The sequence below is a fragment of the Streptomyces geranii genome, from assembly GCF_002954775.1.
GTDB lineage: Bacteria > Actinomycetota > Actinomycetes > Streptomycetales > Streptomycetaceae > Streptomyces > Streptomyces geranii.
In genome coordinates, this window is record NZ_PJME01000008.1 from 171481 (window position 1) to 227287 (window position 55807).

The 55807-nt window shown below is 69.4% G+C and carries 56 protein-coding genes, 1 tRNA gene and 4 pseudogenes (2 of these 61 running past the window's edge); 36 read left to right on the forward strand and 25 right to left on the reverse strand.

The genetic code is table 11. The features are described 5' to 3' along the window. A protein-coding gene (locus CW359_RS14525) for a glycosyltransferase (protein WP_105970343.1) crosses the window boundary here: on the reverse strand, window positions 1–259 show its beginning. 1016 nt of this gene lie to the left of the window's left edge; the window shows 259 of its 1275 coding nt (coding positions 1–259); its start codon is at window positions 257–259; the stop codon falls past the left edge of the window. 524 nt (window positions 260–783) lie between these two features. Between CW359_RS14525 and CW359_RS14530 the strand changes: the two genes are divergently transcribed. The 3 genes from CW359_RS14530 (at window position 784) to CW359_RS14540 (ending at window position 7654) form a co-directional block, all read left to right on the forward strand. Beyond that, window positions 784–5010, forward strand: a complete 4227-nt coding sequence (locus tag CW359_RS14530; RefSeq protein ID WP_105970344.1) for a pectinesterase family protein — start codon at window positions 784–786, stop codon at window positions 5008–5010. A 99-nt stretch (window positions 5011–5109) separates the two neighbouring features. After that, on the forward strand, window positions 5110–5790 hold the full coding sequence (locus CW359_RS14535; protein WP_105970345.1) for a class I SAM-dependent methyltransferase: 681 nt from the start codon (window positions 5110–5112) through the stop codon (window positions 5788–5790). A gap of 151 nt (window positions 5791–5941) precedes the next feature. Next, the gene (locus CW359_RS14540) at window positions 5942–7654 is read left to right on the forward strand and encodes a CocE/NonD family hydrolase (RefSeq protein WP_105970346.1); all 1713 of its coding nucleotides are present in this window, start codon (window positions 5942–5944) and stop codon (window positions 7652–7654) included. 7 nt (window positions 7655–7661) lie between these two features. Here CW359_RS14540 and CW359_RS14545 read toward each other — a convergent pair whose 3' ends face one another. Continuing rightward, window positions 7662–8093, reverse strand: a complete 432-nt coding sequence (locus CW359_RS14545) for a MarR family winged helix-turn-helix transcriptional regulator (protein ID WP_198655215.1) — start codon at window positions 8091–8093, stop codon at window positions 7662–7664. Window positions 8094–8278: 185 nt separating this feature from the next. On the opposite strand from CW359_RS14545, the pseudogene CW359_RS14550 reads away from it, so the two are divergent. The 9 genes and pseudogenes from CW359_RS14550 to CW359_RS14590 all read left to right on the forward strand — a co-directional run. Beyond that, window positions 8279–8572, forward strand: a pseudogene (locus CW359_RS14550) (HGxxPAAW family protein); the annotation flags it as partial. Window positions 8573–8645: 73 nt separating this feature from the next. After that, complete coding sequence (locus CW359_RS14555) at window positions 8646–9539, forward strand: DUF2797 domain-containing protein (RefSeq protein WP_105970348.1); 894 nt, start codon at window positions 8646–8648, stop codon at window positions 9537–9539. 57 nt (window positions 9540–9596) lie between these two features. Next, complete coding sequence (locus tag CW359_RS14560) at window positions 9597–10520, forward strand: amidohydrolase family protein (protein ID WP_105970349.1); 924 nt, start codon at window positions 9597–9599, stop codon at window positions 10518–10520. Window positions 10521–10862: 342 nt separating this feature from the next. Then, window positions 10863–11600, forward strand: a complete 738-nt coding sequence (locus CW359_RS14565) for a response regulator transcription factor (RefSeq protein ID WP_189152128.1) — start codon at window positions 10863–10865, stop codon at window positions 11598–11600. Between the two features lie 168 nt (window positions 11601–11768). Then, a complete protein-coding gene (locus CW359_RS14570; RefSeq protein ID WP_198655217.1) occupies window positions 11769–13538 on the forward strand; it encodes a HAMP domain-containing sensor histidine kinase in 1770 nt (589 codons plus the stop codon). A 14-nt stretch (window positions 13539–13552) separates the two neighbouring features. Beyond that, window positions 13553–15040, forward strand: coding sequence for a bifunctional glycosyltransferase family 2/GtrA family protein (locus tag CW359_RS14575; RefSeq protein WP_105970352.1), 1488 nt, complete (start codon window positions 13553–13555; stop codon window positions 15038–15040). After that, window positions 15037–17292, forward strand: a complete 2256-nt coding sequence (locus tag CW359_RS14580) for an ArnT family glycosyltransferase (protein ID WP_105970353.1) — start codon at window positions 15037–15039, stop codon at window positions 17290–17292. Before CW359_RS14575 ends, CW359_RS14580 begins: the two co-directional genes overlap by 4 nt. Before the next feature lie 116 nt (window positions 17293–17408). Further along, window positions 17409–18911, forward strand: coding sequence for an MFS transporter (locus CW359_RS14585; RefSeq protein WP_105970459.1), 1503 nt, complete (start codon window positions 17409–17411; stop codon window positions 18909–18911). A 154-nt stretch (window positions 18912–19065) separates the two neighbouring features. Next, window positions 19066–19830, forward strand: a complete 765-nt coding sequence (locus CW359_RS14590) for a TetR/AcrR family transcriptional regulator (RefSeq protein ID WP_105970354.1) — start codon at window positions 19066–19068, stop codon at window positions 19828–19830. A 31-nt stretch (window positions 19831–19861) separates the two neighbouring features. On the opposite strand, the gene CW359_RS14595 is transcribed toward CW359_RS14590, so the two are convergent. Next, window positions 19862–20335, reverse strand: coding sequence for a PPOX class F420-dependent oxidoreductase (locus CW359_RS14595; RefSeq protein WP_105970355.1), 474 nt, complete (start codon window positions 20333–20335; stop codon window positions 19862–19864). A 48-nt stretch (window positions 20336–20383) separates the two neighbouring features. After that, window positions 20384–20891, reverse strand: a pseudogene (locus CW359_RS14600) (hypothetical protein). Here CW359_RS14600 and CW359_RS46415 point away from each other — a divergent pair. Further along, window positions 20836–21075: pseudogene (locus tag CW359_RS46415) on the forward strand (Scr1 family TA system antitoxin-like transcriptional regulator); the annotation flags it as partial. The pseudogenes CW359_RS14600 and CW359_RS46415 overlap by 56 nt on opposite strands. Before the next feature lie 56 nt (window positions 21076–21131). On the opposite strand, the gene CW359_RS14610 reads toward CW359_RS46415, so the two are convergent. Both CW359_RS14610 and CW359_RS14615 read right to left on the reverse strand, forming a co-directional pair. Beyond that, window positions 21132–21320 (reverse strand): DUF397 domain-containing protein, encoded by a 189-nt coding sequence (locus CW359_RS14610; RefSeq protein WP_105970356.1) that lies wholly within the window; start codon window positions 21318–21320, stop codon window positions 21132–21134. A 10-nt stretch (window positions 21321–21330) separates the two neighbouring features. Then, window positions 21331–22182 carry a helix-turn-helix domain-containing protein gene (locus CW359_RS14615; RefSeq protein ID WP_105970357.1) on the reverse strand — a complete coding sequence of 284 codons (852 nt, stop codon included), beginning with the start codon at window positions 22180–22182 and terminating at the stop codon, window positions 21331–21333. A 152-nt stretch (window positions 22183–22334) separates the two neighbouring features. On the opposite strand from CW359_RS14615, the gene CW359_RS14620 reads away from it, so the two are divergent. After that, the gene (locus CW359_RS14620) at window positions 22335–22778 is read left to right on the forward strand and encodes an ATP-binding protein (protein WP_105970358.1); all 444 of its coding nucleotides are present in this window, start codon (window positions 22335–22337) and stop codon (window positions 22776–22778) included. Between the two features lie 73 nt (window positions 22779–22851). Beyond that, the gene (locus tag CW359_RS14625) at window positions 22852–23304 is read left to right on the forward strand and encodes a hypothetical protein (RefSeq protein WP_105970359.1); all 453 of its coding nucleotides are present in this window, start codon (window positions 22852–22854) and stop codon (window positions 23302–23304) included. Window positions 23305–23310: 6 nt separating this feature from the next. Here CW359_RS14625 and CW359_RS14630 read toward each other — a convergent pair whose 3' ends face one another. Genes CW359_RS14630 through CW359_RS14640 form a run of 3 tightly spaced genes read right to left on the reverse strand, consistent with a single transcriptional unit; the run spans window position 23311 to window position 27075 of the window. Next, on the reverse strand, window positions 23311–24138 hold the full coding sequence (locus CW359_RS14630; RefSeq protein WP_105970360.1) for a YceI family protein: 828 nt from the start codon (window positions 24136–24138) through the stop codon (window positions 23311–23313). A 6-nt stretch (window positions 24139–24144) separates the two neighbouring features. After that, window positions 24145–26616 (reverse strand): MFS transporter, encoded by a 2472-nt coding sequence (locus CW359_RS14635; RefSeq protein WP_105970361.1) that lies wholly within the window; start codon window positions 26614–26616, stop codon window positions 24145–24147. A 21-nt stretch (window positions 26617–26637) separates the two neighbouring features. Next, window positions 26638–27075, reverse strand: a complete 438-nt coding sequence (locus CW359_RS14640) for a MarR family winged helix-turn-helix transcriptional regulator (protein ID WP_105970362.1) — start codon at window positions 27073–27075, stop codon at window positions 26638–26640. A 192-nt stretch (window positions 27076–27267) separates the two neighbouring features. Here CW359_RS14640 and CW359_RS14645 point away from each other — a divergent pair, with 192 nt between their 5' ends. Beyond that, on the forward strand, window positions 27268–27465 hold the full coding sequence (locus CW359_RS14645; protein ID WP_105970363.1) for a hypothetical protein: 198 nt from the start codon (window positions 27268–27270) through the stop codon (window positions 27463–27465). A 400-nt stretch (window positions 27466–27865) separates the two neighbouring features. After that, window positions 27866–28393 (forward strand): GntR family transcriptional regulator, encoded by a 528-nt coding sequence (locus CW359_RS14655; RefSeq protein WP_105970460.1) that lies wholly within the window; start codon window positions 27866–27868, stop codon window positions 28391–28393. A gap of 393 nt (window positions 28394–28786) precedes the next feature. On the opposite strand, the gene CW359_RS14660 is transcribed toward CW359_RS14655, so the two are convergent. The 6 genes from CW359_RS14660 to CW359_RS14680 form a co-directional block, all read right to left on the reverse strand. Next, window positions 28787–29659, reverse strand: a complete 873-nt coding sequence (locus CW359_RS14660) for an MHYT domain-containing protein (protein WP_105970364.1) — start codon at window positions 29657–29659, stop codon at window positions 28787–28789. Window positions 29660–30325: 666 nt separating this feature from the next. After that, window positions 30326–31243 carry an RNA polymerase sigma factor SigF gene (locus CW359_RS14665; protein ID WP_105970365.1) on the reverse strand — a complete coding sequence of 306 codons (918 nt, stop codon included), beginning with the start codon at window positions 31241–31243 and terminating at the stop codon, window positions 30326–30328. A gap of 333 nt (window positions 31244–31576) precedes the next feature. Next, window positions 31577–32443 (reverse strand): RNA polymerase sigma factor SigF, encoded by an 867-nt coding sequence (locus tag CW359_RS14670; protein WP_198655224.1) that lies wholly within the window; start codon window positions 32441–32443, stop codon window positions 31577–31579. A 184-nt stretch (window positions 32444–32627) separates the two neighbouring features. Beyond that, window positions 32628–32921, reverse strand: coding sequence for a Dabb family protein (locus tag CW359_RS14675; protein ID WP_105970367.1), 294 nt, complete (start codon window positions 32919–32921; stop codon window positions 32628–32630). 25 nt (window positions 32922–32946) lie between these two features. Next, entirely contained in the window at window positions 32947–33123 is a 177-nt protein-coding gene (locus tag CW359_RS45820; protein WP_198655218.1) for a hypothetical protein, read from the reverse strand. Window positions 33124–33439: 316 nt separating this feature from the next. Then, window positions 33440–34258 carry a class I SAM-dependent methyltransferase gene (locus tag CW359_RS14680; RefSeq protein WP_105970368.1) on the reverse strand — a complete coding sequence of 273 codons (819 nt, stop codon included), beginning with the start codon at window positions 34256–34258 and terminating at the stop codon, window positions 33440–33442. A 59-nt stretch (window positions 34259–34317) separates the two neighbouring features. Between CW359_RS14680 and CW359_RS14685 the strand changes: the two genes are divergently transcribed. The 14 genes from CW359_RS14685 (at window position 34318) to CW359_RS14755 (ending at window position 45962) form a co-directional block, all read left to right on the forward strand. Next, complete coding sequence (locus tag CW359_RS14685) at window positions 34318–35034, forward strand: GntR family transcriptional regulator (RefSeq protein ID WP_105970369.1); 717 nt, start codon at window positions 34318–34320, stop codon at window positions 35032–35034. A gap of 742 nt (window positions 35035–35776) precedes the next feature. Then, window positions 35777–36040, forward strand: a complete 264-nt coding sequence (locus CW359_RS14690) for a DUF6284 family protein (RefSeq protein WP_105970370.1) — start codon at window positions 35777–35779, stop codon at window positions 36038–36040. A 23-nt stretch (window positions 36041–36063) separates the two neighbouring features. After that, the gene (locus CW359_RS14695) at window positions 36064–36327 is read left to right on the forward strand and encodes a DUF6303 family protein (RefSeq protein ID WP_232838393.1); all 264 of its coding nucleotides are present in this window, start codon (window positions 36064–36066) and stop codon (window positions 36325–36327) included. Further along, window positions 36324–37343, forward strand: a complete 1020-nt coding sequence (locus CW359_RS14700) for a DUF2637 domain-containing protein (RefSeq protein ID WP_105970372.1) — start codon at window positions 36324–36326, stop codon at window positions 37341–37343. The genes CW359_RS14695 and CW359_RS14700 overlap by 4 nt, the downstream gene beginning before the upstream one ends. Continuing rightward, complete coding sequence (locus CW359_RS14705) at window positions 37343–37723, forward strand: RRQRL motif-containing zinc-binding protein (RefSeq protein ID WP_105970373.1); 381 nt, start codon at window positions 37343–37345, stop codon at window positions 37721–37723. Before CW359_RS14700 ends, CW359_RS14705 begins: the two co-directional genes overlap by 1 nt. 23 nt (window positions 37724–37746) lie before the next feature. After that, window positions 37747–37992 (forward strand): hypothetical protein, encoded by a 246-nt coding sequence (locus CW359_RS14710; RefSeq protein ID WP_105970374.1) that lies wholly within the window; start codon window positions 37747–37749, stop codon window positions 37990–37992. A gap of 38 nt (window positions 37993–38030) precedes the next feature. Continuing rightward, the gene (locus CW359_RS14715) at window positions 38031–38531 is read left to right on the forward strand and encodes a hypothetical protein (RefSeq protein ID WP_105970375.1); all 501 of its coding nucleotides are present in this window, start codon (window positions 38031–38033) and stop codon (window positions 38529–38531) included. Window positions 38532–38549: 18 nt separating this feature from the next. Further along, window positions 38550–39146: a plasmid transfer protein TraA gene (traA, locus tag CW359_RS14720; protein ID WP_105970376.1), complete on the forward strand. Its 597-nt coding sequence runs from the start codon at window positions 38550–38552 to the stop codon at window positions 39144–39146. A 58-nt stretch (window positions 39147–39204) separates the two neighbouring features. Next, window positions 39205–41211 (forward strand): plasmid transfer protein TraB, encoded by a 2007-nt coding sequence (gene traB / locus CW359_RS14725; RefSeq protein WP_105970461.1) that lies wholly within the window; start codon window positions 39205–39207, stop codon window positions 41209–41211. 200 nt (window positions 41212–41411) lie between these two features. Further along, window positions 41412–41723, forward strand: a complete 312-nt coding sequence (locus CW359_RS14730) for a hypothetical protein (protein ID WP_105970377.1) — start codon at window positions 41412–41414, stop codon at window positions 41721–41723. A gap of 88 nt (window positions 41724–41811) precedes the next feature. Next, the gene (locus CW359_RS14735) at window positions 41812–42729 is read left to right on the forward strand and encodes a bifunctional DNA primase/polymerase (RefSeq protein ID WP_105970378.1); all 918 of its coding nucleotides are present in this window, start codon (window positions 41812–41814) and stop codon (window positions 42727–42729) included. A gap of 346 nt (window positions 42730–43075) precedes the next feature. After that, window positions 43076–44242, forward strand: coding sequence for a DUF3631 domain-containing protein (locus tag CW359_RS14745; protein ID WP_105970379.1), 1167 nt, complete (start codon window positions 43076–43078; stop codon window positions 44240–44242). A 196-nt stretch (window positions 44243–44438) separates the two neighbouring features. Further along, window positions 44439–44672 (forward strand): helix-turn-helix domain-containing protein, encoded by a 234-nt coding sequence (locus CW359_RS14750; RefSeq protein WP_105970380.1) that lies wholly within the window; start codon window positions 44439–44441, stop codon window positions 44670–44672. 9 nt (window positions 44673–44681) lie between these two features. Then, the gene (locus CW359_RS14755; RefSeq protein WP_105970381.1) at window positions 44682–45962 is read left to right on the forward strand and encodes a tyrosine-type recombinase/integrase; all 1281 of its coding nucleotides are present in this window, start codon (window positions 44682–44684) and stop codon (window positions 45960–45962) included. Window positions 45963–46008: 46 nt separating this feature from the next. Here CW359_RS14755 and CW359_RS14760 read toward each other — a convergent pair whose 3' ends face one another. The 5 genes from CW359_RS14760 to CW359_RS14780 form a co-directional block, all read right to left on the reverse strand. Further along, window positions 46009–46719, reverse strand: coding sequence for a DUF4145 domain-containing protein (locus tag CW359_RS14760; protein ID WP_232838394.1), 711 nt, complete (start codon window positions 46717–46719; stop codon window positions 46009–46011). 162 nt (window positions 46720–46881) lie between these two features. Beyond that, window positions 46882–46966, reverse strand: a tRNA-Ser gene (locus CW359_RS14765). Between the two features lie 63 nt (window positions 46967–47029). Next, window positions 47030–47500 carry a tRNA adenosine(34) deaminase TadA gene (gene tadA / locus CW359_RS14770; protein WP_105970383.1) on the reverse strand — a complete coding sequence of 157 codons (471 nt, stop codon included), beginning with the start codon at window positions 47498–47500 and terminating at the stop codon, window positions 47030–47032. A 62-nt stretch (window positions 47501–47562) separates the two neighbouring features. Continuing rightward, the gene (locus CW359_RS14775) at window positions 47563–48120 is read right to left on the reverse strand and encodes a tRNA adenosine deaminase-associated protein (RefSeq protein WP_105970384.1); all 558 of its coding nucleotides are present in this window, start codon (window positions 48118–48120) and stop codon (window positions 47563–47565) included. A gap of 262 nt (window positions 48121–48382) precedes the next feature. After that, entirely contained in the window at window positions 48383–48565 is a 183-nt protein-coding gene (locus CW359_RS14780) for a hypothetical protein (protein ID WP_105970385.1), read from the reverse strand. 115 nt (window positions 48566–48680) lie between these two features. On the opposite strand from CW359_RS14780, the gene upp reads away from it, so the two are divergent. Continuing rightward, window positions 48681–49316, forward strand: a complete 636-nt coding sequence (gene upp, locus CW359_RS14785) for a uracil phosphoribosyltransferase (RefSeq protein WP_105970386.1) — start codon at window positions 48681–48683, stop codon at window positions 49314–49316. A gap of 79 nt (window positions 49317–49395) precedes the next feature. Here upp and CW359_RS14790 read toward each other — a convergent pair whose 3' ends face one another. Both CW359_RS14790 and CW359_RS14795 read right to left on the reverse strand, forming a co-directional pair. Beyond that, on the reverse strand, window positions 49396–50043 hold the full coding sequence (locus tag CW359_RS14790; protein WP_157968535.1) for a LytR C-terminal domain-containing protein: 648 nt from the start codon (window positions 50041–50043) through the stop codon (window positions 49396–49398). A 122-nt stretch (window positions 50044–50165) separates the two neighbouring features. Then, window positions 50166–50462 (reverse strand): type II toxin-antitoxin system VapB family antitoxin, encoded by a 297-nt coding sequence (locus tag CW359_RS14795; protein ID WP_003999914.1) that lies wholly within the window; start codon window positions 50460–50462, stop codon window positions 50166–50168. A 104-nt stretch (window positions 50463–50566) separates the two neighbouring features. On the opposite strand from CW359_RS14795, the gene CW359_RS14800 reads away from it, so the two are divergent. Beyond that, window positions 50567–52210 (forward strand): helicase HerA-like domain-containing protein, encoded by a 1644-nt coding sequence (locus CW359_RS14800; protein WP_105970388.1) that lies wholly within the window; start codon window positions 50567–50569, stop codon window positions 52208–52210. 48 nt (window positions 52211–52258) lie between these two features. Here the strand turns inward: CW359_RS14800 and CW359_RS47100 are convergent, their stop codons facing one another. The 3 genes and pseudogenes from CW359_RS47100 to CW359_RS14810 all read right to left on the reverse strand — a co-directional run. After that, window positions 52259–52390, reverse strand: a complete 132-nt coding sequence (locus CW359_RS47100) for a hypothetical protein (protein ID WP_269805592.1) — start codon at window positions 52388–52390, stop codon at window positions 52259–52261. Between the two features lie 54 nt (window positions 52391–52444). Next, window positions 52445–52783: a hypothetical protein gene (locus tag CW359_RS14805; RefSeq protein ID WP_105970389.1), complete on the reverse strand. Its 339-nt coding sequence runs from the start codon at window positions 52781–52783 to the stop codon at window positions 52445–52447. An 84-nt stretch (window positions 52784–52867) separates the two neighbouring features. After that, a pseudogene (locus CW359_RS14810) lies at window positions 52868–53380 on the reverse strand (HhH-GPD-type base excision DNA repair protein); the annotation flags it as partial. 48 nt (window positions 53381–53428) lie between these two features. Here CW359_RS14810 and CW359_RS14815 point away from each other — a divergent pair. From CW359_RS14815 to CW359_RS14820, 3 genes are all read left to right on the forward strand, one after another. After that, window positions 53429–55018, forward strand: a complete 1590-nt coding sequence (locus CW359_RS14815; protein WP_105970390.1) for a recombinase family protein — start codon at window positions 53429–53431, stop codon at window positions 55016–55018. Window positions 55019–55229: 211 nt separating this feature from the next. After that, a complete protein-coding gene (locus tag CW359_RS45230) occupies window positions 55230–55556 on the forward strand; it encodes a hypothetical protein (RefSeq protein ID WP_157968536.1) in 327 nt (108 codons plus the stop codon). Window positions 55557–55751: 195 nt separating this feature from the next. Next, window positions 55752–55807 carry the beginning of a replication-relaxation family protein gene (locus CW359_RS14820; RefSeq protein ID WP_105970391.1) on the forward strand. It continues 622 nt past the right edge of the window, so 56 of the gene's 678 nt are visible here — the first part of the coding sequence; its start codon is at window positions 55752–55754; its stop codon lies off the right edge, out of view.

A 55807-nucleotide genomic window follows, 5' to 3' on the forward strand; every position in this document is an offset into this window, starting at 1 on the left:
GTTCCACGAGGATCTCGCCGCGCGCCAGCTCGCAGGCCCTGTGCTTGGCCGCTCCGACGCCGACGACGTCGTCCGCGATCACCACCCGGACCCTGTCGTCGGGGCGCTCCGGTCGCCACCGAGTGCCGTTGTTGAGCAGGACGATCCACTCCCAGTCCGTACAGGTCTGGGCCTGGAGGGTCGCCAGGCAGTCATCGAGAAAACGGGCCTGATGGCTCGGGGTGAAGACGGAGAACCTCGGGGTGGCGGTCGATGTCATCTGGTGCTCCCTGCTTGGCTCGATGTCGATCGGGGCTGCAATTCTGGGAATTCGGCCGGTATTTGAGAACGCGGTGGGGAGGGTGGGGGCTGGGCCGTCATTTCCGCCGACGTTACGAGTGCGTTCCGGCGACTTCGCCGCTCGGCAGGCGTTCGAGGCGTACAGACCACTCGAATGCGTCATCAAGGATTCGAATGATTCGACGTATTCGGCTGGTCGAAACCGAATTCGGTACCGGTGTCGAAACCGGTGTCGGTACCGGTGTCGGTACCGGCCTCAGAATGTGACATCCGCCGAACTGGCCGCTCAAGTACCAGTACTGGATGTGTATCGCTTCTATAACACCTGATGGTTGAGATGTGAACTTTGGTGCGTGAGGGTGTGAAGATCACCGAAGCGGTCGAACGCGTCAGCCCAGTACGTACACGCGTTCCCGCCCACTCACGTTCTCCCAGGTCGCGCGCCCGGCCTCCCCCATGGGACGCGCCGCGACCGGGTAACCCAGAAAGGGTCGAGGGCCCTCCATGCAGTTGCCAGACCGCGCCGTCGCCGTGTCCCGTAAGCGGGTTCAGGCCATCGCCGTCTCTCTCGCCACCGCGGTCACCGTCGGTGGACTCGTCGTGTTTCCGGCCGTCAGCGCGCAGGCGGCCGTCTCCTGTGCCGCCGGTTCGTGGACCGAGCAGTTCTTCGCCAACGCCAAGCTGTCCGGCGCGGCCAAGAAGACCGTTTGTGACAGCGGCATCAGTGAGAACTGGGGGAGCGGGCGTCCCGCCGTCTCCGGGCTCGCCAACGACAACTTCTCCGTCCGCTGGACCCAGGTACGGGACTTCGGTGGCGGCGGGCCGTTCACTCTGACCGCCGCCAGCCAGGACGGCGTACGGATCTACGTCGACGGCAAGAAGATCCTTGATGGGTGGAAGGACGTCACTCGGACCCAGACCAAGTCCGTCGCCCACACCTTCTCCAAGGGGCGTCACACCCTCCGCGTCGACTACTTCGCCGGCCGGGGCGCCGCCAACGTCTCCGTCAAGGTGACCCCGGCCGCCACGGACAAGGTCAAGCCCAATGCCCCGGTCGGCGTGAAGGCCACGTATGCCTACCCGGTCGCCAAGCTCACCTGGAGCAAGGGGCCCGAGGCCGATCTGGTCGGGTACCGGGTCTACCGGTCCACCAGTTCGAACGTTCCGCTCACCCCCGCCAACCTCATCAGCGGCAGCAAGGCCGTCACCGCCACCTCGTACAGCGACAAGCCCGCCGCCACCGGGGCGCGTTACTACTACCGGCTCGTCGCCGTCGACAAGTCCGGGAACGTCTCCGGGGGATCGGGCGTTGTCAATGTGACGTCGAAAGACGTCACCGCGCCCGCCGCCGCGCCCAACAACGTCACCGTCACCTCCAGCGGCGACGGCAACAAGACCGCCTGGACCAAGCCGACCACCGACACCGTCAAGTACCGCGTGTACCGGGCGACCTCGGCCACCGGCACCGGCTCGGCCAGGCTCACGGAGACCGCGGCCATCAGCTTTACGGACACCTCCGCCGCCGAGAAGACGACGTATTACTACGCCGTCTCCGCCCTCGACACGGTCGGCAACGAGAGTGCTCGCAGCGCCTGGGTCTCCGGCACCCGCCCCGACACCACCGCGCCCGCGACCCCCGGCACGGTCACCGCGACCGGCGTCATCGGCGCCGTCGAGCTGTCCTGGGCCGCCAACTCCGACGACACGACCGCGTACGAGGTCTGGTCGGCCACCAGTGCCGGGGGGACTTACGGCAAGCTCGCCACCGTAGCCTCGCCGTCGCATTCGTACTCCGACATCGCCGCCGTCGCCGGTGCGACCACCTACTACAAGGTGTACGCCGTCGACGCCGCCGGGAACGTCTCGGCCGCGTCCGTCGCCTCCGGCACCGCGCTTGCCGCGCCCGACACCACCGCCCCCGACGCGCCCACCGGCCTCGGCGTCACCGGCGGGGACCTGGAGGCGGACCTGAGCTGGAGCGCCTCCGCCTCCGGCGACACGGCCTCGTACCGGGTCTACCGCTCCACCAGCCCGGACGTGGCCCTGACCGGCGCCGACCTGATCGCCTCCGGCGTGACCGGGACCTCGTACACCGATACGACCGGACTCGCGGACGGGACGACGTACCACTACGCCGTCACGGCCGTCGACGGCTCGGGCAACGAGTCCGCGACCGGGGCTACGGGCAGCGCCAAGACGCTTTACTTCGCCGCCGATCTCGTCGTGGGGAAGGGCGGGTACGCCACCCTCCAGGCCGCGCTCAACGCCGCGCCCGCCGGGGCGACCACCGACGTCACCATTCTCGTCAAGCCGGGTACGTACACGGGTGCGGTCACCGTCCCCGTCGGCAAGACGCATCTCGTCGTCGTCGGCGGGACCGGCGACGCCTCCGACACCGTCCTCACCGAGTCGCACGGTGTGACCGACACCGACAGCACCTGGACGACGGAGACCTCGGCGACCTTCTTCGCCAACTCCGACGACCTCACGGTCAAGAACCTCACCATCGCCAACGGCTACACCGAGGTCGCGGCGAACAACAACAACCAGGCCGTCGCCCTGCGCACCACCGGCGACCGGCAGGTATACGACAACGTGCGGCTGCTGGGCAACCAGGACACCGTCTACATCCGCGAGTCGGGCAAGCGGGTGCTGATCCGCAACAGTTACCTGGAGGGCGACACCGACTGGCTCTTCGGCGCCGGTACGGCCGTCTTCCAGAACGACGAGATCCACTACACCGACAGCCGGGGCAAGAACGGCGGCTCGATCACCGCCGCCAGCACCAAGGCGAGTTCGGCGCACGGCTTCCTGATCACCGGCAGCGACATCACCCTCGCGTCGGGCGTGACCAGCTACTACCTCGGCCGCCCCTGGCCGCAGTACACGTCCGACACCGCGCCCCAGGTGATCGTTCGTGACACCGGCATCCCGAAGGCCCCGACCTCGGCCTGGAAGGACTGGAACGCCACCTACACCTGGAAGAACGCCCGTTACGCGGAGTACGACAACACCGGCGCCGGCGTCGACAACAGCGGCACGAACGCCAATCGCCCGCAGCTCACGGACATCCAGGCCAGGCAGAACACCGCCGCCCGTTTCCTCAAGGGGGCCGACAACTGGGACCCGACCGGCACGCTGGCCCAGGAGGACTTCGCCGCTCCGGCTGCGGCGACGGGGCTGAGCGCCACGGTGGACGGCGACGACATCGATCTGACCTGGACCGCTCCGGCCGACAGCGACGTGGCCGGGTACCAGGTGTTCCGCTCGGCGAACGGCGCCGCCGCCACGCTCATCAGCGGTGACGGCCTGCTCGCCGCAACCGCGTTCACCGACTCGACGGCCGTCCAGGGGACCGCGTACACGTACACGGTCGTCACCACGGACACCTCCGGCAACGTCTCCGACGCCTCCGGTTCGGCTACCGCGACCGTCCCCGTCCCCGTCCCGGTCGTGGACGCGGCTCCGGCCGCGCCCACCGGGCTCACCGCGACCGGCGCCGCCGGGAAGATCGACCTCGCCTGGACCGCGCCCGCCGACGCCGACCTGGCCGGTTACCGGGTCTACCGGTCCACCTCCGCCGGGGTCACCGCGACCGCCGGCAACCTGGTGGCGACGGGCGTCACCGCCGCCTCGTACAGCGACACCTCGGCCGCCTTCGGGACGACGTACCACTACGCGGTCCTCGCCGTGGACGCCGCCGGACAGGTCTCCGGGCTCTCCGGCGAGGTCAGCGGCTCCGAACTGCCCGTCGGCACCGACGTGGTGGTCGCGGTGGACGGCAGCGGCGACTACACCACCGTCTCGGCGGCCGTCGCCGCCACGACCTCCAGCGGTACGGCGGCCAACCCGTTCGTCATCGCGGTCCGGCCCGGTACCTACCGGGAGACGGTCACGCTGAAGAACAAGCCGTATGTGCAGATCGTAGGTACGAGCGGTGATGCCTCCGACGCGACGGTCGTCTACGACAACGCCTCCGGGACGGTGATCCCGGGCGGTACCGCCACCTACGGCACCACCGGCAGCGCCACCTTCACCAACCAGAGCAACAACACGCGCTTCGAGAACCTGACCATCTCGAACGACTTCGACGAGGCCGCGCACGCCGACCTCATGGCCGCCTTCACCGGCCAGGCGGTCGCGCTGATGGCGCAGGGCGACCGGCAGGTCTACGACAACGTCCGGCTGCTCGGCAACCAGGACACCCTGTACACCAAGCAGGTCAACGCGGGCAGCGTGCTGAGCCGGCAGTACTTCACCGACTCGTACATCGAGGGCGACGTCGACTTCATCTGCGGCCACGGCACGACGGTGATCGACGACTCCACCATCAAGGTGCTGACCTCCCGGACCAGCACGCCGATCCTGTCCGCGCCGCAGACCAACTCGGCGGCTGCGTACGGCTTCCTGATCGCCGACAGCAGCATCGTGACGGACGGCGTCAACAACAGCGCGAAGCTCAGCCTCGGGCGGCCCTGGAGCGCGAGCGGCCAGCAGGTCATCCGCAACACCTCGCTGCCCGCGCAGGTGTTGAGCGCGCCCTACCAGAACTGGAACAGCTCCCAGACCTGGCAGGCGGCCCGCTTCGCCGAGTACCTCAACACGGGCGCGGGCGCCGACAACACGGGCACCAACACCAACCGCCCGCAGCTGACGGCCGCGAACGAGGGTACGTACACGGTCGCCGCGTATCTGACCGGCTCGGACGGGTGGGCTCCGCAGGGCAGTTGATCCGCCCGCCCCGCACGAGTACGCAGGCGCAGGGCCCCATCGTTCGCGGTGGGGCCCTGCGCCGTTGTCCGGCTTGCCCGTTCGGGTCAGGATGACGGTGTGACGATCTTGCCGCCGGCCGTCCTGCGCGCACTGGACCGCTTCCACGCCGCCCGCCCCTGGGACCACAACGCCCACTACCACCCGTGGCTCGTACGGCAGTTGCCCAGGCGGTACGGCCCCGCCCTGGACGTCGGCTGCGGCAGCGGCGACCTGGCGCGGCTGCTGGCCGGGCGGAGTACGTCGGCGGTGCTCGGCATCGACTCGGACCCCGCGATCATCGACCGGGCCCGCCAACTCACCGCCCCGGCAGCCCAGGCCGCCTCGGTCACCTTCGTCGCCGTGGACGCGATGACCGGCGTTCCCGACGGCCCGTACGACGTCGTCACCTGCGTCGCCGCCGTCCACCATCTTCCGTACGCCGACGCCCTAGCCCTCTTCCGGCGGCTGCTGGCGCCCGGCGGGACGCTGGTCGTGGTCGGGCTGGCCCGGGCGGAGGGTCCCGTCGACCGGCTGCTGGGGGCGGTGGCCGTGCCGGCGAACGTCGTCATGGCCTGGCTGAAGAACCGGGGGCGACGGGCGGCCGTGCGACCCGTCGCCATGACCGCGCGGACGCGGGCGGCGGAGATGGGGTACGGCGAGGTGGTGCGGGAGGCCCGGCGGGTGCTGCCGGGGTGCCGGGTGCGGCGGCGGCTCTTCTGGCGTTACACGCTGGTGTGGCGGAAGCCGGAGGGGAGTTGACGTCTCGCCCGCCCCCTCCTGTGCCACCGTTGGGGACCGACCCGGCGACCGACCCGGCGGCCGATCCGGCAATAGACCTTCGTATCCGATTCCGCTTCCGATTCCGACGGCGTCGAGGCTCTGCGCCGCTTTCAGACTGGGGCTGCCTTCCATGAACCTGCGTAGTCATCTCCTCCAGCGGCTGCTGGGGCTCGGCCCTCCGGTGACCCGGGATCTCGTCGTGCGGCGGGATCTTCGGGTGCCGATGGGCGATGGCGTCGAGTTGCTGGCGGATCGGTGGGTGGCCCGGGGGCGGGAGGACGACGGGCTGCCGGTCGCGCTGATCCGGACGCCGTACGGGCGGCGTGGGATTCAAGGCGGCGGTTCCGTACGGCTGTTGGCCGAACGTGGGTTCCAGGTCGTCGTACAGAGCGCTCGCGGGACCTTCGGCTCCGGCGGCGACTTCGAACCCTTCCGGCACGAACGGGCCGACGGGCTCTCGACGTTGGAGTGGGTGGTGAAGCAGCCCTGGTGCGCGGGGTCCGTCGTGCTGGTCGGGGCCAGTTACATGGGGTTCGCCCAGTGGGCCGTCGCCGATTCGCTGCCGCCCGAGGTCAAGGCGATGATCCCGATGGTGACCGAGTCGGCGCTGACCCTGGAGTTCCTGCGGCCGGACGGCTTCTCGCTGGAGACCCCGTTCGAGTGGGGTGTCATGGTCGCCGGGCAGGAACGCCCCTTCGCGGTGCTGCGCCAGCTCGCCCAGGCCCCGCGCAACCGGCGTGCCCTCGCCGGACTGCCGCTGGGCGGCGCCGACCTGGCCGCCCTCGGCCACCGCTCCGACTACCTCCAGAGCATCCTCGCCCACGACACCGACGGCGACCATGACGATCAGCTCGACCACCGGCACCGGGTGACGGGCGTGAGCGTGCCGGTCAGTTCGATCGGGGGCTGGTACGACATCTTCCTGCCGGGCCAGTTGCGGGACTTCCGCGCGCTGCAGGAGGCGGGGCGGCCGGCGCGGCTGACCGTCGGGCCGTGGGCCCATCTCTCCCCGCACGGCACCCCGATCCGCGAGGCGGTCGAGTTCGGACTCGCCCACGCGCGCGGGCAGACGCCTCCGGAACGCGCGCCCGTACGGCTGTTCGTCATGGGCGCCGGTGGAGGAGGGGATGGGCAGGAGCAGCAGCAGGAGCGGCGGCAGGGGCAGGGGTCTGGGAAGGGGCGAGGAAAGGGTGAGTGGCGGGACTTCGACTCCTGGCCGCCCGTCGGGTATGCGCCCCGGCGGTTCCATCTCGGCTCCGGCGGTGTGCTCGGCGACGGTGCGCCGGGTGAGGCGGCGGCGCACGACAGCTACCGGTACGACCCGGCCGAACCCACCCCCGCCGTCGGCGGCGTCCGGATGGGCCGGGGCAGCGGGCGGGTCGCCAACGGGGAGTTGGAGGCGCGGGGCGATGTACTGACGTACACGACGGCCGAGTTGACGGAAGACGTTGAGGTCGTCGGGGAGGTCGGGGCGGAGATCTGGTTCAGGTCCAGCCTGGCGTACGCCGATGTGTTCGTGCGGGTGTGCGATGTCGACGCGCGCGGAAGGTCGTTCAATGTGTGCGACGGGCTGGTCAGTGTCACCGGTGCCGACGAACTCGCGCCCGTCCACGTCTCGTTGTGGCCCACCGCCTACCGTTTCCGGCGCGGGCACCGCATCCGGGTGCAGGTGTCCAGCGGGGCGTTCCCGCGCTTCGCGCGCAACACCGGGACCGGTGAGCCGCATGCCACGGCGACGGTTCTGCTCGCCGCCGACCAGGAGGTCCATCACGGGGGCGGGTGTCCTTCGGCGGTGGTGCTGCCGGTGCGGGAGCAGTCGTCACCACAACGACCGGTGCTGTAGCGGCCCCTTACGTGCCGTCCGTCTCGCGGATCTCGTCCATGTACTCCCGGGCCAGTCGGCCCTGGCGGGTGAACCAGTCGGCCAGTACGGCGACTTCGGTGGGGGAGTAGTCGGAGAGGAGGGCGGCCAGGCGGGCGTAGTAGGGCTCGTAGAGGGCGCGGACCCGGGCGACGGCGGCCGGTTGGGCGGCCACCCGGACCCGGCGGCGGTCCTTCGGGTCGGGGCGGCGGGTGATGTAGCCCGCGCGTTCGAGGCGGTTGAGGATGCCGGTGACGGCGCCGGTGGTGACGTGGGCGCGTTCGGCCAGGTCACCGGCGGTGAGGAGGTCCTTGCCCGCCTCCAGGACGAAGCCGAAGCAGGTGAGGTCGGTGACGTTCAGTTCCAGGCGCCGGGCCATCTCCTGCTGGCTGAGCAGGTGCGTCGCGATGGTGTGGTCCATCGCCGTGAGCAGCTGGGCGGGGGTCGCGGGCGGGCGGGGTGAGTCCTGCGATGGGTGGTGCGATCGGCCTTGCGGTGAGTCCTGCGGTGGGCCTTGCATCGAGATTGCCTTAGCTCGTGAGAGGTTTTGGGGCTAAACTGCTTACGACGTGAGAGATTCTCGATTCTACGTGGGGAGACGCGGACGTGAGCGCACACGACGAGGGACACACCGTCGCCGGCTGGACGGGCACCGCCATCGCGACCGTCGGGTCCTGCGTGCTCGGCCTGGGCATCTGCCTGACCTCGGCCCTCGCGGTGACGGGCGGGACGGCGGTGCTCGTGGTCGCCCTGCTGGTCACCTGGGTGCTGCACCTCGCCGGGTGGGGGAAGCCGCCGGGTGTGCGGCCGGTGGGCGAGTGGCGGCTGCGGGAGCGGGACCGTGCGGCGCGGGCCGGGCATCCGGGGTGCGTGGGGTGCCGGTTGGCGGGGCGGGGCCGGGTCTGAGCCTCTGACCTGGGCGTTTTCCGGCCCGGGAGGGCGTTGTCAGTGGCAGCCCGTACTCTCGCAAGGGATGGCACAGGCATGGAGATGCTCGGGGCTGCGATGGTCGGCGGACGGTCCCGTGCTGCGGTGGGACGGTGGGCGCAAGAGTGCGCTGACGTGGGGGAAGCGGGTGGCCTTCGGGGTCACGGAAGGGGGCGTACGGACATGTGTGGGAGCGCGGGGCAACGCCTGTCCGATGCGGGTGGCGGTGTCGGGGCGGAGCACGGGGGCGCGGTGCGAGGAGTGCGCGCGGCTGGACCGGGCGCATTCGGTCGCCGCCGACACGATCGCCGACGATCCACGCCCCTATCACGTATATCTGGCGTGGTTCGGGCCCGGCATGACCAAGGTCGGCATCACCGCGCTGGAGCGGGGCTCGGCGCGGCTGCTTGAGCAGGGCGCCGTCGCCTTCAGCTGGCTCGGAGCCGGGCCGTTGATGGCCGCCCGGCGTACGGAGGAGTTGCTGCGCGCCGCGCTCGGCGTCCCGGACCGGATTCCGTACGCCGACAAGCGGGCGGTGCGGGCCGAGCTGCCGGGTACGGCGGCCGAGCGCGCCGCCGAGGTCGAGGAACTGCACGCCCGTGCGGTGGGGTTGACCGCCTGGCCCGAGTCCCTGGAGCGGGCGCCCTGCCAAGTCGTCGACCACGTAGGCGTGTTCGGGCTGACGGAGGCCGCACCGGCCGTGGGTTCGGTGGGCGAGCTGGTGGCCGGGGGCGTCGTCGGGGGCGAGCTGGTGGCGGCGGCCGGGCCCGATCTGCATCTCGCCGCCGAGGACGGGCGGGGCGTGGTGGTGCTGGACACCAGGCTGATGACGGGGTGGGAGCTGGTGCCGGTCGGCAGCGGTGGACTCACGGTTCCTGTGCGGGAGTTCAAGGGGATGAGGTCGAAGGAGGCGGCGGGGGTGCAGGACGGGCTGTTCTGAGCCCTGGTGCCGCAGGGCGAGCGGGTGAGCTGGCGAGCGAGAGGACGGCTGACGACTGTGGACGACACGAGGGCAGGCTCAGAGGACGAGGCCGCCGAGGTCCGGCGGTTCTGGACGCGGCTCGGGCTGCCCGGACTCGTCGACGTGCACACGCACTTCATGCCCGAACGTGTCCTGCGCAAGGTCTGGGCCTACTTCGACGCCGTCGGAACGGTGGACAACGGCGTCGAGTGGCCCATTACCTACCGGCTGGAGGAGGACGAACGGCTCGCGGTGATCCGGGAGTTCGGGGTCCGCGCCTTCACCGCCATGCTCTACCCGCACAAGCCGGGCATGGCCCAGTGGCTCAACCGGTGGGCCACCGACTTCGCCGCCCGCACCCCCGACTGTCTGCACACCTCCACCCTGTTCCCGGAACCGGGCGTCGAGACGTACGTCCGGGAGGCCGTCGAGTCCGGCGCGCGCGTCTTCAAGGCGCACGTCCAGGTGGGGGCGTACGACCCGGCCGACGAACTCCTCGACCCCGCCTGGGGGTTCCTCGCCGAGACCGGCACCCCCGTGGTGATCCACTGCGGTTCGGGACCGGCGCCCGGCAAGCACACCGGGCCCGAGCCGATCGGGCGGGTGCTCGCCAGGCACCCCAGGCTGCGGCTGGTCGTCGCGCACATGGGCCTGCCCGAGTACGAGGACTTCCTCGGCCTCGCCGAGCGGTACGGGGAGGTGCGGCTGGACACGACGATGGCGTTCACCGACTTCGCGGAGCGGATGGCCGGGTTCCCCCGGTCCGCGCTCCCCCGGCTTGCCGACCTCGGCGACCGCGTCCTGCTCGGCTCGGACTTTCCGAACATTCCGTATCCGTACGTCCATCAGCTGCACGCCCTGCAGCGCCTGGACCTCGGCGACGACTGGCTCCGGGCGGTGTGCCACGACAACGGGGCGCGGCTCTTCGGGCTTGGGGGTACGGAGGTGAGGAGGGGCTGACACCGGCATGAGGATGAGGTGAGAACAGCCGGCCGGAAGGGATATATCGGGCACGGTGAAGTGGGGTGCGTAACTTTGAATCGGGTTCGCCCAGGAGACGCACAGGATGCCCGGCGGGCGTCCCGGGGGCTTCCCGGTGGCTGGCGCGGCTTTCCCGGTTACGGGTGAAGGTGCAGGTGGGGGGCGGTTTCGTCGCCCCCTGGGGAGGGTGGTCGCCCTGCCCTTCAGGCCTTCTCGGGGGCGGAATTCCCAGGGGTTCCCTGAGAGGCGCCTGTGAGTTTCTCAGGAAAATCACAGGTTCCAGAAAGCTTGCTCTCAGAGGACACCGACATGGTTTCCGCTATGACCACGACCTCGCCCCAGGGGCGCACCGAACTGCTGAGGCCGGACGGGAGCCCCGTCCGAGTGCTTGTGGTGGACGACGAGCTGTCGATCACCGAGCTGCTGTCCATGGCCCTCCGCTACGAAGGCTGGCAGATCCGCAGCGCGGGTGACGGAACGGGCGCGGTGCAGACCGCGCGAGAGTTCCGGCCCGACGCCGTCGTACTCGACATGATGCTGCCCGACATGGACGGCCTCACCGTCCTCGGCCGGCTCCGGCGCGAGCTGCCCGAGGTGCCCGTGCTGTTCCTGACGGCGAAGGACGCCGTCGAGGACCGGATCGCGGGCCTCACCGCGGGCGGCGACGACTACGTCACCAAGCCCTTCAGCCTCGAAGAGGTCGTGGCACGGCTGCGCGGCCTGATCCGGCGCTCCGGCGCGGCCGACCGCCGCTCCGACTCCGTACTGGTCGTCGGCGACCTCACCCTCGACGAGGACAGCCACGAGGTGTCGCGGGCCGGTGAGGGCATCCACCTCACCGCGACCGAGTTCGAGCTGCTGCGCTTCCTGATGCGCAACCCGCGCCGTGTGCTCAGCAAGGCCCAGATACTCGACCGCGTGTGGTCGTACGACTTCGGCGGCCAGGCGAACGTCGTCGAGCTGTACATCTCCTACCTGCGCCGGAAGATCGACGCGGGGCGCGAGCCGATGATCCACACCCGGCGCGGTGCCGGGTATCTGATCAAGCCCGCCGGCTGATCCGGACCTCGGCGTGGGGCGGGCATGTGTTCGCCCTCATAGTCGCGGGTCGTTCGATTCCCCGGCGTACGGGACGGCGCGCGGACAGAATGTAGGGCGCGTCGATGGTGGTGCCGCTCCGGAAGAGGTAGTCGAGCCCGGCAGGAGGGCAGCACGGTGAGCAGTCAGGTGAGCAGTCAGAGGAAGTCGCACAGGTTGCAGCGGAAGGCGAAGCGGCAGAACAAGCCGCGGACCCTGCGGACGCGGCTTGTGGTCTCGGCGGTCTCGCTGATCGCCGTCGTGTGTGCCGTGATGGGCACGGTGACGACCATCGCGCTCGAACAGCACCTCGACAAGCAGCTGAACAACCAGGTCAGCGAGGCCGCGAGGCGCGTGGGTGGTGGCGGACCCCCGAACGGGCCCGGTCAGGGCGGTGGCAACGGCACCCCGCCCGGCGGGTCGCCAGGGGCCGACAACAGCTCGTCCTCCTCGGATTCCTCGTCCTCCTCGGATTCCTCGTCCTCCACCGGATCTTCCACCGGATCCTCCGACGGATCCTCCACCGGCAACAGCACCACCTCCGCCTCCGGCGCGGGTACGCAGACCCCCACGGAACGGCTCACGGACTTCATGAAGAAGGGCGGGACGCAGGAGGACACCGTCGCCGCCAGCGTCGACGAGAACGGCGGCGTCACCCAGGCGTACATCGCCAAGATGCAGTCGACCACGAGTGACACCGGCCTGACGGAAATGGACTCCGTCGCGCTCGACGAGACGCAGCGGGCCGAACTGGCCGCCGTCGCCCGGGACGACAGCCTGCACACCGTCACCCTCACCGGGCTCGGCGAGTACCGCGTCACGTACGTCACCAGCAAGATCGGCACCGGCAGCTACTACGTCGCCCTCCCCACCGACTCCGTCACCACCACCATCAACACCCTGATCCTCGTGGAGGTCAGCGTCACCGCCGCCGGCCTCGTCGCCGCCGGGATCGCGGGCTCCGTACTCGTCGGTGTGGCCCTGCGCCCCCTGCGCAAGGTCGCCTCCACCGCCACCCGGGTCTCCGAACTCCCCCTGCACACCGGCGAGGTGACCCTCAACGAGCGGGTCGCCGAGTCCGAGACCGACCCGCACACCGAGGTCGGCCAGGTCGGTGCCGCGCTCAACCGGATGCTCGACCATGTGCACGGCGCCCTGCACTCGCGCCAGCAGAGCGAGATGCGGGTACGCCAGTTCGTCGCGGACGCCAGTCATGAGCTGCGTACGCCGCTGGCGTCGATCCGCGGGTACGCCGAGCTGACCAGACGCGGACGTGAGGAGACCGGGCCCGACACCCGGCACGCTCTCGGGCGGATCGAGTCCGAGGCCGGCCGGATGACCCTCCTCGTCGAGGACCTGCTTCTCCTCGCCCGCCTGGACGCGGGGCGCCCGCTCCAGTTCGACCAGACCGACCTCGTACCCCTCGTCGTGGACACGATCAGCGACGCGCGCGCCGCGGGCCGGGAGCACAACTGGCGGCTCGACCTGCCCGACGAGCCCGCGCTCGTGTCGGCGGACGCGGCCCGGCTCCAGCAGGTCCTCGTCAACCTGCTGGCCAACGCGCGTACGCACACCCCGCCCGGGACGACCGTCACCGCGCGTGTGCAGCGGCGCGGGCCGTGGCTGTGTGTGGACGTGCAGGACGACGGACAGGGCATCCCCGCCGATCTGCTGCCGCATGTGTTCGAACGGTTCGCGCGCGGCGACACCGCGCGCTCCCGCACCACCGGTTCCACCGGTCTCGGGCTCGCCATCGTGCAGGCCGTCGCGACCGCGCACGGCGGTGCCGTGACCGTGGACAGTGTGCCCGGACGCACCATCTTTACGGTCCATTTGCCTGCCCTTGCCCCCGAAACAAACTGGCAATCGGACTCACAGGCACAGCACAGTGCCAGCACATGGGTGGAACAGGGCGCCTGACCAAAGTCGGTGTCATGCGAACCGACTCTTCTCCCGGCACCCTGCCGGCGCGGGAGCACCTCCCGGCCGCGGCAGCCGGTACGCCTGTCCTGGACGTAGTGATCCCCGTCTACAACGAGGAGAAGGACCTCCAGCCATGTGTGCTCAGACTGCACGAGCACCTCAAGCGCACGTTCCCGTACGCGTTCCGCATCACGGTCGCGGACAACGCCTCCACGGACACCACCCCGATGGTGGCGGCGCGGCTGGCGGCGGAGATACCGGAGGTCAGGTCCTTCCGGCTGGAGCAGAAGGGGCGCGGCCGAGCACTGCGGACCGTGTGGTCCGCGTCCGACGCGCCGATTCTCGCCTACATGGACGTCGACCTGTCCACCGACCTCAACGCCCTGCTGCCGCTGGTGGCACCGCTGATCTCCGGTCACTCGGACCTCGCGATCGGCTCCCGGCTCGCCCGCTCCTCGCGCGTCGTGCGCGGTGCCAAGCGGGAGTTCATCAGCCGGACGTACAACCTGATCCTGCGCGGCTCGCTCCAGGCCCGCTTCTCCGACGCGCAGTGCGGATTCAAGGCGATCCGACGTGATGTCGCCCAGATCCTGCTGCCGCTCATCGAGGACACCGGCTGGTTCTTCGACACCGAGATGTTGGTGCTCGCCGAGCGTGCCGGACTGCGCATCCACGAGGTGCCGGTCGACTGGGTCGACGACCCGGACTCGACCGTCCACATCGTCAAGACGGCTACCGACGACCTGAAGGGGGTGTTGCGCGTGGGCAAGGCCCTTGCCTCCGGTTCGCTGCCGCTGGACCGGCTCACCCGGCCCTTCGGCGACGATCCGCGCGACCGTGACATCAAGGACGTACCGAAGGGGCTGGCCCGCCAGCTCGTCGGTTTCTGTGTGGTCGGCGGCATGTCGACCCTCTTCTACCTTCTCCTCTACAGCGCCTTCCGGGGCTTCGCCGGCTCGCAGATCGCCAACGCGCTCGCGCTGCTGGTCTCCGCCGTCGCGAACACCGCGGCCAACCGGCGCCTGACCTTCGGGGTGACCGGCCGGGGCGGTGCGGTGCGCCACCAGGCGCAGGGCCTGGTCGTCTTCGGCATCGGACTCGCCCTGACCAGCGGCTCGCTCGCCGCCCTCAACGCGGCGACCAGCGACCCCGGTCACTCCACGGAACTGGCGGTGCTCATCGCCGCCAACCTCGCGGCAACGGTGCTGCGGTTCCTGCTCTTCAGGGCCTGGGTCTTCCCGGACCAGCGCGACGAGCCGACGGCCTCGACGGTCGTGGCCTCGCACACGCCGAGTTCGCCGACCTATCAGGCCTACCAGGCCCACAACTCGGGCCAGTACACCTCGACTTCGTACAACAACTCGCAGTACGCCAACTCCCCTTACCCCAATGACCAGTTCCGCGCCGGTGAAGTCGCGGACCGTACCTGGGGGGACCCGACCATGCGGCTCCAGCCGGTGCGCCCGCACGACAGCCAGGATCCGAGGAACCCGCGATGACAACCACGCACTTCGACCAGACGACCTATCCCCCGCCGGACCCAACTCCGGTACAGCAGCAGGAAGTCGGCGACACGGCCGTACCGGCTCCCTCCTCCGGTGAGCCCAAGCAGCCCTTCGTGCACAGACTGTGGCGCGGGCGGCCCGAGGACCACCGGTGGATACGGCCCGCCTTCCTCGCCACGCTGCTGGTGATCGGCGCGCTGTACACCTGGAACCTGACGGCCTCCGGGTACGCCAACTCCTTCTACTCGGCGGCGGTTCAGGCCGGCAGCCAGTCCTGGAAGGCCTTCTTCTTCGGCTCGCTCGACTCGGCGAACGCCATCACCGTCGACAAGCCCCCGGCCTCCCTCTGGCCGATGTCGTTGTCGGTCCGCGTCTTCGGCCTCAACTCCTTCGCGATCCTGTTCCCGCAGGTCCTGATGGCCGTCGCCACGGCGGGTGTGCTGTACGCGTCCGTGCGGCGCCGCTTCAACGCGACCGCGGGCTTCCTCACGATGGCGGTTTTCGCGCTGACACCCGTCGCCGCGCTGATGTTCCGCTTCAACAACCCGGACGCGCTCCTCGCGCTCCTCATGGCCGCCGCGGTCTACGCGACCCAGCGCGCCATGGAGAAGGCCGAGACGAAGTGGCTGCTCTGGGCGGGTACGGCGATCGGTTTCGCCTTCCTCGTCAAGACGCTCCAGGCCTTCCTGATCCTGCCGGTGCTCGCCCTGGTCTACGTGATCTTCGCGCCGACCAGCGTGCGCAGGCGGATCGGCCAGGTGCTGGCCGCCGGGCTCGCGATGGTCGTAGCGGGCGGCTGGTGGGTCGCGATCGTCGAGCTGTGGCCGGCCTCCTCGCGCCCCTACATCGGCGGCTCGCAGAACAACTCCTTCCTTGAACTGACCTTCGGCTACAACGGACTCGGCCGTATCAACGGCGAGGAGACCGGCAGCGTCGGCGGTGGTGGCGGTGGCGGCAGCAGCGGCCAGTGGGGCGAGACCGGCTGGGACCGGATGTTCAGCTCCAGCATCGGCGGCCAGATCTCCTGGCTGATCCCGGCCGCGCTGATCCTGCTCGTCGCGGGCATCTGGGCCGGCCGCAAGGCCACCCGCACGGACGGCGTCCGCGCCCTGCTCCTCCTCTGGGGTGGCTCGCTGCTGATCACCATGGTGGTCTTCAGCTACATGCAGGGCATCTTCCACGAGTACTACACCGTCGCCCTCGCCCCCTACATCGCCCCGCTGATCGGTATCGGCGCGGCCCTGCTGTGGCGCGAACGGGACAAGATGTGGGCGTCGTTGACGCTCGCGGGCGCCATGACGGCGACCTCGGTGTGGGGTTACGTCCTCCTCAACCGTTCCTCCGACTACCTGCCCTGGCTGAAGTGGCTGGTGCTGGTCGGCGGCCTCGTCGCCGCGCTGGGCCTGATCTTCGTCAACAAGCTCGGACGCCAACTGGCGCTCGCGGTAGTCGGGTTGAGCTTCGTCACGGCACTTGCGGGCCCGACCGCGTACTCCCTCACCACCCTCAACGAGGGTCACACCGGCTCGATCGTCACGGCGGGTCCGTCGGTGTCCGGCGGTCGCGGTGGCCCCGGCGGTGGCGGTGGCGGCGGTATGGGCGGCGGTCCTGGTGGCGGCGGTCAGCAGGGCAACCAGAACGGCAACACCCAGGGCGGCCAGGGCAATCAGCAGGGCGGTGGCGGCATGGGCCAGCCTCCGACCGGCGGCAACGGCAACAGCAACGGCGGCGGGTTCCCGGGCGGCGGCAACGGCAACACCCAGGGCAATGGCAGTACCCAGGGCCAGGGCAACCAGCAGGGTGGCATGCCCGGCGGTACGACCGGCGAGGGTGGCGGCATGGGCGGCGGCGGTGGCGTGGGCGGTCTGCTCAACGGCGCCAGCGTCACCAGCGAGGCCAAGGCCCTGCTGGAGAAGAACGCGGGTGACTACACCTGGGCGGCGGCAGCCATCGGCGCGCAGAACGCGGCGAGCTACCAACTGGCCACCGGCGACCCGGTGATGGCGATCGGCGGCTTCAACGGCACCGACCCGTCCCCGACACTGGCCGAGTTCAAGAAGTACGTGGCGGACGGCAAGATCCACTACTTCATCTCCAGTGGCTCCGGCGGCGGTGGCATGGGCGGCAGCAGCAGCACGACGAGCACGTCGTCGCAGATCAGCTCGTGGATCGAGAGCAACTTCACGAAGGTGACAGTGGGTTCGGCCACCTTCTACGACCTGACGCAGCCGACGAGCAGCAGCTGACCGGCATCCGCTGAGGGTTCCTTTCCAGGGTGGTGGCCCGGAGCGATACAGCTCCGGGCCACCACCCGTTTTTAGTTTGTTGTACGCCGTACAGGAACTGTTCTACGGTGTACAACATGTCTACGTCCCCCCAGGGCACCCGCTCGGACAAGTCCCGGTCCCAGTCCCAGGGTCACCCCCAGCGCTGGCTGATCCTCGGTGTCATCTGTCTCGCGCAGCTCACCGTGCTGCTCGACAACACCGTCCTGAACGTCGCGATCCCCTCCCTCACCCGGGAGTTGGGCGCGTCCACGTCCGACATCCAGTGGATGATCAACGCGTACTCGCTGGTCCAGTCGGGCCTGCTGCTCACCGCCGGCAGCGCGGCCGACCGCTACGGCCGCAAGAAGATGCTGATAGCGGGCCTGGCCCTGTTCGGCGTTGGCTCGCTGGTCGCCGGACTGGCGGACAGCACCGGCCAGTTGATCGCGGCGCGGGCCGGAATGGGCGTAGGCGGGGCGCTGTTGATGACGACCACGCTGGCCGTGGCGATGCAGATCTTCACGCCCGAGGAGCAGCCGAGGGCGATCGGCATCTGGGCGGCGGTGAACTCCCTAGGCTTCGCCACGGGCCCCCTCCTCGGCGGCTTCATGCTGAACCACTTCTGGTGGGGCGCGATCTTCCTGATCAACCTCCCCGTCGCGGCACTGGGGTTGGTGGCGGTGGTGGCGCTGGTCCCCGAGTCCAGGAATCCGCAGGGCGACCGCCCGGACCTGGTGGGTGCGCTGCTGTCGACCATCGGCATGTCCTCGCTGGTCTTCGCGATCATCTCCGGCCCGGAGCACGGCTGGACCTCCGGCCGCGTACTGGTCCCGGCGGCGGTCGCGGTAGTCGTGCTCGCCGCGTTCGCGTACTGGGAGAGCAGGATCCCGTACCCCATGCTGGACATGCACTTCTTCCGCAACCGCCGCTTCACGGGCGCGGTCGCGGGCGCGGTGCTCATCACGTTCGGCATGGGCGGCTCCCTCTTCCTCCTCACCCAGCACATGCAGTTCGTGCTCGGATACGGCCCCCTGGAGGCCGGCCTGCGCACGGCACCGCTCGCCCTCGCGATCGTCGCCCTCAACTTCACCGGCGTGGCGGCGAAATGGTCGGCGAGGCTCGGCACCCCGATCGCCATCGGCCTCGGCATGACGGCGATGGCGGCGGGCCTGGTGTCCATCGCGACGGTTGCCTCCGGCGGTTACGCGGGTACGTTGCTGGGCCTGCTGCTGATCGGCACGGGAGCGGCGGTGGCGAGCCCCGCGATGGCCCACGCGATCATGAGCTCCATCCCGCCGGAGAAGGCGGGTGTCGGGGCGGGGATCAACGGCACGGTGGCGGAGTTCGGGCAGGGTCTGGGGGTCGCGGTACTGGGCGCGGTGCTCAACTCGCGCTTCGCGGCGCTGATTTCGGTGGCGGCGGTGTCCCTGCCGGGGGCGTTGGCGGAGGCGGGGTCGGCGGCGGAGAGGGCGCGTATTACGGAGGCGTTCGCGTCCGGGCTGGAGACGAGTCAGTTGGTGGGGGCGGGGGCTGTGTTGCTGGGTGGGGTGGTGGCGGCGGTACTGCTGCGCAGAGCCGAGCGGATGAATGCCGCCTAGGAGCTCGGGGGTTCTGTTCTGTTGCGGGTGTGGCGCCGTCGTGGTTCATCGCGCCCACGCGGCGGAGCCGCATATCAGGCACAGCCCCGCGCCCCTTCAGGTCGGCTGCGGCCTAGCATCTTTGCAAGTGAACGTACGTATCGGGAGGTGCGCCATGGCGAAGGCGGTTGAACGGCCTGCGCGGACCAGTGTGTGGCTGGAAGGGAAAGCGCGCCGGAGCAGTAGTGGACGTAGCGGTCAGCCCTCCGGTCTGGACCGGGACCGGATCACCGAGGTGACCGTGCGGCTGCTGGACGCCGAGGGACTGGCGAAGTTCTCCATGCGCCGTCTCGCCGCCGAGCTGAACGTGACGGCGATGTCCGTGTACTGGTACGTCGACACCAAGGACGACCTGCTCGAACTCGCCCTGGACGCGGCCTCCGCCGAACTGCGCCTGCCCGACCCGGAGTCAGAGGGCGAGGACTGGCGCGACCAGCTCCGAGTGCTGGCCGGCGAGTACCGCTCGTTGCTGGTCCGCCACCCCTGGGTGTCACCGCTGGCCGGTACTTACCTCAACATCGGCCCGCACTCACAGGCGTTCTCGCGCGCGGTGCAGCGCGTACTGCGCCGTACGGGACTGCCCGCACGGGGGCTGACGGGCGCCATCGCCGCCGTCTTCCAGTTCGTGTACGGGTTCGGCACGGTCGAGGGCCACTTCATCGCCCGCTGCGCGGACGCGGGCATGACGCAGGACGCCTTCTTCCAGCACGCTATGAACGCTGTCGGGGCCGCCCCGGAGACCGCCGAGTTCATCCAGGAGTCGGCGGACATGATGGAGGCGCGGGGCGGCGGCACGGTGGAGGAGATGAGGGAACGGGACTTCGACTTCGCGCTGGAGCTGCTGGTGGCGGGGATCGAGGCGATGGTGGCGAGGGCGTGAGCGCTCCCCGTAGGCCTCCCGCCCCCTACCCTCATGCCTCCCCGGTCACCAACCGGGCCGGGAACCCGCCGGTGGCAACAGGCCCCCACTTCTCCGGAGTGACCCGAATGATCGACTTCCCCTGCTTGAGCATGGCCTCGCGATACTCGTCCCAGTCGGGGTGCTCCCCGGCGATGTTCCGGTAGTACTCCACGAGCGGCTCGACCGACTCGGGCGAGTCGACGACCTCGGCGGTCCCGTCGATCTGCACCCAGGGTCCGTTCCAGTCGTCGCTCAGGACGAGCAGGCTGACCCGCTCGTCCCGCTTGGCGTTACGCGTCTTGGCGCGCTCGGGGTACGTCGACACGACGACCCGCCCCGAGTCGTCGACCCCACAGGTCAACGGCGAGGCCTGCGGAGACCCGTCCGCACGCCGGGTGAGCAGAATCGCCCGATGCCGGGGCCGCACGAAGTCGAGCAGCTCGGCGAGGGAGACGGCGGTGTTCGTAGCGATGTTCGGTGCCATGTGGCCAGCCTAGGGGCAGGTGGGCTGCGGGGCCTGTCCCCGCTGGGCTCATGTCCGGGTCGGACCCGGGCAGGCCAGTGCGGGCTTCGAACGGTTCGGGGAACAGGTCACCACGGCCACGGAAAGGTACGAGGGGTGTTCGAGGTAGAAGCCGTACGACACGTCTCTGCCGGACTCCAGTTGTACGGCGGCCGAGTCGACCAGCGTGGCCAGCCGGGTGGCGTCCCGGTCGTACGCGCAGACGAACCGGTGCGTGTGCTCAGCCAGAGCCTCTCCGATCCAGACCGCCGCTGCCTTCGCCTCGCCCCAGGTGCCGCGCACGAGCGAAGGGGTTTGATCAGCCAGTACGCGATTTCGAGCGGCGGCAGATCGACGGCCGGAACTCCGCCGACACTTCCCGGTGGCGCTGGATCAGTTCGGGTTTTCCTCCGGCCGGGGGTGGGTCGGGGTGCGGGGGCCGGCGTAGGGCTTCCTGATCGAAGCGCTCCTTTGTCCCGACCCAGAACGTCGCTGTGGGTATCGTCCCGTTCTCGGCGCAACGAACCGTGTGGCCCATGCCGACCTTCACCGTCTTTGACGACACCAGGGTGCACGCGGACACATTGGACGCTGCTTCCGCCCTCACACAACCAAGCCAGGTCGAGTTGTACACCCGAGCTTTTGAGCGGCTGTCCCAGGGAGCCGCGCGCGGAGCGGCAGCACGTTCCCTGATAGCGGATGCGGTGGCGTCACTGACGTGACGAACGATGTCGGTGGACGAGCCGCAGTCACGGCTGGTCGGCACCACCACCGTTCCTCACCTCCGGGAAGAGCGCCGCCCCACACCGGAGAGGAAGTCCGCCCAGGCCGCGGGCCGGACGGTGAGTTGGGCGCCCGCGGGTGTCTTGGAGTCGCGTATGTGGATGGTGGTGGGGGCGGTGGCTATCTCGACGCAGGCAGAGCCTTCTTCGCTGTAGGTCGACTTGTGCCAGGTCGGTTCGGTCATCGTTCGTCTCTCAGGTGTCTTGGGAGATGCGGTGGATGAGGTCGCGCGAGGGGGCGGGTTTCAGGGCGACGGACTCCATGCGGTTAAGGACGAGCCGGTACTTCTCCAATTGTCCTGCCGCGTCGACGAGTTGGCTGCCGTGTGCCGTGTCCACCTCGACGGTGTCGAGGGCGGGTACCGGGCCGTGGAAGTAGTCGACGGCGTGCCCGGCCGTGGGGAACGACGTGCCGTCGAAGGGGATCACGCGAAGGCCGACGGCGGGGTGTTCGCTCATCTCGGTGAGGTGCCGCAGCTGAGCCCTGGCCACCTCGCGACCACCGAACTGCATGCGCAGGGCGGCCTCGTGGACGATCGCCGCGTATGGCGGCGGCTGCTCACGGTGGAGGATGGCCTGGCGCTTGATGCGGTGCGAGATGCGGTACTCGATGTCGTGCGGGCGCAAGGGCGGCACCGCTTCGCGGAACAGCGCGCGGGCGTGTTCCGGTGTCTGGAGCAGACCGGGGATGTTGATGACCTGGGTCACGCGCACCGCCGTGGCGTGGTGTTCCAGCTCGGCCAGGTCGAGGAGGCGGGACGGCAGGGTGTCGCGGTACTCCTCCCACCAGCCCCGCGTGCGATCCGCGGCCATGGCGGCGAGGGCGTCGACCAGGGGAGCGTCCGTGGCGCCGTAGATCTGGGCGAGCGTGTGCACGCGTTCCGCGCTGACGCCGAAGCGGTTGGCCTCGATGTTGCTCATCTGGCCCTGAGTCGTGCCCAGGGACCTGGCGGCCTCGGCGGCGGTCATGCCGGCGCGTTCCCGTAGTCGGCGCAGTTCTACGCCGACCCGGAGGCGGCGTGCCGTCGGGGCGGGCCTCGGTGCCATGTCTCCACTCCGTTTCGTACACCTGGCGTGGGGGGTCACCCACACGAAGCATATTGCTGAAGGTTTTTCGGAATTCTGCAAAACCTTCAGCAGGCGCAGTCTACGGTGAAACCGCAAACCACCGAGCCAACCCCCCACCGCAGGAGCCGTCCATGCGCACCGTATCCCCGCCCACCACCTGGACGTACACCCTCCGCCTCCCCCACGACCCCCGCGCGGCACGAGTCGCACGTATGACCGTACGGACCGTGCTTGACACCCACGGCAGGCCCGAAATCCTGGACGCCGTCGAGCTGTTGACCTCCGAGCTGGTCACCAACGCCTACCGGCACACCGACGGCCCCGCCTCCCTCCGCCTCACCGCCCTTGCCGACGGACGTCTGCGCGTCGGACTCTGGGACAGCCACCCGCGTATCCCCGCCCCCTTCGGCTCGCCGCCCCGCGACCGCGTCCCGCTCGCGCCGGCCGACCGGGAGGGCGGGCGCGGGCTGCGTCTCGTACAGGAGTACGCCGACTGCTGGGGTGGCTGGCCCCTCGGGGACGGTCTGCTGGACCGCGGCGCCGGGAAGTTGCTGTGGTTCGAGGTGGGCGGGTGAGTGAGACCGGTCGGTTCTGGAGAGGGATCCGAACGGACGGACAACGGAGACCTGGGGGCGGGGAGCGAACGGAATGACCGACAACGGTTCGGGTAACGGTGAGAAAGACGTTGCGAACGACACTGAGTTCGACGCTGAGTTCGACGCCGAGCGCGAGAACAACGCGGACCAGTGGCCCCTCCTCCCCGACTGGATGTGGGACTGCGCCGACTGCGTCCGCTTCTACGAGGAGATGCGCCACGTACAGGCCGAAGTTGCCGGGCTGACGGCCGAGGACTCCTCCGTCGACTGGGACTTCGCCGACAGCGTCTTCGGTACGCAGATCCGGCTCGGCCGTCATCTCGCCGACGCGCACGCCGAGTTGCTGGCCCCGTGGGACCCCGCCTGCGCGACCTGCGCCGAGCGCCAGGAGTCCCTGGTCAAGGCCGAGGGACGGCCCGACTGGATGCCCGCCGCCGTGATGAACGCCGAGGAACACCGGGCCCGGCACCTCTTCGTCCCGCCCCGCCTGCTCCGCCTCCTGTAGCCCGACTCAGTCGGTTCCCTGTACCGCCTGAATCTCGATCTCCACCCTCAACGTCGTACCGATCGCCGCGATCCCCGCCCGTACCACCTGGTTGTAGTTCATGGCGAAGTCCTCGCGCCGCAGTTCGGTCGTCGCCCGGAACGCGGCCCGCGTCCCGCCCCAGGGATCGGCGCCGGTGCCGAGGTAGGCGAGGTCGAGGTCGACCGGACGTACGACACCGCGCATGCCCAACTCGCCGTGGACGAGCCAGCGGTCGGCCCCGGCGCCCGGGGTCAGGCCCGTCGAGCGGAACGTGATCTCCGGATGCCGTTCCACGTCCAGGAAGTCGGCGGAACGCAGGTGATCGTCCCGCGTCGCGTTGCCCGTATCTATCGAGGCGGCCGAAATGACCGCCTCCACCCGGGACTTGGCGACCTCGTCCGGCGCGATCTCGATCGCCGCCGTGAACTCCGTGAACCGCCCGCGCACGCTGGAGATGCCCAGATGCTGGGCCACCGCCCCGACCGACGAATGCGCCGGGTCGACCAACCACGTTCCCGGCGGCGGCAGTTCGGCGCCGCCGCCGAGCCGGGCGAGGGTGACCGTCCCGACCTCGGTCCGACCGCTCGCGGTCACGATCGCGCTGGACGCCGTCGGCGCGTACCCGACCGCCGTCACGATCACGGTGTACGCGCCCGGCGCGAGCGGAGTCGTGTCGCGCACGACCCCGTCCGCGTCGGCCCCGGCCCGCAGCACCTGCTGCCCGGTCATGTCGGTCACGGTCACGACGGCGTGCGACACCGCCCACCCGTCCCGCGAAACGATCCGCGCGTTGAGCCCTGGAACAGTCGTCATGTTCCGCTACTCCCCACCGGGGTGGGCGAGTTCGATGTCGTGGCCGTCGGTCCCGGCGCCCGCGACGGTCAGGGCGGTGGCCGCCGGCGGGTAGCCGGTCGCGATGACCGTGTACTCGCCGCCGTCCAAGTCCGTGAAGGCGTACGCCCCGTCCGTACCGGTCGTCGCCGAGCCGACCACGTTGCCCGCCGCGTCGACGAGCGTGACCCGCGCGTCCGCGAGCGGCCCGTGCGGCGCCCGTACGACACCCTGGACGTGCGCCCCGGACGCGAGTTCCACCTCGACCCGGGTCACCCCGGCGCCGCCGACCTCGACGGGCAGCGCCCGCGGCCGGTACCCGGCGGCGTTCACCGCGACGGTCACGACCCCCGGCACCAGCTCGGCGAACGTGAACTCGCCCTGCTCACCGGTGTTCCCGGTGGCCAGCACATCCCCGCGCACATCGGTGACGATCACCATCGCGTCCTTGACGGCCAGCCCGTCCTCCGCACCCCGCACCAGCCCGCCGAGCCCACTGGTGCCGCTCAGCAGGATGTCGTACGAGACCGGCTCGCCGCCCACGACCACGGTGGACGCCTGCGGCTGGAACCCGTCCGCCGAGGCGATCAGGACGTACGAGCCCGTGCCGGGCGCGTCCAGCGCGTAACCGCCGTCGCCCTGCGCGACCGCGCGGCCCAACTGCCGTCCGGAGAGGGAGATCAGCGTGACGGCGGCCTGCGGAACGGGCGCGCTCTCGACACCGCGCACATGACCACGTACCGGAATCCCGGCGGGAGCGGGCTCGTTCACGGGCTCGACCGCGACCGGAACCGTGGGAGTGGAGGCGACGGCCGGCGCCTCCGCGACCGGAGCCGTGGCGGAACCGTTCTCCTCCGCGGCCATCGCCAGGGCGCCCTTGGTCCGCAGCGGGACCTCCTTGATGAAGAGGGAGATGACGAGGGCGAGGAGGGCGGCCGGGGCCGCGTAGAGGAAGACGTCGCCGATGCCGTGGCCGTACGCGCCCTCGATGACCGAGCGCAGGGGGGCGGGCAGGGCGTCGAGGTCGGGGATGGTGTTGGAGGTCGAACCGGAGAGCGCGGAGGCGTACTTCGGGTCGAGGGTCGCCAGGCCGTCCTTGAGGTGGTCGGTGATCCGGTGGCTCAGCACCGCGCCCAGCGCCGAGACGCCGATCGCACCGCCGAGGGAGCGGAAGAAGGTGACGACCGAGCTGGCGACGCCGAGGTCGGCGGGGGAGACCTGGTTCTGGGTGCAGAGCACGAGGTTCTGCATCATCATGCCGACGCCGAGCCCGAGCAGCGCCATGTAGACGGCGACGTGCCAGTACGGGGTGTCGTAGCGCAGGGTGCCGAGGAGGCCGAGACCGGCGGTCACCAGCACGCCGCCCGAGAGCAGCCATGCCTTCCAGCGTCCCGTACGGGTGATGACCTGGCCGGAGACGGTGGACGCGACGAACAGGCCGCCGATCATCGGGATCGTCATGACGCCGGACATGGTCGGCGACTTGTCGCGGGCCAGCTGGAAGTACTGGCTGAAGAAGATCGTGCCCGCGAACATCGCGACGCCGACGAAGAGCGAGGCGAGGGAGGCGAGGGTGATGGTGCGGTTGCGGAAGAGGCGCAGCGGGATGATCGGCTCGCTGGCCCTCGACTCGACGAGGACGAAGACGCCGAGGAGCGCGAGCGTGCCGCCGAGCATCGCGCCCGTCTGCCAGGACGCCCAGTCGTACTTGTCACCGGCGAAGGTCACCCAGACCAGCAGCAGGCAGACGGCCGCGGTGATGAAGAAGGCGCCGAACCAGTCGACCTTGGCCTGACGCTTCACGACGGGCAGGTGGAGGGTCCGCTGGAGCACGATGAGCGCTATGACGGCGAAGGGGACGCCGACGTAGAAGCACCAGCGCCAGCCGAGCCAGCTGGTGTCGGTGATGACACCGCCGATCAGCGGGCCGCCGACCATGGCGGTGGCGAAGGTGGCGCCGAGGTAGCCGTTGTAGCGTCCGCGCTCACGCGGGGAGATCATCGCGGCGAGGATGATCTGCGCGAGGGCGGAGAGCCCGCCCATGCCGATGCCCTGCACGGCACGGAAGCCGATGAGCATGGCGGCGTTCTGCGAGAGCCCGGCCGCGGCCGACCCGAGCACGAAGATGACGAGCGCGAGCTGGATCAGCAGCTTCTTGGAGAAGAGGTCGGCGAGCTTGCCCCACAGCGGGGTGGACGCGGTCATCGCGAGCAGCGACGCGGTCACGACCCAGGTGTAGGCGTTCTGGCCGCCGCCGAGGTCCTTGATGATGTCGGGCAGGGCGTTGGAGACGATCGTGGAGGACAGGATCGCCACGAACATGCCGAGCAGCAGTCCGGTGAGCGCTTCCATGATCTGCCGGTGCGTCATCGGCGTGCCGTCGGCGGAGGCGGAGCCGTGGGACCCTCCCCCGTGCTTGGCGTGAGCCGCCCGCACACCGGCCGGTGTGGTCGTTGCCATTGAGCTTCCTTCTCCGTTCGCTTACGAGTGTTGATGTGCGGCGAAGCTCTCCCGGAGCCGCCCCATGAGCCGGGCGAGCTGGGCGACCTCGTCGTCGCTCCAGTCGGCGAGCCGGCGGGCGAGGAGTGCGCTGGTACGCCGTGACAGCTCACCGATCTGCGCGTGCCCCGCGGGGGTCAGCCGCAGGATGCGGGAGCGCTTGTCGGCGGGGTCGGGCAGCCGTTCGATCCAGCCGCGTCCGGCGACGTGGGCGACATGGCGGCTGGTGACGGACATGTCGACGGCGAGCAGCTCGGCGAGCCGGCTCATCCGCATGTCCCCGTGCCGGTCGAGCAGCGTCAGCACAGCGGCCGAACCGCCGGGACACTCGGGCGGCATGATCCGCCCCATCTCCCGCCGCACGGCCCCGAAGGCGCTGAACTGACGCACCAACTCCTCGTACTGCGCCTGCTCGGCCATCACACCCCCACCTCATTTGTTGCTTGAGGCAACCATAGAAAAGATTGGTTGCTACAGGCAAATGAAATGGGGAGGAGGTGGACTAAAAACTTGGCAAAGGCAAGCATTGGCGAACGTAAACACGCAGGTGGGAGCGGCCTGCGAGGCCCCCCGCTTGGGCGGGCCCGGCCGGGTTCGCTAGGGTCTCCCACCATGGCCAACACCCAGGGCCCCGAGGGCAACTACGACCCCGCGGGCAGCACCCAGATGTTCCGAGCGTTCGTCGACGAGACCCCCCAGGGCGGCAGCCGCCCGGCACCGGCCCAGGCGGGCCCCCGCATCGGCCTGATCGTCGGCGTGGTCGTCGCCGTGCTGGTGGTCGCGGCGGTGGCCTGGCTGGCGCTCAAGTAGAACCACGGAAATCCGCACCGCGGGCCTCGGCTGCAGCCGAGGCCCGGTTTCTGCTGCCTCGCGACCGGAGGACGTACCGCCGATGAATCGTGGTGACGACGGGCATGCCGGGCATGCCGGGCACGCCGGGCACGCCGGGTACGCCGGGGGCGACCGGGGTGGCGGGGTCGCCGGGGACGGCGGCTATGGCGGGCATGACGGGGATGCCGGTGCTGGCGGGCACGACGGGGATACCGGCGACGGCGGGCACGTCTTGGCCGCCGGGGGTCGCGGGGGCGCCGGGGACAACCGGGTTGGCGGGGGCGTCGGGGACACCCGAGGTGGTGGGGACACCCAGGGTGGTGGGGACACCCAGGGTGGCGGGGATAACCGGGACGGCAGTGGCAGCGGGGACGGCTGGATCAGCACCTCCGTGCCCTACCTCGCGCCGCAACCCGGCGGCGGCCCGGGTGACGTATGGGGCGAGGAAGCCGCCGCGAAGGGCCGCCGGGGCACGCAGCGCATCGTTCACGCGGGGGAGGTGCCGGCCTCCGAGGAGGTCTCCGGCCTGCTCGGTGTCGCCGAGGGCGAGGCAGTGGTCGTACGCCGTCGGGTGATCGAACTCGACGGTGAGCCGTGTGAGTTGACGGACACCTACTACCCGGTGCACATCGCCGGCGGCACCGGACTCGCCGACGTCGCCAAGATCCCGGGCGGAGCCGTCACCCTGCTCGCCCGCCTCGGACACGTGGGCGTGCGCGTACGCGAGGACGTGACGGCCGGCCTGCCGAGCGCGGCGGAGCAACAGGCCCTGCGCATCGGCCCGGACACCCCCGTCCTACGGCTGACCAGGCTCACCCTGGACGCCGGGGACCGCCCGCTCCAGGCGGACCTGATGACGATGCCGGCGCATGGGCAACGCCTGCGCTACGAATTGCGGATCGGGTAGCCGCGGCCGGTGCGCGCACGGCGGAGCGGGCGTGTTCCCGCGCCGGAACTCCGGGGACGCGGCGGACCGCGCCCCGGAGCATGAGGCCCTTGTCAGGCCGCGAGCCATTACGGTCCCCAGCCGCAGCCGACCTGGGTGCCCGCGCCGAAGCCCCCGTTGCCGTTGCCGTACCAGCGGTACAGGCACTGCGAGCCGGAGTTGATGGCGATGAGATCGCCGTTCCCGTCGTTGTTCAGGTCGCCGCCGCCGACACGCCCCTGGCCGCGCTCATCGGCCGCACCCGGGCTGCCCTGCTGGAGGCCGTCGTCCCCGGTAGCTCGACCGGCGACCCGTACCCGCGCCGCTCCGCGCCGGGCAGCGGCGGTACGGCTACGGGCAGGCGTACGGGTACGGCTACCAGGAAGTCCGCGACTGCGAAGTCCGCGCCTGCTGCTCGTCGAAGTGGGTCGGCTGCGCCGGAACCGTCCCGCGCGGTGCAGTACCCCGCGGTGCCGTTGCCGCGACAGGCGCCCGGTCCCAGTCGTCCTCGGTCAGCATCATGTCCGGGTCGAACATGACGATCACGGCGGCGACCAGCAGGACGACGAGCGGGCCTGCGAGCATCGCCAGGAGGAACGACAGCAGGTCGGTCGACGACTGCGAGGTCGCGCTGTGTCCCGTCAGGTGGACGGAGACGGCGGCCATGCCGGTGTAGTGCATGCCGGTCACGGCCACCCCCATGACCAGGCTCGCGCCGAGGCTGGCCCACAGGGCGTGGATGGAGACGACCACCCACAGTGCGGCCGTGGCGGCGGCGATGGCGATGACGATGGAGAGGATCACCGTCGGGGTGTCGTACCCGAGCGTGCCGTTGGTGTGGATGGCGGCCATGCCGAGGTAGTGCATGGCCGCGACGCCGAGCCCGGTGACCGTGCCCGCCGTGGCCAGCGTCGCCGGAGAGCCGCCCCGGTAGCCGACGAGGAACACGCCGACCGAGACGACGGCGATGGCGACCACGAGGCTGAGCAGGGTCTTCGTCGTGTCGTAAGTGACCAGCGCGCCCTGGACGTTGAAGCCGATCATCGCGATGAAGTGCATGGTCCAGATGCCGCAGCCGATCGCCGTGGCGCCCAGCGCCAGCCAGCCGGCTCTTCGGTGCGGGCGGCGCAGCGACCGGGTCGTGCAGCGCAGCCCGAGCGCCGCCCCGAGGCAGGCCATCAGGTAGGCGACGACCGGGGTCACGGCGCCGTAGTAGAAGTTGGAGACGTCGGAGGCGGCGTAGGTCATGGTGGCTGGTTCCCTTCGCTTACACGTGTCGGCAGGCGACATCGCGGAAGCGGTGTGCCGGCACGGTGGTGTGGCGGATCGGCGGTGTGGTGCACACACCTGCCCTGCTTCGGGCCGGGCCGATACGGGGGCCTCCACCTGGAAGGAGACGTAGCGAAACGAACCATGGAGACGTGGCGAACGCTGGAGTACCCGACGGCCGAGGCGAGCGCGGGCGTCGATTCCCTCCCCCTGCCGCGCGCGTTTCGGCTCGGCCCGGCGGACCTGACCGGAACGCGTGGCAGTCCTGCTGGGGAGCAGGCCACGGGGAGCCGAGCGGTCAGTTCAGGCCACCTGGCCGAGTTGTGCACGATTCAATCATGGGAAGCGCACACTTCCTACATATTGGGGGTTTCGTTCGCCGAATCGTTTCTTCAGCGTTCTGCGGCGCCTTGTGATGTTCTTCGCCGCTCTACGCCGCACCTCGCGACGGCCGCCGAGGTGGTCAGGGCGATGATGCCCCGGCGGTCATGCGTCGTCGTCGCGAGTCGTCGTACGCCCGGTGGGTGTCTGTGGGTGTCTGTCGAAGCACCGCGACACCGTCACCGATGCTTCGTCAGAAGTGAACCCACGACCCTCGAACCTCTGGAGGTACGACTCCCGAACCTCTGGAGGTCCGATCTCGGGTCAGTCAGAGATCAGGCCCTCGCGCAGCTGGGACAGCGTGCGGGTGAGGAGGCGGGAGACGTGCATCTGGGAGATGCCGACCTCCTCGCCGATCTGCGACTGCGTCATGTTGGCGAAGAAGCGCAGCATGATGATCCGGCGCTCGCGCGGCGGGAGCTTGGCCAGCAGCGGCTTGAGGGACTCGCGGTACTCCACGCCCTCCAGCGCCGTGTCCTCGTACCCGAGGCGGTCGGCCAGGGAGCCCTCGCCGCCGTCGTCCTCGGGGGCCGGGGAGTCCAGGGACGAGGCCGTGTACGCGTTGCCGACCGCGAGGCCGTCGACGACGTCCTCCTCGGACACGCCCAGGACCACGGCGAGTTCGGGGACCGTCGGCGAGCGGTCCAGCTTCTGGGAGAGCTCGTCGCTGGCCTTGGTGAGGGCCAGCCGCAGCTCCTGGAGGCGGCGCGGGACGCGCACCGACCACGAGGTGTCCCGGAAGAACCGCTTGATCTCGCCCACGACCGTCGGCATCGCGAACGTCGGGAACTCGACGCCGCGTTCGCAGTCGAAGCGGTCGATCGCCTTGATCAGGCCGATCGTGCCGACCTGGACGATGTCCTCCATCGGCTCGTTGCGCGAGCGGAAGCGGGCCGCCGCGTAGCGCACGAGGGGGAGGTTCAGCTCGATGAGGGTGTCCCGGACGTACGCACGCTCCGGGCTGTTCTCGTCGAGGGCGGCGAGCCGCAGGAACAGGGAACGGGACAGGGTGCGGGTGTCGATGGCTCCCGTGCTCGGCGGAGCCGGCGGGAGGGCCTGGACGGCCGGGGCTGCCTCTGCCTCGACCTCCACTACGAGGGCCGGGACGTCGTGAAGCTCGGCCGGCGTCGACTCGCTCTTCGTGAGCGTGAGCACCTTCGAGCTGCCCTGGTCTACGGACATGCCACCCCCTTTGGGTCGCGGACGGTCGCGGCGGACGCTCCCGTCTGAGGAACGCAGCCTTCACCTGAATACCGGAGCCGAAGCCACGGCAAACGCTCTTCCGGCAGAATGTCACATGTCGGCAACACGCTGTAGTGACATGTCGACATGTAAGACACGAATCAGCCCTGGAAAAAGGGGGTCTGACGGTTTTTCACCCAAGAAACGGCATGAGGTACGCCAATGAGCGATTCGCTCTCCAGGGTGACGTCTCGATCCTTTATCCGGTTCTACCCGGACCGCCCCTTGGTGACTCGTGTGACTCCTGCGGAGACGTCCGCGACCGGGCCCCGCTCACGCCTCGATGCGGTTCGCCGAACGCAGTCGCGCGAAGCTGCGCGCGAGCAGCCGGGAGACGTGCATCTGGGAGACGCCCAGTTCCACGCTGATCTGTGACTGGGTGAGATTGCTGTAGTAACGCAGCAAAAGGATCCGCTGCTCCCGCTCGGGGAGTTGGACCAGCAGATGGCGGACCAGGTCGCGGTGCTCCACGCCGTCCAGCGCCGGGTCCTCGTAGCCGAGCCGGTCGACCAGGCCGGGCAGGCCGTCGCCCTCCTGGGCCGCCTCCAGCGAGGTCGCGTGGTACGAACGGCCCGCCTCGATGCAGGAGAGTACGTCGTCCTCGCTGATCCGCAGCCGCTCGGCGATCTCGGCGGTCGTCGGGGTGCGCCCGAAGGCCGTCGTCAGATCCTCGGTCGCGCCGTTCACCTGCACCCACAACTCGTGCAGCCGGCGCGGTACGTGGACCGTGCGGACGTTGTCCCGGAAGTACCGCTTGATCTCGCCGATGACGGTCGGCATCGCGAACGTCGGGAACTGCACACCCCGGTCCGGGTCGAACCGGTCGATGGCGTTGATCAGCCCGATGGTGCCGACCTGGACGACGTCCTCCATCGGCTCGTTGCGGGAGCGGAAGCGGGCGGCGGCGTAGCGCACGAGCGGGAGGTTCGCCTCGATGAGCGCCCCGCGCACGCGGTTGTGCTCCGGCGTGCCCGGGTCCAGCATCTTCAGCTGGCCGAAAAGCACCTGGGTGAGCGCCCGGGTGTCCGCACCGCGGCTGCGCTGGGCGACGGGCTCCGGAGGGGCGGGCTCCTGGGGAGCGGCTTCCAGCGGTGCGGCTTCCTGGGGTGGCGCAGTACTGGCCGACACGGTCAACGCCACCTCTTCATCGGTCAACTCATCGGTCGACTCGTCGGTCAACTCATCCGTCAAAAGCGGTCATAGCATCACAAGACATGTGCACTGTGTGCAAGCACCCCATAACACCGTGTTGAGCGAAGGGTTGGCTCCCGAGGCGCGAAAAAGCCCCGCACCGGAACGGTGCGGGGCCGGCTGTCCGCTCGGCTCAGAACTCGTAGTCGGCGATCACCCAGGTGGCGAATTCGCGCCACAGCGCGGCGGCTGCCTGATGGGCCGGATGCTCCAAGTACCGCTTCAGCGCGTCCGCGTCGTCCACCGCCGAGTTGATCGCGAAGTCGTAGGCGATGGGGCGGTCGGTGATGTTCCAGGCGCACTCCCAGAAGCGGAGTTCACCGATCTGCCCGGACAGGGCACGAAAGGCCTCGGCGCCCGCCTCGACCCGTGGTTCGGCGCGCTGGACGCCCTCGTTGAGCTTGAAGAGGACCAGATGGCGGATCACACGTACTCCCTGTACTCCGGGACGATCACTTGGCGCCGTCGGCGATCCAGGTCATGAAGTCCCCTATGGCGCTGGCCGCGTTCGAGATTCCCTCGAACGCTATCTGGACGTAGTCGGCCGCTTTCTGCGGGTCCGTGATGATCACGTACGCCACGAAGACCACGAGCAAATAGACGGCGATCTTCTTCGAATTCACCGCCACCGCGGCCTCCCCTCGGAACCGACCCGACCGACCCGACTGATGTCGCACGAAGGGCCCCGCCGTTCGGCGAGGCCCTTCTACAGCGGTAGCGGAGGGATTTGAACCCTCGGTGACTTGCGCCACACTCGCTTTCGAGGTCTGTTTGCGACGACCCTAGCATGATCCAGGGCTGTTCAGCCCAGTTCATTTCCATACTTTCACCTGGCGCGTGAACTGTTGTGAACGGCGCTGGACGGGGGTGAATGAGACGGAAACTGAGACGGAGGCGACTGGCGCCGACCTGGGGCATCGTCAGTTCCGGCTGCGGTGGACCGGCTCATGCGGTGACGTTGGCGGGAGCCCGTCCGACGGCTAGAAGGTGTGAGCTTGCGGCGAGCAGCTCCGGGTACGGCTCAGCCATCCGCGCGGCCGTCATGGCGGACGCGATCAGATCGTCCGTGGGTCCGTCGCCTGGCTGTTGTTCGACTGCTTTCACGAGCGACCATGCCGGGCCCTCGATTCCGAACACCTTCACGTCGGTGAGTCCCGATTCCCGAAGCTCGTCAGCCAGCTCTTCGCCGCGATGGAAGTACGCCAAGGTGAAGTGATCTCCGTCGTGCACCGCAGTTCGGAGGATCTTCGAGATTGCCTCCTGCATGCGCTCCGTGTGGAGGTGCGCGTAGGTGACGTGCTCGAAGAGCGAGGCATAGCGGTTGATCGCCGCAGCGGCCACCAACCCGCCCGGCTTCACGACGCGTCGGGCCTCCGCAAGTGCTTGCCGGCGGTCGTCGGCATCGGGCAGGTGGTAGAGCGGGCCGAATAGCTGCACGACGTCGTAGCTGTCATCGGCCGCGTCCAGGTCCCGAGCGTCCCCCAGTGACGCTGGGCAAACAGCGGACGCCTGCTCAACGTGGCGAGGAACGGGGTCGACCAAGGACACCTCGTATCCGTCCTTCACCAGCCACTCCGCATGCACTCCGGTGCCGCCCCCCACGTCCAGCACGCGCGCGGGGGCCGGCGGGAGGAAGCGGCGTAGGAGTTCCTTGGTCCGCGCCAGTTCGAGACGGCCGTCTGCCGAGCGATGCAGGCGGCTGCCCTCGTTCACGGTCTCGCCGTAAAAGCGCAGGACAGAGGGGGCCAATTCGCGATTCGACATAGGAGCAGTATGGTGTGTACCGGTGGACCAGTCCACCCTGAAGTGTCGGAAGGGAAGTCATGGCCCTACTGAAGTACGAGGAGATCGCGGAATCGCTGCGTGCGCGCATCGCCGCTGGCGACTTCGGCCCGGATGAGCCACTGCCGTCCGGGCGGGACCTCGCAGAACAGTGGTCGGTGTCGCGTGCGACCGCCATCAAAGCTATGGATGTGCTGCGCAACGACGGCGTTGTCGTGGCCAAGCAGGGAACTGGGTTCGTCGTGACGAACACCCCCGTCGCGCGGCCTGCGGGCGCACGACGGGCGGGTTCCGCCCGGATCTCTGGCGGCATGCCCTTCGAGCGGGTCGGTGAGCCTGATTGGGCCGATCCCCCGGTGCGTGTGGCCGCCGCGCTGCGGCTGGATTCGGGGGTCGCCGCACTGCGACGCACCCGAATCCACCGCCTCCCGGACGGGAGTCCGCACAGCTACGCGGAAGCGTGGTTCCCGCCGGAGGTTGCGGAAGCCTCCCCTCGGCTTGCGGATACCGCTCCCATCGCCGAAGGAACGACCCGTTACGTCCGTCGACAGACCGGCCGCTATCCGGTAGAGGGGGTGGACGTGACCACGGTGCGACTCGCGACTGAGCACGAGTCCCATCACCTGGCGCTGCCGGAGGCGACGGCGGTTGCCGTCATCCTGCACACCGCGTACGACCAACAAGGGCGCCCGCTCGTATGCGAAGAGGGGGTCACACCTTCCCCTCACTATGAGCAGGTGGAGACCTATGCGATGTAGGCCTGAGTTACCCATGGAAGAGCTGGACCGGTCCGCCGGTCCAGCTTTTTTCATGCTCTTTCAGCTCTCTGAACAGCAGGAACGCTAGAAATGTCGACAAAGCTGGTGTCACATCGCTTGACTGGACCGGTCCACCGGTCCAGTCTATGGATGTGCCCGGAGGAAAGCCCCGCAGGGGGTGAGTACGAAGGAAGCGCCGATTGGTTGAGAACTGAACAGTGATCGTGCGGGGCTGACGCGGGAGCGGCGGTCACGGCAGGTGCCCAGGGCGAGGGTCCGGGGGCAAACCGTCGTGATGGACGCAGCTCTCCCCCTACGCGCCTGGCAGGCGCCACCCGGTGACGGGTGTGGGGAGGTAAAGCGGGCTCCAACGCACGTGGCGGGATGAGAAGACCGCCCCCGAGACGACCGGGTGACGTCGTCGGCGGCACGCCACCTTGCACCGTTCGTGCAAGCCGCCTGCTGGCGTCAGAGCAGTGACGATGACGCGCCCGATGCACCGGCTCGGGACCGGTCCGCCCCGCAAGGGCGGACCGGTGAAGCCGTCGAACCATTCCTGCTTACCGCCCCGGCATTCAGCCGTGAGGGCGCGGGATCGACTCCCGCCCGGGGCACTCCAGCCGCTGTTCTGCGGCTGCGCCGCGCGTCAGCGCGCGGCTGTTCACCCACAACGGCGTGCGGCTCCCGGGGTGCCACCCGGGAGCCGCTTCGGGCCGTCCCACTGACTAAGGAGACACGACCCATGAAGCACATCGGTGCTGTTCAGACGGACGTTACCGCCGACGACTTCGACAACGAGCCGGCTCCCTGGGACCTGGTCGACATCGAGGACGAGATGCCGCTCATCGAGGCGGAGATTGAACTGTTGGACGTCCAGATCAGCCTGCTGGACCGGCCGGCCACCGAGACGGACACGCGCCGGCTGCGGCGGGCCCACCGCAAGGTGCTGGCCGCCCGCCGCGTGCTGGCCAACCGGGACGGCGACGCGTTCTCGGACGTGGCCTGATGGCGGGGGAGTTCACCGCTCAGATGTCCGTTCACCGGGGCCGGTGGCGCCTGTACGTGGTGCTGTTCAACACCACCGAGCGGTGGCCCGAGTTCGGCTTCGACCGGGCCGCTCCGGTGCCGACGTTCACGGAACGCACTCACGCGCTCAGCGTGCTCGGCTTCGAGCCGCTGCCGGATGCCGAGTGGACGTGGACCGAGGACAGCGAGACCCCCGACGACCCCGCTTCCCCGGTCTGCCTGATCGCCGCGATCCGGGTGCGTTCCTGGTCGGGGGTGAGCTTGTGAACGCCGTTCAGATCCGTTCAGCAGAGCGCGCGCTGTCGGTCGGCACGTGGCTGATCGTGGCGGGCGCGATGCTGTATTCGATCCTCACCGTCACCCCGCTCGCTGCCGAGCACACCCCCGACAGGTGGGACTGGACGGCGCCGATCCTGCCGCTCGTGGTGGACGCGGCGGTGGTGATCGTGGTCCGCCTCGATGCCGTGCTCGCCTCACTGGGGGGTCACGGTGGGAAGTGGCCAATCGTCCTGCGCTGGATGACCGGCTGCATGACCCTCGCCCTGAATGTCGCAGACTCAGCGCTGCGGAAAGACCTGGTCGGCGCGGCCGTGCATGCGGTTGCCCCGCTCCTGCTGATCGTCACCGCAGAGACCGGACTCGCCTACCGCCGCGCCATCGCCACCGCCACCGCCGCTCTGGAAGAGCAGCAGCGCACGGAGCGGGCGGCGCGGGAACAGGCAGCGGCCGAACGGCGCGAGGCAGCGGTGCGGCTGGCCCGCGAGGAACGCGAGCACACCGCCCTGCTGGCGCGTGAACAGCGCGATCACGAAGCCCGCCTCGCCCGTGAACAGGCTGAGCGCGAGGAGCGGGCGCGGCGCGAGGAAGCCGAGCGCACCGAAGTTCGGGAGCGGTTCGAGCGCGAGCAGCGTGAACGCGCTGAGCGCGAGCGTGAACAGCAGCGGCGCGAGCGTGAACGCCGTGAGCGCGAGGAAGCCGAGCAGCGCGAGCAGGCGCGGCAGCAGCACGCGGAGCGTGAACGCCGTGAACAGGTGGAGCGTGCGGCGCGGGCGGAGCGTGAACGCGCCGCGCTGCTGTCCGGCGGACCGGCTACAGCGAAGCTGTCGGAGGACCGGGCCCGCCCGATCGTCCGGGCCGCGTTCGAGACCGGTTTGCCGACGCGGGCCGCTGCTGAGCTGTGCGGCTGGTCGGTCGGCTGGGTGTCCAGCCGCTATCAGGAACTGCGCGACGCCGGCCACCCCGGCACCGCCCGCGAGGCGGTACCGGCTGAGGCGGTGGCGTGATGTCCCTCGGGTACGCCAAGTGCTTCGACCCGACCGGCGCCCGCTACGGCATCCCCACCTTCCCGTGGCGCTGCGTCCCGGACGGCTACGCCACCCGTCGCCAGTTACGGGCGCGCGGTCTGCGCCCCGGTGGTCAGCCGGTGGCCGCTCAGGCACTTCGCCCGCGCTACCGGCGCGGCCCGCTCATCGCCTACTTCTACCGCCTCGACCAGGCCAAGCCGGTCCGCCCGATGACGCCGGCGAAACGGCGGGCTCTGGAGTGCGCCAACCGCGCCCGGCGGACGTGCCCGCAGTGCCGTACGGACGCCGGATACGTCATCCCCGTCTCGCTCGGAACGTGTGTGACCTGCGCCTATCCCGAAGAACAGTGCGCCGCCTGACCCTTCCATCCGAGGAGCAATCCATGGTGCCTCTCCAGACTCCGACCGCATGGCCGCCGGGCGTCACGGCCCGTTTCCTCACCCTGGCCGGTGAGCTGCTGGGGGACGCGGACGTCACGGTCGACGTGAGCGTCGACGACATCCAGGCCACCGCCCGCTGCACCGCCTGCGGCAGCACGCACGCCCGGTACGGCCACGCGGACCCGGTCCGCGAGTGGGCGCAGGAGCACGCCGCCAAGTGCCGCGCCCTGCCCCGCCCCACCCCGTGAACCACCCCAACATCCCTCTGTCACCCGGGAGTTCTGCTGTGTCCAGCCGTACCCGTACCCGCCGCGTGAAGACAGCGGCCGGCGTCACCACTGTGCGTCTGCCGCGTCAGCGCGGGCGCCGCTCCGCTCAGCCGTTCGTGGTCGTCGTGCCCGAACGCCCCTCCCTCGCCCGCGAGTTCGCCGCGTGGGCGGGCAGTCTGCTGTGGCGCTTCCGCCATGCGCTCGCGCCGACCGGCATCGCGCTGGGGGCGTTCGCGGTGACCGCGCTGTTGCACGTGCTGGCCTGGTGGTCGGCTCTCGTGCTCGCCCCCGCCGTCGCCGCGCCGATCGCGTGGCTGCTGTTCGTTCAGCGCCGTCACCCCGCCCACCGCTCCACGCTCGCGTGGCGTATCGGCACGGCCGCCCTGGCCACGCTCGCGCTCGGGTGGGCTGCTCTGGCCGCCGGGTTCGGGCCGCTCGCGGGTCCGCTGGAGTTGCTGTGGCTGTTGCTGCTGCTGCCGGCTCAGACCGGCTGGCTCATCGTCCGCCGCACCCACTGACCTGAGGAGACACGTCTGATGGCAGACAACGGATCGGCCAACCGGGCCGCCAACCGGCAGCACCGGCAGGCACAGAGCGCCAACCGGCCGCGCGTCAACACCAGTGACGGCACCACCAACAAGTCCAACAAGTTCGCCAACGTCGGCGCGGCGGCGGGCGGGTTCGTCGGCGCGATGGGCGGCTCGTTCGTCCCGCCGATCAACGTCACGGTCAACAACAACAAGGGCATGGCCCGTGCGGGCGGTGGCCGGGGGAACGCCCAATCGCTGCTGCCCGCGCCGGAGTTCACTTCTCCCGCGCAGGTGCGGAACTACTGCAACACCCTGCGTGCGGCGGCCGTGGCCCTGTCGATCGAGGTGGCCATGGGCTCGGAGATCCTCAAGAGCGTGCTGTCCGCCGTGCCGGACCCGGAGGGGCGCGCGTTCGGCTCCCGCATCCGGGCCCGGAAGGTCGCCCGGAAGATGCAGAAGTCCGCCGACGCCCTGCGCGACGCGGCGAAGAACGCCGCTTCCTGCTACTCCGCTTTCCAGCAGGAGTACCAGGAAGAGATCAACCGGGTCCGTCACCGCGCCCGTAAGCCGCAGCAGCCCGTCATCAACTGGGCTCAGCAGTAAGGAGGCACCGGCCATGGCCCGTGACCACAACCGCATGACCTACTCCGACGACAGCAGCATGCACGGCTACACCCTCGACTCACGCGGCGGTGGGGGCGGTGTCGGCGCCTACCTCCTCAACCGGGCCAAGCCGCACCTTCCCCCGTGGCTCGGGGTCGCCGGTGTCGGCATCACGGGCGCGCTGGGGAACTGGCGGTGGGGCGAGAGCGCCGCCGCCGGCGTTGGCCTCACTCTCGCTTCCGTCGTACTGACCGGCGCCACCTGGGCTATCGGCAAGTCGACCAGCCAGCAGCGCCGCCTGCACTCCGCGATCACGGTGGCGGCGGGGTCCGCGTGGCTGACGGCCGCGTGCCTGGCCGGGCCGACCGCCGGGCCGATCGATGATCTGTACCTGATCGGTGGGCCGGTGCTGGCGCTTACGTGGAACGTGCGCATGGTCCTGCGCCGCAACGACGACCCCGCCGGCGAAGGCTCCGACAAGGGGCTGTTGGCGAAGGTCGGGCTGGCCCGCGCGCAGATCGGCGCGGCGAAGGTGGAACCCAACCGGGTCACCGCGTCGGTGGCGTTGGAGCCGGGGGAGCAGACGAACGAGGACGTCACCAAGAGCCTGTCTAGGCTCGCGTCCGCCCTGGATCTGCCGACGTCGGCCGTGCGCTACCTGCCCGACCCCGGCTCCGCACGGCGCGGCGAACTCGTCATCGTCCCCGAAGACATGCTCGCCGAAGTCGTCGAGTGGGAGGGGCCGTCGAACCTGGGGGGTTCGATCGCGGAACCGCTGGTCATCGGACGCTACGACGACGGCGCCCCCATCTACCTGTGGCTTCCGGGTGACCCGGAGGCCAAGCGGAACGGCACGCATATCCTGATCGCGGGCGGGACGGGGTCCGGCAAGGGCGACACCGCCCTGAACGTCCAGACCGAGATCTTGTCCCGGCGGGATGTGGTGCTGTGGTTGTCGGACCCGAAGTCCTTCCAGGACTTTAGGCCCCTGCTGCCCGGCATCGACTGGGCCGTTGAGGGCGGGGCGCCGACGGAGATCATGGTGGAAGCCCTCAAGGCCGCCATTCCCGCCCGCACGAGCTGGCTCGGTGCCCACCACTACCGGCAGTGGACCCCTGAATGCGTCCAGCAGCAGAACGACCCCAAGCACTCCTGCCGGTCGAACGGCACGGCGTGCGGCTGCACGGGCATGCCCTACCTGGTCGCCTGGATGGAGGAAGCCGCCAACACCCTGCGCGCCCTCGGGGACGACGTCTTCACCGGCATTGCGCAGGAAGCTCGGTCCGCCGGTATCTCGCTGATCGTGTCGCTTCAGCGGCCGTCGTACGACCAGATGTCCACCAGCACGCGGGCCTCGCTGCCGTCCGTGATCGCGCTCGGCTGCGACCCGCGCGACGAGGGGTTCAGCCTGCCGGAGACGGTCATCGACGCCGGCGCGCACCCCGGGGCGTGGGGCAACCGACGACCCGGTTACTGCTACGTCGTCTCCCCCGGTATCGACGAGTCCCGCTACCCCTCCCCGGGCCGCACCCGCGCCTTCGGCCACCGGGCGGTGCCCGTCATGGAGCTGCTCGCCACCTGGGCACAGCGCAACGGCGCCACCCCCGACCCGATCACCGACCGCGCTGCGGCCGGTGTCGCCGGACGCGCCTACACCACCCGCAACGACACCGACGACCAGTCGACGGCGGGCGCCGCTGCCGAGGAGGGGGACGACGACATGGAGTACGGGCTGCTGGTCGACCCGGAAGACGTCGACATCGACCCGGACGCCGAACTCCCCGACCCCGAAGACGGCGACGACACCCCGCTGTTCGGACAGGACACCGGACACAAGCCGTCCCCCGCAGAGGCACGGCGGCTGTTCGCGGACGCGCTCACCCAGTTCGAGAACGAGGGCCGCATGGTCGTCGGGCCGAAGGACTTCATGGACTGGTGCGACCGGCACGGCCTCTCCCGCCCGTGGGTGTCCGCACGGTTGAAGGACGCGTACGAGGAGGGCCGGTTGGAGCCCACAAACCAGACCGGCCGGTGGCGGATCGTCCCCGCCCTGACACCCGCCTGACGCCTGACACCGTCACAGCGCCCTGACACCCAAACCCCTAGGCAGACGCGGTGTCACGCACTCCTGACACCACCCGCTGACACCCCTGACACCCGCGTCTGACACCCGCACGTTCTCGGGCCTGTGCTACCTCGGCGCGGGTCTGCCTCTTGATCAGACTGGACCGGTCTACCGGTCCAGCCTCGCCGAAGGGAGTGTCCGTGACCCACCGCGACCCGCCGGGGATCATCGCCCCGCACATCCCCGCCGACGACTGGCGCCGCGCAGAAGCCACCGGCGCCCCGCTCGTGATCGTCGTTCAGACCACCGACCACAGCGGCATCCCGTGGCGACGCGTCCTGATTCCGTTCGCCGTCGCCGGCGCCGCCGCCCTCGGTTGCTGGGGGCTGATTGCTGCCCTCTGCGCGCTGCTCGATGCCGCCGCCCACGCGTGGACCGTCATCGCCGGTGCCACCGGGCCGATCGGTATCGGCGGCATCACCCTCAAACTCGCCCGCGCCAAGACCCACTAGCTACGCCCGGGGCGACCGCACCTCTCGCCAAAGACACGCGGTCGCCCCGGCCAACCAGTCCGCTACAGACCTGTTGGAGGTCTCCAGCATGACCCATGACCCCCATGCCGCATTGCTGCGCGCGGCATTGGCCGCCGCCGGACGCGGCTGGCACGTCTTCCCGCTGCGCCCGAACAGCAAGCACCCCGCCCTGCACGGCGCCGACCGCTGCCAGCAGACCGGCGACTGCGTGAACGGACACCGGAAGTGGGAGCAGCGGGCCAGCACCGACCCCGAGCGCATCCGCATCTGCTGGGAGACCGGCGCGGCGAACGTCGCCATCGCGACCGGCCCCTCGAACCTGGTCGTCGTCGACCTGGACATGCCCAAGCCCAACGGCAAGAACGGGAAGGGCAGTGCGGACGCGCCTGACGGCGCGACGACCTTTGCGGCGCTCTGCGAGCGCGCCGGACAGCCCGTGCCCACCACCTACCGAGTGCGGACCGCGAGCGGCGGATCCCACCTGTACTTCACTGCCCCGCCCGGCGTCCGGCTGGCCAACACCGCCGGCAGTCTCGCCCCGTTGGTCGACACCCGCGCGTGGGGCGGCTACGTCGTCGCCGCCGGCAGCACCACCCCCACCGGACCGTACGAAGTCGTCGACGACGCGGCCGTGGCCGCGCTGCCCGCATGGCTGCTGCGCCTGCTCCAACCCGCTCCCGCCCGGCCGGCCGGACCGCTCAGGCTCCCGGCAGTCAGCGGCAGCAGCGCCGCCCTGGCCGCGCTGGAAGCCGAGTGCGCGATCGTGTCCGCCGCCCCGGAATCGCAGCGCAACATCACGCTCAACCGGTCCGCCTTCAAGGTGGGGCGATTCGTCGCGTGGGGCGACATCCCCCGCCACGTGGTGGAAGACGCCTTCCAAGCGGCAGGAGAGGCGCACGGACTCACCGCTGCGGAGTGCCGCGCCACGATCCGCAGCGCCCTGGACAGCTCCCTGCGCAAAGCCCGCCCCCGGGACGCGGCATGAACCCCCCACCCAGCAACCCCTTGGAAGGCCAACCCGCCGCCACAGCGCGCCCGCGCGCCGCCACACCGGCCGTACTTCCGCCAGGCGATGGCGCCCGAAGGGACGTCGCCGAAGGCGTCCTTTCAGCTCTTCGCCCCAACCCGCCACGCGGCGACGGCCGGTACCCGATCGCGTGGTTGCACATCACCATGCCGCGCCGGGGGACCCCGACGGCCAGGTCGACGTGCGAGTGCGGCCGTGACCGCAGCGCCGTCGGCCACGACGACGTGTGCGCCCTGGCCGCCGACCACAACGCTCACCGCGACACCTGCCCCCTCCGCACCCCTCAGGAAGGGAGGAACGCCGCATGACCACCACCGACACTCCGCCGCCGCCCATCGACGGCGCGGCCCTGCTCAACGAGGTCGAAGCGTTCCACCGCCGCTTCAACGTCTTCCCCCGCGAAGCCGCCTACGTCGCCGTCACCCTCTGGGACGCCCACGCCCACCTCCTCGACGCCTTCGACTCCACTCCCCGTCTGGCGTTCCTCTCCCCGGAGCCGGGCTCGGGGAAGTCACGGGCCCTGGAAGTCGTCGAAACCCTCGTACCGCGCTCCATGGCCGCCGTGGACGCCTCCGCCGCCGCCCTCTTCCGGTCGGTGTCCGGTGTGGACGGCGGACGCCCGACGATCCTGTTCGACGAAATCGACACGATCTTCGGACCGAAGGCAGGAGAGAACGAACAGCTCCGGGGGTTCATCAACGCAGGTCACACCCGGGGCCGCGTGATGTACCGGTGCGTCGGAGATGGCTCCAACCAACAGGTACAGGGCTTCCCCTCGTACTGCGCGGTCGCCGTCGCCGGACTCGGGGCACTGCCCGACACGATCATGACCCGCTCGGTCATCATCCGCATGCGCCGCCGAGCCCGCAACGAGACCGTGGAACAGTTCCGCACCCGCATCCACGTACGGGAAGGCAACCACCTCCGTGACCGCCTCGCGAAGTGGGCGGAAGCCATTCAGGAGCGGGTCACGGACGCCTTCCCGGAGATGCCCGAAGGCGTGGCCGACCGGCCGGCGGACGTGTGGGAACCCCTGATCGCCATCGCCGATGCGGCCGGCGGGGACTGGCCCAAGCGGGCCCGCGAAGCCTGCGTCGCGCTGGTCAAGGCATCGCAGGTCAACGACAAGGGCAGCATCGGCATCCGCCTCCTCACCGACCTGCGCGACCACGTGATGATCGGCATCGACCGCCTGCCCACCGTCGCCATCCTCGACCGGCTCAACGCCCTCGACGACGCCCCGTGGGCGGACCTCAACGGCAAGCCCCTCGACAACCGCCGCCTCTCCCGGATGCTCGGGGAGTACGTCACCGCAGATGGCGACCCCGTGGCCTCCCGGAACATCAAGACCGCCGGGAGCGTGCTTAAGGGCTACTACGCCACCGATCTGCATGACGCGTGGCAGCGCTACTGCCCCCCGCCCCCGGAAAGTCCGCTACTCCCGCTACCGGACGGCGAAAACACGCTCTGACCAGCACAAACACGGTAGCGGGTCGCACCCCCGCGACCCGCTACCTCTCGCTACTCCATCCGCTACCGCTACCCCTCTCCGCTACCCCCGACGGGGCTCTGACCTGCACGGAAGCGGAGGTAGCGCAGGTAGCGGACTTTCCAGAACGGGGCGCAGCCCCATGCCCCGGCCAAGAAGCCGAAGGAGCATCACGCGAATGGACACGGCCCACGCCGCCGACGCATTCGACCCCACCCTCGTGCTGCTGACCGTCGAAGAGGCTGCCCGCCGCCTCCGAGTCGGCCGAACCGTCTGTTACCGGCTCATCCGCTCCGGAGAACTGGAGTCCATCACCGTCGGCCACCTCCGCAGGGTCCCCGCCGACGCCGTACCCGAGTTCGTCACCCGCCGCCGCAAGAGGCAGCGCTCCGCCATCGCCGCCGCAGCCTGAGGAGTACGCATGGCAGAAGACAAGAGCAAGCGCACTCGACAGCCCAACGGCCGCTCATCCATCTACCTGGGCAAGGACGGCAAGTGGCACGGCCGTGTCACCGTCGGCATTCGCGACGACGGTACGCCTGATCGCCGCCACGTTGAACGCAAGACCCGCGCCGAAGTGACGGCCGCTGTCCGCGATTTGGAGCGGGAACGTGACGCCAAGACCATCCGCAAGGCTGGTCGCCCCTGGACGGTCAAGACATGGCTGACTCACTGGGTGGAGAACATCGCCCCGCTCGCCGTCAACGAGAACACGATGGTTGGCTACGGGGTCGCAGTGCGGAAGCACCTGATTCCCGCGCTCGGTGCCCACCGGCTCGACAAGCTCAAGCCGGAACACATCGAGCACTTCTACGGGAAGATGCAGGCCAACGGACGTAGAGCCGGAACGATTCACCAGATCCACCGCACCTTCCGGACCGCGCTGAACGAGGCGGTACGGCGCGGTCACCTCGCCCGGAACCCCGTCCAACTCGCCAAGGCGCCTCGCCTCAGCGAAGAGGAAGTGGAGCCCTACACCGTCGAAGAGGTTCAGCGGCTGTTGCGCACGGCGGACGACCGCCGGAACTCCGCACGGTGGGCCGTGGCGCTCGCCCTCGGACTCCGACAGGGCGAAGCGCTCGGACTCAAGTGGGCGGATGTGGACCTCGCTCGGGGTGTCCTGATGGTCCGTCGGAGTCGACGTCGACCGCGCTACGCCCACGGATGCGGCGACACCTGCGGCAGGAAGGCCGGGTACTGCCCTCAGCGTCAGCGGACCAATCCGGAGACAGCAGACACGAAGTCTCGCGCGGGACGGCGATCGGTCGGACTGCCCGCACAGCTTGTTGACTTGCTCCGGACCCACCAGACCAAGCAGGCCGTGGAACGAGCGGGAGCCGGGGACGACTGGACGGAAGAGGGCTGGCTCTTCGCGACGTCGACCGGTCGGGGCACGTCGCCCCGCACGGACTATGACGACTGGAAGGAGTTGCTCAGCGACGCGAAGGTGCGAGACGGCCGGCTGCACGACGCTCGGCACACAGCCGCCACTGTCCTGCTGATCCTCGGAGTCTCCGAGCGGGCTGTCATGGGGCTCATGGGATGGTCGACCACGGCCATGGCCGCACGGTACCAACACATGGTGGACTCCGTGCGCACCGACGTTGCCCGTCAGGTCGACGGGCTTATCTGGAAGCCGGACGTAGACGCGCCGGACGACGATGACGACGGTCTCTCCGGGACCCTCGTACCAGCCCACTGAAACATCGGGGGCAGGCTTTCTGCCTGCCCCCGCCCGGATCTCCGGGCTACGGCGTTGGCGACTTGGCCGCCGTGCGCCGCGCGGCCCGCTGCGCTGCCATTTTGGCCCGCTGAGCGGGTTGAACGTACAGCACGAGCACCGCTTCGTTGATGAGCTCGGCGATGTCTGCGATCTCTTCGGTGGAGTAGGCGAGGGCATCGTGAGCCGCGTCGTTCCCAACGAATCGGGCCTCGTGGAAGGCCTCCACGATTTCCTCGGTAGCGCCAAGGTTCTTCAGCCCGGTGATGCGCTCGTACAAGTTGTTGCCGACGGCGCCTCGTTCCTTGACGATCTGTTCCACAGTCGCCCGGTATCCGATGCCAGCGAGACGGAACGCACCTGCGGCTTCTGCTAGTGCTGCTTCCGCGAAGACTTCCCGGACGGTCTCTGGTGCCTCCGGAGCTAGCTCGCGGGGCGTCCTGACAGGCCAGACCTGTTCGGTGTCGAAAGTGGTGTAGAAATCGCGGGTGCCTCCTGACACCGGCGTCTTCTTAATGGTGACAAGGCGGAGGTAGACGCTTTCCTTCGAGCACCAGTTGCACAGCAGAGTCATCAGACACCTGGCCCCTTTGCCGTCCGTAGGCTCAAGGTCGCTACCGCGCAGCTTTGAGTGTGAGATGACGGTGAGCGTCGTATGGCAGAGGCAGTGCGGGCACTCTCCGCCGACAGTGCTGTGTAGGGGATCGTAGCCGTCTAGCTTGGCGAAGCGGTTCGTCACGGAAGGACCGTATCTGCAGGCCGACCCAAGCGTCACCGGTTTTTGCTAGGCGTCTCGTCTCGAAGGACTCCGACAAGGGTCCCGGCTGGTCAACTGAGACGGAAACTGAGACGGAAGCCGAAGAGGCGCCCGACTTGATGAGCCGGGCGCCTCTTCTACCTGCGGTAGCGGAGGGATTTGAACCCTCGGTGACTTGCGCCACACTCGCTTTCGAGGCGAGCTCCTTCGGCCGCTCGGACACGCTACCGAGACAGACCTTACAGCACGGTGTGGCGTGCTCCGAAATCCGTTTTCGTGGTGCAAGCGGAGGTCAGCGGTCGGGTCTGTGGGAGTCGCCGGAAGAGGTCCGGGGGGAGTTGCGGAAGAAGTCGGTCAGGAGGCGGGCGCAGTCGTCCGGGAGGACGTCTCCGATCACCTCGGGGCGGTGGTTGAGGCGGCGGTCGCGTACGACGTCCCAGAGGGAGCCGGCCGCGCCCGCCTTCTCGTCGCGGGCGCCGTAGACGACCCGGTCGACCCGGGACTGCACGAGGGCGCCCGCGCACATCGTGCAGGGTTCCAGCGTCACGACGAGCGTGCAGCCGGACAGCCGCCACTCCCCGAGGTCCGCCGCCGCCCGCCGGATCGCGAGGACCTCGGCGTGCGCGGTCGGATCGCCCGTCGCCTCGCGCTCGTTGTGCCCGCTCGCGAGGACGGTCGTACCGTCGGCGGCCAGGACGACGGCGCCGACGGGGACGTCACCGCCCCGGACGGCCCGCCCGGCCTCGGCCAGGGCGAGCCGCATCGCGGCCCGCCACGGATCGCGTACGGGGTCGGGCGGCCCTTCGTCGGTCGGGCCCTGTTCGCTCAGCGCACCGTCTCCAGGACCTCCGACGCTCCCAGGGCCTCGGCGATCGCGCCCAGCGCGTCGTCGGCGTCCAGGGCGCGCAGTTCCTTCTGGCCGACCCCGAGGTCGTCGAGGATCTCGGGGTCGCCGACGGGGCCGTGCGGTACGGCCTCGGCGGAGGTGTCGTCGTCCTCGTCGTCGTCGGCACCGGAGCCGGCGGCCGGACCGGAGTCCGACTCACCGTCCTCGGTGCCGTCGAGGTCGAGGGCGTCCAGGTCTGTCTCGTCGTCGTCCGGATCACGGCCGAGCAGCTCGTCCGTGAGCAGGATCTCGCCGTACGAGCTACGGGCGGCGGCGGCGGCGTCCGAGACGTAGATCCGGGGGTCGTCCTCGCCGTCGATGCGGACGACGCCGAACCAGGCGTCCTCCTGCTCGATGAGCACCAGCACCGTGTCGTCCTCCGGGGAGGCTTCACGGGCCAGTTCGGCCAGGTCCGACAGGGTTTCCACATCGTCGAGCTCTGTGTCGCTCGCTTCCCACCCGTCTTCGGTGCGCGCGAGCAGTGCGGCGAAGTACACCGTGACTCTCCCACTGGTCCTAGGCGTGCCGGTTGGGGGTCCCCCCGGCGGAGGCTATGGGTGGGGAACGCTGTGCGCCGAGCCCCACCCACTCGGAATCGTGGCAGAAACGGAGCGTTCAGGGGACGTCTTCGGCACCCTGTGTCCGGCTCTTTCGACCTCTTGTCGGCCGAGCCGTTCAGCACGCTCTCGCTGCCGCCACCAGCGGATCGTAACCGGCTTCCCTGGCCGCCTCCGCACGGCCACCCCCTCAACGCGCCTACTACCAGCGGAACGTACGCATACGCATGGCGTGGCGGAGCCGGGCGGCCTTGGCGCGGCGGGGCTGGACACGGTCGCGCAACTCGCGTGCCTCGGTCAGCTCGCGCAGGAAGACGGCGCGGCGCCGACGCCGCTCGGCCTCGGTCTCCGACGGCCTCCGGTCCTGGTGTTCCCGGTCAGGCATGGGTGGCACCCCCAATCCATCCCTCCCACTTTCCCTCCGTCGGGCGGTTTGATGCCAGCGGAAGGGTGATCGGGGAGCAGAGCCGTCGCGCAGGACCACGGCTACTGTTAGTGCCATGCGTCTTCACGTCGTCGACCACCCTCTGGTCGCCCACAAGCTCACCACCCTGCGCGACCAGCGCACCGACTCCGCGACCTTCCGCCGTCTCGCCGACGAGCTGGTCACCCTCCTCGCCTACGAGGCCACGCGCGACGTGCGCACCGAACAGGTCGACATCACGACGCCGGTCTCCTCGACCACGGGCGTCAAGCTGTCCTACCCGCGCCCGCTCGTCGTGCCGATCCTGCGGGCCGGGCTCGGCATGCTGGACGGCATGGTCCGGCTGCTGCCGACCGCCGAGGTGGGCTTCATGGGCATGGTGCGCGACGAGGAGACGCTCCAGGCGTCGACGTACGCCACCCGCATGCCGGAGGACCTCTCCGGGCGTCAGGTGTACGTCCTCGACCCGATGCTCGCCACCGGCGGCACCCTGGTCGCGGCGATTCAGGAGCTGATCAAGCGCGGCGCCGACGACGTGACGGCCGTGGTCCTGCTGGCCGCCCCGGAGGGCGTCGAGGTCATGGAGCGCGAGCTGGCGGGCACCCCGGTGACGGTCGTGACGGCGTCGGTCGACGAGCGCCTCAACGAGCACGGCTACATCGTCCCGGGCCTCGGAGACGCGGGCGACCGCCTGTACGGCGCGGCCGAGTAGCACTCCGGTACCGGTCGCGGAGTAGCACTCCGGTGCCAGTCCCCGAGAAGTACTCCGGTACCGGTCAGGGATACGAGATTCAGCAGCCCTTCGGGGTGCCGGAGGGCGTCGGTGCCGGGTTGGCCAGCGCGGCCAAGGCCTGATCGGCCTCCGGCTTGTTCGTCAGCGCCGTGAACTTCGTGCCGATGAGCAGGTCGACCTCGGTGGCCGACGCCCGCGCGTCCGTCTTCAGCTGGGCGCCCGCGAGCTGAGTGCCGAGCACGGGCAGCGCGGCCCGGGCGGCCGACTTCGCGCCGAGCACTATTCCGGTGCCGGCGATCTTCTTGTCGTAGGCCTTGGTCGCGTTGCCGATGTCGCCGATGCGGAAGCCGCGCTTCTTCAGCTCGTCCGCCGCCTGCTTGGCGAGCCCGCTGCGGGGCGTGGCGTTCAGGACGTTGACGGTGATCTGGCCGGGCTTGAGGAGTGTCTTCGGGGCCGCCGGTGTCGGCGAAGGGGTCGCCTTCGTGGCGCAGTCCGACTTCGGGCCCGCGGCCGTGGCCTTGCTGCCGCCGCCGGTGAAGACGTCGATGAGCTGCAAGGTGCCCCAGCCGATCAGGCCGAGGGCGGCGACGGAGGCCACGAGTCCGAGCACGACTCTGCGGCGTCCCCGGGGTCGGCGCATCCGCGGGTACTTGTCCCCCGTGATGCGGTACTGGCCGCCCATTCCGGGGGGAGTCAGCATGCTCATGGGCGCAGCGTAGTGCGCCCGGACGGTGATGCCTACTAAATGATCATTGACCTGGCCCGGGTAGTACCCGAAAGGGCCAATAAGGCCGGTGAAACAGGGGTGACGGGGCGGAGAGCCGGACGTCAGTCCAGTTCCAGCACGCGCGCGTGCAGCACCTGGCGTTGCTGGAGGGCCGCCCTGACCGCGCGGTGCAGACCGTCCTCCAGATACAGGTCGCCCTGCCACTTCACGACGTGCGCGAAGAGGTCGCCGTAGAACGTGGAGTCCTCGGCGAGCAGGGTTTCCAGGTCGAGCTGGCCCTTGGTCGTCACGAGCTGATCGAGGCGGACCGGGCGCGGCGCGACGTCCGCCCACTGCCGGGTGCTTTCCCGGCCGTGGTCGGGGTACGGCCGGCCGTTTCCGATGCGCTTGAAGATCACACGGAAAGCCTACCGGTCCAGACGTTCCGGGCGCAGCCATGGAGACGGAGTGCGACGCTGGAAAAGATGCCGTAAAGCGGGGCAAACCGGAATAGGGGTCCGACATGAGCGACAGCGAGACCGCGCCTTCGGCCACCACGGAGGCCGTGACCGAGCCTTTGCCACCGGCAAACGCGCCCACGTCACCACCCCGTGCGCCGGGGAGCGCCCCCGCACTCCCCCAGCAGGCCCTGGAGATTGCTTCCGGATACGCCTTCACCGGCCCGGCCCTCGATCTGGGCGCCCTCCTCTGGGACGGGACGTGCCTCCCGGACGCCCAGATCCGCATCCCCCTCCCCATGCTCAACCGGCACGGACTGGTCGCGGGGGCCACCGGCACCGGCAAGACCAAGACGCTCCAGCTGATCGCCGAGCAGCTCAGCGCACAGGGTGTGCCCGTTTTCCTGGCCGATGTGAAGGGCGACGTCTCCGGGATCTCGGCGCCGGGGGCGGTGAACGACAGGGTCACCGCCCGTGCCGCCGAGGTGCACCAGCGGTGGACGGCGACCGGCTTCCCCGCCGAGTTCTACGCCCTCGGCGGCCTCGGCCACGGCATCCCGGTCCGGGCGACCATCACCAGCTTCGGCCCGGTGCTGCTGTCGAAGGTGCTGCAGCTCAACCAGACCCAGGAGCAGTCGCTCGGCCTGGTCTTCCACTACGCCGACCAGAAGGGGCTTGAGCTGGTCGACCTCAAGGACCTGCGAGCCGTCGTCGCCTTCCTCGCCTCCGACGAGGGCAAGGCGGAACTGAAGGGCATCGGCGGACTCTCGACGGCCACGGCCGGGGTGATCCTCCGTTCCCTCACCGCCTTCGAGGCGCAGGGCATGGCGGACTTCTTCGGCGAGCCCGAGTTCGACACGGCCGAGCTGCTGCGCACGGCGCCGGACGGCCGGGGCCTGGTCTCGCTGCTCGAACTGCCCGCCGTACAGGACCGGCCGCAACTGTTCTCGACCTTCCTGATGTGGCTGCTGGCCGACCTCTTCCACGACCTCCCGGAGGTCGGCGACGCCGACAAGCCCAAGCTCGTCTTCTTCTTCGACGAGGCGCATCTGCTCTTCAACGACGCCTCCAAAGCCTTCCTGGACGCGATCACACAGACCGTCCGGCTGATTCGCTCGAAAGGGGTCGGCGTCTTCTTCGTGACGCAGACCCCGAAGGACGTACCCGCCGACGTCCTCGCCCAGCTCGGCAACCGCATCCAGCACGCGCTGCGCGCCTTCACCCCCGACGACCAGAAGGCCCTCAAGGCCACGGTGAAGACGTTCCCGAACTCGGCGTACGACCTGGAGGAACTCCTCACCGGCCTCGGCACGGGCGAGGCCGTGGTCACGGTGCTCAGCGAGAAGGGGGCCCCGACACCCGTTGCCGCGACCCGCCTGCGCGCCCCCGAGTCCCTGATGGGCCCGGTGGACGCCACGGCTCTGGACGGGGCGGTCAGGTCGTCGGGCCTGTACGCGCGTTACGCACAGGCTGTGGACAGGGAGTCGGCGTACGAGAAGCTGACGGCACCGAAGCCTTCGGGGGGAGCCGGCGGAGCGAAGGGCCCGGACGAGCTGAGGGCCACGCCGAAGGCACCCGAGGAGGACCCTTCCCTCGTCCAACAGGTGGTGGGCAGCGGCATGTTCAAGTCGCTCGCGCGCTCCCTGGGCACCCAGATCGGCCGCGAGATCACCCGTTCCCTCTTCGGGACGGCACGGCGGAGGCGGTAGCTCCCGTAGCTACCGAGGCTCCTGGGGAACCCCGCCCCCGCCGCCCGGTCAGTGGCCCGCGTCCTTCGCGGGCCGCTGCGGCTCGGCCGTCTTGACCTGCGGTGATTGCACCTTGGGTGCGTTGCGTACGGCCTCGGCGCGCAGGAGGGCGCGCAGGAGCGCGTAGGGGTCGATCGCCATGTCGGTGTTCCTTGTCCCGTGTGACTGACTGATGGACCGGGGGAGCCGGGCCTGTCAGCAGCGCAGGACCACCGAGCGCGGGGCGCGGAGGGAAGGAGCGGCGGGCGGTGTGTGGGTGGGCAGGGGCCGCGCGGCGGGCCCCGGGACCGGGGCGGGCACGGGTCGCAGCGGTACGACGGAACGGCCGGCGCCCCGCGTCACCGGCCGCAGCACGCTGTCCAGGACGTCGTACTCGAAGACCGCCGAACCGCTCTCGGCCGCCGCGACGGAGACGGGCACCGCTCGCGCGCCCGCGTGCCCGCCCGGCATGGACAGGGCGAGCAGCAGGACGAACGCCCGCAGCCAGCCACGCCGACGGGCGTGACCGAGGGCCTGCGGTGCGACGGGGCTCACGGGGTGTGTGTCCCGTGCGGAGTACGTCGTTCATCGCATCGGCGGGGAGAACCGCCCGCTCGGCGTACGTGCCGTTACTCGGCGCTACTTGCCGACGGCCTTCGCCGCCTTCGCCGCCGCCTTCATCTCCTGCTTGTGCGCCCGGACCTTGACGAGGGACTCCGGCCCGGTGATGTCGGCGACGGAACGGAAGGACTTCGCCTCGCCGTACGCGCCGGCCGCCTCGCGCCAGCCCGTGGGCCGCACGCCGAGCTGCTTGCCGAGGAGGGCCAGGAAGATCTGGGCCTTCTGCTTGCCGAAGCCGGGCAGGTCGGAGAGGCGCTTGAGCAGCTCCTGGCCGGTCGCCGCGTCCCGCCAGACGCCCTCCGCGTCACCGTCGTAGTGCTCGACGAGGTACTGGCAGAGCTGCTGGATCCGCTTTGCCATCGACCCCGGGTAGCGGTGCACGGCCGGCTTGTCGGAGAGGAGCGCGGCGAAGGCCTCGGGGTCGTACGCGGCGATCTCGTGCGCGTCGAGGTCGTCGGCGCCGAGGCGTCGCGCGATCGTCGCCGGTCCTTTGAAGGCCCATTCCATCGGCACTTGCTGGTCGCAGAACATTTGGAAACGAGGTGATCAATGTTACAATAAGTAACAGGAGATCACTCCATGCAGTCACAACCGAATATCATCCAGCGTGCCCACCGTGGCGATTTCACCGGCCTCAAGTTTGCCGGTCTGGTTCGGTTGTCCTTCGAGATCAACCCCGACCGTGAGCGGCCGGAAGTCCCCCTCACTGGCGCTGACATCAACAACCGCGAGGAACAAGAGCGGTTGTGCCGCGAGTACGTCGAGTCGCGCGGCGGCATCTACATCGGGACGTACGACGAACCCCACACCTCTGCATGGAAGAAGAAGCGCATCACGCAGCCCGACGGCTCGTATGCGTATCGGGTCATCCGTCCCGTCTTCGAGGGGATGTTGAGCGACCTCAAGAAGAGCAGCACCAACCCCAAGTTCTTCACGCCGCTCAACGGCTACATGCCGCGCACTGAGATTCAAGGTGCCATCGTCTACGACGTCGACCGCCTGACCCGCGACAACAGGCACCTTGAAGACGCCATTGAAACGGTGGAGTTCTTCAACTGCCCGATCATCGACATCACGGGCACGCTCGACCTGCTGAGTGAGAACGGCCGAGATATGGCCCGCGTCATGGTGACGATGGCCGGTAAACAGTCGGCTGCAACTTCCCGCCGCGTTAAGAACATCCACAACGCGATGGCTCGTGAGGGCATCCCTGTTGGCGGCACTCGCCCGTTCGGTTGGAAGGCAGACAAGCGCACCGCCGACCCCGAAGAGAAGAAGCTCGTTGTCGACGCAGCGCGCGACTTGTTGGATGGCGTCAACGTCAACACCGTGCTGAAGCGGTGGGAGAAGAAAGGTGTTCAAACCCCACGAGGAAACTTCTGGGTGCGCTCAACCTTCATCCACATGATTACGTCGCCCCGCATGGTCGGGTGGCGCGTGCACGGCCCCCAGAACCTGCCGTTTCACGAGCGCTACGCACGAGACACAGAAGGCAACCCGATCAAGGCACAGTACGAGGCTCTTCTTGATGAGAAGACTTGGCGTGCCGTCGTCGAGCTCTTGACGGGGCCGGATCGTCCTGGTGCTGGTGAGTACACCGGAAAGCTCAAGTACATGTGCTCGGGCATCATCCGTTGCGGCAACTGTGGTAGCAAGCTGCGCGGTAATGCCAAGGCGAAGAACAGTCACGAGTATGTGTGTGACGGCTGCCGGAGGGTCACGGGTTCTGGAAGGGCGATCGACAAGCTGATCACCGCGCTTGTTCTGGCACGTCTCGAACAAGAAGAACTGTCCGTCCCACCTGCCAACTGGCCTAAAACGGAGGAGCTTACGGCCCTGGAGGCATCCAAGGCTGGTCTACTCGCTCAGTTCAAAGAGAACCCGGATATGGGTTCATACATCTGGCCTGAGGTGCGAAAGCTGGAAGTGGAGATCACAAAGCTCACCAAAGAGCGGGCGGCCTACCTGCGCAAGGTGACGCGGTCTCGACGACCGAACCTCGTCGAAGCATGGCCCACCCTAGAAGTTGAGCAGCAGCGAGACATCTGCGCAGAGAACTTCGAGGTCGTCATCTTGAACTCTGCGACCAAGGGAGGAAACCGATTCGATGAGACTAGGCTTCAGGTGGTCTATCGGCAAGAATCTTCTCAATACGCTTCCGCTGCTTAGGGGTAAGAGCGGGTGCGTTCTTGAGTTGTGAGGCGACCCAAGCCTCAGAAGAAGCGTCGGCCTTCGTGGCTGGCGCTTTCTTCTTTTTCTTGGGGCTCTGTTGCTTGCCCGGATTCTCTCTGCCGCTAGATCTCATCAAAAACTCAGTTACTTATTGCTTAATTATAACAGCCAAGACCACCAAACAGAATATCGAAGGGAGTTGGTCGGCATGGCATACGTGACACGACGCGTCAGCGATCTGTCCGGCGTCGAAGGCGCTGAATCAGATTTCGCCACGCTCACCGTCCGCCGTTACCCGGGACTTGAGAAGCCCGCCCAGTTCGACGTCACGCCGGACGAAATCAAGGGCCTCAAGGACAACGACACAATCGTCATTGTCGAAGTGAAGCGTCCCGGGTCAAACGACACGGAAATGGTTCACATGTTGCGCGACGACTTCGACGCGCTTGCACCTAAGGACAACATGGCAGAACTGCTGGGCCAGGCTCGCGGCACTCGCGGGCGTCGCCCCGGTTCACGAGTAAACGGCGGATGAGGCGTAGTCACCACGCAGTCCGTGTCTCTCGCTACCTCCGTGGTAGTGCGAGACACGGACGTCTCTCAGCCCTCGGGGTGTGTGCGAACCCCGTAGGTCAAGTGTGTGGTGACTCCTACGCCTCTACCGGCGTTTACCAGGGTGGTTGCCGCCCAGAGGACGGGCACAACTACCTTCAGAAAGGAGGTCTCCTGAATGAACCTATCTACGAGGGACATGGAGGTCGTCCGGCTGGTCGGACGGTTCTACCA

What these genes read in the sequence shown, in the direction of transcription:
- CW359_RS14530 (WP_105970344.1), top strand. Translation starts at nt 784, where the DNA reads ATGCAGTTGCCAGACCGCGCCGTCGCCGTGTCCCGTAAGCGGGTTCAG.
- CW359_RS14540 (WP_105970346.1), top strand. Translation starts at nt 5,942, where the DNA reads ATGAACCTGCGTAGTCATCTCCTCCAGCGGCTGCTGGGGCTCGGCCCT.
- CW359_RS14545 (WP_198655215.1), bottom strand. Translation starts at nt 8,093, where the DNA reads ATGGACCACACCATCGCGACGCACCTGCTCAGCCAGCAGGAGATGGCC.
- CW359_RS14555 (WP_105970348.1), top strand. Translation starts at nt 8,646, where the DNA reads ATGGCACAGGCATGGAGATGCTCGGGGCTGCGATGGTCGGCGGACGGT.
- CW359_RS14565 (WP_189152128.1), top strand. Translation starts at nt 10,863, where the DNA reads ATGACCACGACCTCGCCCCAGGGGCGCACCGAACTGCTGAGGCCGGAC.
- CW359_RS14575 (WP_105970352.1), top strand. Translation starts at nt 13,553, where the DNA reads ATGCGAACCGACTCTTCTCCCGGCACCCTGCCGGCGCGGGAGCACCTC.
- CW359_RS14580 (WP_105970353.1), top strand. Translation starts at nt 15,037, where the DNA reads ATGACAACCACGCACTTCGACCAGACGACCTATCCCCCGCCGGACCCA.
- CW359_RS14585 (WP_105970459.1), top strand. Translation starts at nt 17,409, where the DNA reads ATGTCTACGTCCCCCCAGGGCACCCGCTCGGACAAGTCCCGGTCCCAG.
- CW359_RS14590 (WP_105970354.1), top strand. Translation starts at nt 19,066, where the DNA reads ATGGCGAAGGCGGTTGAACGGCCTGCGCGGACCAGTGTGTGGCTGGAA.
- CW359_RS14595 (WP_105970355.1), bottom strand. Translation starts at nt 20,335, where the DNA reads ATGGCACCGAACATCGCTACGAACACCGCCGTCTCCCTCGCCGAGCTG.
- CW359_RS14610 (WP_105970356.1), bottom strand. Translation starts at nt 21,320, where the DNA reads ATGACCGAACCGACCTGGCACAAGTCGACCTACAGCGAAGAAGGCTCT.
- CW359_RS14615 (WP_105970357.1), bottom strand. Translation starts at nt 22,182, where the DNA reads ATGGCACCGAGGCCCGCCCCGACGGCACGCCGCCTCCGGGTCGGCGTA.
- CW359_RS14620 (WP_105970358.1), top strand. Translation starts at nt 22,335, where the DNA reads ATGCGCACCGTATCCCCGCCCACCACCTGGACGTACACCCTCCGCCTC.
- CW359_RS14625 (WP_105970359.1), top strand. Translation starts at nt 22,852, where the DNA reads ATGACCGACAACGGTTCGGGTAACGGTGAGAAAGACGTTGCGAACGAC.
- CW359_RS14630 (WP_105970360.1), bottom strand. Translation starts at nt 24,138, where the DNA reads ATGACGACTGTTCCAGGGCTCAACGCGCGGATCGTTTCGCGGGACGGG.
- CW359_RS14635 (WP_105970361.1), bottom strand. Translation starts at nt 26,616, where the DNA reads ATGGCAACGACCACACCGGCCGGTGTGCGGGCGGCTCACGCCAAGCAC.
- CW359_RS14640 (WP_105970362.1), bottom strand. Translation starts at nt 27,075, where the DNA reads ATGGCCGAGCAGGCGCAGTACGAGGAGTTGGTGCGTCAGTTCAGCGCC.
- CW359_RS14645 (WP_105970363.1), top strand. Translation starts at nt 27,268, where the DNA reads ATGGCCAACACCCAGGGCCCCGAGGGCAACTACGACCCCGCGGGCAGC.
- CW359_RS14660 (WP_105970364.1), bottom strand. Translation starts at nt 29,659, where the DNA reads ATGACCTACGCCGCCTCCGACGTCTCCAACTTCTACTACGGCGCCGTG.
- CW359_RS14665 (WP_105970365.1), bottom strand. Translation starts at nt 31,243, where the DNA reads ATGTCCGTAGACCAGGGCAGCTCGAAGGTGCTCACGCTCACGAAGAGC.
- CW359_RS14680 (WP_105970368.1), bottom strand. Translation starts at nt 34,258, where the DNA reads ATGTCGAATCGCGAATTGGCCCCCTCTGTCCTGCGCTTTTACGGCGAG.
- CW359_RS14685 (WP_105970369.1), top strand. Translation starts at nt 34,318, where the DNA reads ATGGCCCTACTGAAGTACGAGGAGATCGCGGAATCGCTGCGTGCGCGC.
- CW359_RS14690 (WP_105970370.1), top strand. Translation starts at nt 35,777, where the DNA reads ATGAAGCACATCGGTGCTGTTCAGACGGACGTTACCGCCGACGACTTC.
- CW359_RS14695 (WP_232838393.1), top strand. Translation starts at nt 36,064, where the DNA reads ATGTCCGTTCACCGGGGCCGGTGGCGCCTGTACGTGGTGCTGTTCAAC.
- CW359_RS14705 (WP_105970373.1), top strand. Translation starts at nt 37,343, where the DNA reads ATGTCCCTCGGGTACGCCAAGTGCTTCGACCCGACCGGCGCCCGCTAC.
- CW359_RS14710 (WP_105970374.1), top strand. Translation starts at nt 37,747, where the DNA reads ATGGTGCCTCTCCAGACTCCGACCGCATGGCCGCCGGGCGTCACGGCC.
- traA (WP_105970376.1), top strand. Translation starts at nt 38,550, where the DNA reads ATGGCAGACAACGGATCGGCCAACCGGGCCGCCAACCGGCAGCACCGG.
- traB (WP_105970461.1), top strand. Translation starts at nt 39,205, where the DNA reads ATGCACGGCTACACCCTCGACTCACGCGGCGGTGGGGGCGGTGTCGGC.
- CW359_RS14735 (WP_105970378.1), top strand. Translation starts at nt 41,812, where the DNA reads ATGACCCATGACCCCCATGCCGCATTGCTGCGCGCGGCATTGGCCGCC.
- CW359_RS14745 (WP_105970379.1), top strand. Translation starts at nt 43,076, where the DNA reads ATGACCACCACCGACACTCCGCCGCCGCCCATCGACGGCGCGGCCCTG.
- CW359_RS14750 (WP_105970380.1), top strand. Translation starts at nt 44,439, where the DNA reads ATGGACACGGCCCACGCCGCCGACGCATTCGACCCCACCCTCGTGCTG.
- CW359_RS14755 (WP_105970381.1), top strand. Translation starts at nt 44,682, where the DNA reads ATGGCAGAAGACAAGAGCAAGCGCACTCGACAGCCCAACGGCCGCTCA.
- tadA (WP_105970383.1), bottom strand. Translation starts at nt 47,500, where the DNA reads ATGCGGCTCGCCCTGGCCGAGGCCGGGCGGGCCGTCCGGGGCGGTGAC.
- CW359_RS14780 (WP_105970385.1), bottom strand. Translation starts at nt 48,565, where the DNA reads ATGCCTGACCGGGAACACCAGGACCGGAGGCCGTCGGAGACCGAGGCC.
- upp (WP_105970386.1), top strand. Translation starts at nt 48,681, where the DNA reads ATGCGTCTTCACGTCGTCGACCACCCTCTGGTCGCCCACAAGCTCACC.
- CW359_RS14790 (WP_157968535.1), bottom strand. Translation starts at nt 50,043, where the DNA reads ATGAGCATGCTGACTCCCCCCGGAATGGGCGGCCAGTACCGCATCACG.
- CW359_RS14800 (WP_105970388.1), top strand. Translation starts at nt 50,567, where the DNA reads ATGAGCGACAGCGAGACCGCGCCTTCGGCCACCACGGAGGCCGTGACC.
- CW359_RS47100 (WP_269805592.1), bottom strand. Translation starts at nt 52,390, where the DNA reads ATGGCGATCGACCCCTACGCGCTCCTGCGCGCCCTCCTGCGCGCCGAG.
- CW359_RS14815 (WP_105970390.1), top strand. Translation starts at nt 53,429, where the DNA reads ATGCAGTCACAACCGAATATCATCCAGCGTGCCCACCGTGGCGATTTC.
- CW359_RS45230 (WP_157968536.1), top strand. Translation starts at nt 55,230, where the DNA reads ATGGCATACGTGACACGACGCGTCAGCGATCTGTCCGGCGTCGAAGGC.